Here is a 57,671-nt window from a genome sequence, read left to right on the forward strand (position 1 = left end):
CGCCCGGTTACATTCCGAACCCGGAAGCTAAGCCTCATAGCGCCGATGGTACTGCAGGGGGGACCCTGTGGGAGAGTAGGACGCCGCCGAACAATAATTCAGAGAAGGCCTCCCGGCTTATGCCGGGGGGCCTTTTCGCATTTCCGGACCAGAACGGGCCAGGACGGGCCGGCCGGAGCCGGCCGACCAGGGGTGGTGTTAGGTCCACCCCGAAGTAGGGAGAGATGACCAGTGCGAGAGCCGGGCCCTCCGGGCAACACTGATTACCGTCAGTCGAGCCAGCAGTCCCAGTCCCCACAGGAGCCCACGGTGACAACCGCCAGCCCCCCGAAGAGCATGACGCAGCGACCCGAGTCGATCAGGTCGCTGTTCAGGACGGGGTTCAGCTCCCTCGGTTGGGCGGGTGCTGTGCTGGTCAGTTCCGTGCCGGGTGTGCTGGTGCCGTTCTTCGGGGCGGTCTTCGTCGGTGCCGGGACGATCGCGTTGCTCGGGTCCAGCGATCTGGCGGCACTGATCACGGTGGGGGTGGGGGTGCTGACCGCGCTGGTCATGGCGGCGCCGGCGGTGCGGCTCAGTGCGGGGTGGACCCGGTCGCAGGTCGAGCGGTGGTGTCAGGTGCGGATGGCGGTGTCGTACACCGACCGGCCGCCCCTGGAGATGGACTCGCGCGGGTACTGGTGGACGGGCTACTCATACCACCGGAGTCGGAGCGTCGCCCGCCTCGCGCAGGTGCTGCACTGGTCGCTGCGGGACCAGACCACGCGAGCGGAGATGGTCTGGCTGCTGGTCAACCCGGTGGCGGTGCTGGTGCTGATCGGTCCCGTGGTGGGGCTGCTGATGGGTGGTGTGATCTTCGGGCTCTCCGCACCGGCCGACTCCCGGACGTACGGGGAGATCGGCCCTGGGGCCGGGTCGCTCTTCATCTCGTTCCTGCTCAGTGCGGCCATGGTGCTGGCGGCCGTTGCCCTGCTGCCGTACGCGCTCACCGTGCATGCCGACCTGGCACGCCGGATTCTGGACCCGCAGGGTCGGGCGTCGAACATCCAACTGACCCGTCGGGTCGCCGAGCTGACGGTGACCAGAGCGGACGCGGTCGGCGACCAGGCGGCCGAGTTGCGGCGGATCGAGCGGGATCTGCACGACGGGGCGCAGGCCAGGCTGGTGGCGATCGGCATGACGCTCGGCACCATCGAGCACCTGTTGGACAGCGATCCCGGGGCGGCGCGCCAACTGCTCGCGGACGCACGGCAGTCCTCGGCGAAGGCGCTGCAGGAGCTCCGGGACCTGGTCCGGGGCATTCACCCGCCGGTGCTGGCGGAGCGGGGCCTCGGTGATGCCGTCCGCGCCCTGGCACTGGACAGTGCGCAGGAGACGGAGGTGACGGTCAGTCTGCCCGCACGTCCGGAGGCCCCGGTGGAGGCGGCGGTCTACTTCTCGGTCTGTGAGCTGCTGGCCAATGCCGCGAAGCACTCGGGCGCCCGGCACGTCTGGGTGGACATCCTGTACCGCGCCGGGCGGCTCCGGGTGACCGTGACGGACGACGGGAGGGGCGGAGCGGCGCCGGAGCGGGGGAGTGGACTGCGCGGGATAGAGCGGAGGTTGGGTACCTTCGACGGTGTCCTCTCGCTCAGCAGTCCGCAGAGCGGCCCGACCACCATCACCATGGAGCTGCCGTGCGCGTTGTCCTCGCCGAGGACCTCTACCTCCTTCGAGAAGGGCTGATCCGACTTCTGGAGGCACACGGGTTCACCATCGCGGCGGCAGTGGAGACCGGGCCCGAGTTGTTGGCAGCACTGCTGGAGCATCGGCCGGACGTGGCGGTGGTGGACGTCCGGCTGCCGCCGACGCTGACGGACGAGGGACTCCAGGCGGCGTTGGCGGCCCGCCGGGAGATTCCCGGGTTGCCGGTGCTGGTGGTGTCGCAGCATGTGCAGCAGCTCTACGCACGGGAGTTGCTGGCGGACGGGACGGGCGGGGTCGGCTACCTGCTCAAGGACCGGGTGTTCAACGCGGACCAGTTCATCGACGCGGTCCGCCGGGTGGCGGCCGGCGGCACGGCGATGGACCCGGACGTGATTGCCAAGTTGCTGGCGAGCCAGTCGCGTTCGCAGCGCCTGCAGGCCCTGTCGCCGCGGGAGCGGGAGGTGCTCGGGCTGATGGCGGAGGGGTGCTCCAACTCGGCGATTGCGAGCAAACTGGTCGTCAGTGATGGTGCGGTGGCCAAACACATTGCCAATATCTTCACGAAGTTGGAGCTCGCCCCCGCAGAGGACGCCAACCGGCGGGTGCAGGCAGTGTTGGCACACCTCAACGGCACTCCGACGGAGCTTTAGTAGCCCAGGGGCGATGCGGCGGGTGGAACGCCCGTACGAGTAGTATCCGGTGGGCCGTGACGGTCGCTGGTGCGGTCATCCCGCTCCTGGGCAAGGGTCGATCCGGCAGCAACGGTCGCGTACGGCAGCCGCCGACTCCCAGCCCCAGGGGTGGATCTTCTCATGGCACGTCCAACTCTCACCCGCGCCCACCGGATCCTGCTCGGTGTGGTCGCCGCCGGGGCCTGCCTGATTTCGGGGATCGGCTTCGCCGGGTCCTACAACGCGGTGCGCGAGCTGGCGATGGAGAAGGGCTTCGGGTCCTTCTCGTACGCCTTCCCGATCGGTGTGGACGCGGGCATCGTGGTGCTGCTCTCGCTGGACCTGGTGCTGACCTGGCTGCGTATCCCGTTCCCGCTGCTGCGGCAGACGGCCTGGCTGCTGACGGCCGCCACCATCGCGTTCAACGCGGCGGCCTCCTGGGGCGATGCGCTCGGGATGGCGATGCACGCGGTCATTCCGGTGCTCTTCGTCGTGGTGGTCGAGGCCTCCCGGCACGCGGTCGGCCGGATCGCGGCGATCACCGCGGACCGGCACATGGAGTCGGTCCGGCTGATGCGTTGGCTGCTCTCACCGGTGCCGACCTTCCGGCTCTGGCGGCGGATGAAGCTCTGGGAGCTGCGCTCGTACGACGAGACCGTCCGGCTGGAGCAGAACCGGCTGGTGTACCGGGCGCAGCTGCGGTTCAGGTACGGGCGCGGCTGGCGGCGGTCCGCACCGTTCCAGGCGCTGCTGCCGTTGAAGCTCGCCAAGTACGGTGTGCCGCTGGACCCGAGCATCCTGGACCGGATCGACGGTCCGCTGGAGGGTGTCCCGCTGGCCCGGTTGGAGCCGGCACAGGCACCGGCACAGGTGCAGGTCGAGCCGGTGGTGCAGGCTCAGGTCCGCGCTGCCGTGCCGCCGGTGGAAGCGGTGGAGGAGAAGCCGCAGGTGGCGGTGGCGGCCGCGTTGGCCGGGCCGACGCTGGCCAAGCTGGCGGCCGTTCGGCTGCGTGACGCGCAGGATCCGGCTGCGGCGGTGGAGACCCCGGCGCCGACCCAGTCCGAGCTGAATGTGTGGACGGCGCGCGCGGTCCGCTCGCACGCCCAGCCGACCGAGCCGGTGCACACGGCCCGGGTGCCCGGCCAGCCTTCGCCGTGGTTCAAGGCGCCGCGTCCGACCCGCCCGGCGGAGGAACCCGCCGAGCAGCCGACGCCGCGTCAGTTCCGGGCGCAGACACAGACGCAGTCACAGGCACAGGCCGAGGAGCCGCAGCAGGTGCAGGCGCCCCGCCCGCGCCCGGTGCGGTTGGAGCAGATCGTGCCGCAGGCGGAGCCGTCCGTGGTGGAGCCGCTGACCTTCGACGACGTGGTGGAGGCCGAGGAGGCTGTTCCGACGGAGCGTCGTACGGCGGTCGAGCCGCTGGATCCGGAGCTGGCGTACGAGGCGTTGACCACGTACATGGACCGGTTCGAGCACCAGCCCGACCCGCAGCGTCTGGCGGAGTTCCTCACCCGGGAGTACGACGTCGTGGGCAGTCGTCCGGACGGTTCGGTGAGCCCCAAGGACGTCGAGCGTCTCTGGTCCCACCTGGAGGAACGTTACATCGCAGCCGGTCGGGACTGAGGTTCGCCGGAGGATCGGCCATTGACGGCCCGAGTGCGCCGCCACTACCTTCACATCAACAATCTGTTGAAGGCGTGGAGGATTCGGCATGTCGCAGGCCAAGCAGGACGGTAGCAAGTCCGGGGGCGGCGCCTCGTTCTCCGAGACCGCCCGGGCCGCCGTGGAGGCGCTGCTCGTTCCGGTCGACGCCGAGCTGACCCGGCGCTACCCCGGCGACGACGGCAGCCGCCAGCCGGTGCACACCGTCTACGTGCCGGCCGACGCCTTCGACGCCGACACCGTCCGCAGCTGGGGCGCCCAGGCGCTGGCCGCCTTCGACGCGCACGCCGCCACCCCGGCCCAGTTGGCCCAGGCACTCGGTGTCGCGGACGACGAGCTGCTGGCCGACGTGCACGCCCGGGTCCGCGCGAAGCTGGAGCGCGAGCCGGTCGAGGACCTGCGGATCGACTTCGAGGACGGCTACGGCCCGCGCCCCGACGCGGAGGAGGACGAGGCGGCGGTCCGCTCCGCCCGCCTGATCGCGGCCGCCGTGGCCGACGGCAGCGCCCCGCCGTACATCGGGATCCGGATCAAGTGCATGGAGGCGGCGGTCCGCGACCGCGGCATCCGCACGCTGGAGCTGTTCCTGTCCACGCTGCTGGCCGAGGGCGGGCTGCCCGAGGGCCTGGTGCTCACGCTGCCGAAGGTGACCTACGCCGAGCAGGTCACCGCGCTGGTCCGGCTGCTGGAGGACTTCGAGCAGCGGGCCGGGCTGCCTGCCGGGCGGATCGGCTTCGAGATCCAGATCGAGACCACCCAGGCGATCCTCGGCGCCGACGGCCGCGCCACCGTGGCCCGGATGATCGAGGCGGCCGAGGGCCGGGCCACCGGTCTGCACTACGGCACCTTCGACTACAGCGCGTCCTGCGGCGTCAGCGCCGCCTACCAGAGCATGGACCACCCGGTCGCCGACCACGCCAAGGCGGTCATGCAGGTGGCCGCCGCCGGTACGGGCGTCCGGCTCTCCGACGGTTCGACCAACGTCATCCCGACCGGCCCGACCGAGCAGGTGCACGCGGCCTGGAAGCTGCACCACGACCTGGTCCGGCGCTCGCTGGCCCGCGCGTACTACCAGGGCTGGGACATGCACCCGGCCCACCTGCCGACCCGCTACGTCGCGGTGTACGCCTTCTACCGCGAGGGCCTCAAGGCCGCCTCGGCGCGGCTGGCGGCGTACGTCGCCAAGGCCGGCGGCGACGTGATGGACGAGCCCGCCACCGCCCGTGCGCTCAGCGGCTACGTGCTGCGCGGCCTGGACTGCGGTGCCGTCGACCTCGCCGAGGTCACCGGGCTGACCGGCCTGGACCGCACGCAGCTCGACGCCCTCGCCGGACGCTGACCGGCGGCTCACCGACCGGCGGGACGGCCGGGAACGCTCGTTAAGCTGGTGGGGACCGACCGGTCCCCACCAGCTTCTTCGTGTGTCTGGAGAACCCCCGCCCCATGCCGGACCCGAGCCCGAACCCGAAGCCCTACCTGACCGTTCGGGGTTCCGGCGTGCACGAGCTGGAGATCAAGAAGTCCCGCTTCATCTGCCACCTGGCCCGGGTCACCGACGAGGAGCAGGCGCAGGCCTTCATCGCGGGGATCCGCAAGCAGTACTGGGACGCTCGGCACAACTGCACCGCGTTCGTGGTCGGCGGCGAGCAGCCGCGCGAGCGCTCCAGCGACGACGGCGAGCCGGGCGGTACGGCCGGGGTGCCGATGCTGGAGGTGCTGCGCCGGCGCGGGCTGACCGACACCGTGGCGGTGGTGACCCGGTACTTCGGCGGGATCAAGCTGGGTGCGGGCGGTCTGGTGCGGGCGTACGGGAGCGCGGTCTCCGAGGCGGTGGACGCGGTCGGCCTGCTGGAGCGGCGGCCGGTGGCACTGCTCACCGTGGCGGTCGACCACACCAGGGCCGGGCGGCTGGAGAACGATCTGCGGGCGGCCGGGTACGCGGTGCGGGAGCTTTCCTACCTGGCGGCGGGGGTGCGGATCGAAGTCGGCGTGCCCGAGCCGGAGCTGACGGGGTTTCACGCCTGGCTGGCCGAGGCCACCGGCGGATCGGCGGTCGCCGAGGCGTTCGGCCGGGACTACGCCGAGGTGCCGGTGGGCCCGGGCTGACGCCCTGCCGGAGACGGTCGGAGCTCCTGTCCAGCAGAGCTGAGCGAAAACCGAATGACACTCGAACGAATTAACCATGCCCGGAGTTGGAACTTCCACTCCGGGCATCGGCGTTTCCTGGAGCAAGGACCCGCACCGGTATCGGGCGGCGCGGAGCCGACCGACCACCCCGTAGATGGAGGACGTCAGACCCCAACCACCGCACCACGGGAGGTACCTCGCATGACTCCGCAGCACAGCTCGTCGCAGCGCACCGTACCGGATCGAACCCCGCCCCAGCGCCCAGCCCCTGCCGCCGCCGGCCAACCGGCCGGTGCCGCAGACCGGTTCGGCCAGCCGCTGCCCTATCGGATGACGGTCTCCACGCCGCGGCCCCGGGCCGAGGTGGCTGCCCTGGCGGATCAGCTGCTGGCCGCCTGGCTCAAGCGGGAGGGCCACGACGAGCCCCCGCCGGACACCCTGACCCTCCCCGCCGAGCGCCTTCGCCTCGGCGAACGGGTCCTGCTGGACCGCGACTTCGGTGACCTGCCCGCCGTCCCGGACGCCGGCGCCGGATATCTCCGCCGCAGACTGCGTACCCCCGCTCCGCACGGCACCGACCAGCTGACTCTGACCCTCGCCTCCGCCTCGCCGGACGGCCCCACCGAGGTCCGGCTGGAGGCCGAGTACCTGGCGGCCGGTCCGGCCGTCCGGGCCGGCGGGCGGGTGCCCGTCCCCGAGTTGGCCCGCACCCTGCTCCCGCTGCTCGACGCGACCGACGGTCCGGCCCAGATCGGCGCGGCGCCCCGGCTGGTGCGCCCCGCCGAGGTCGAGGCGCTGATCGACGAACTCTGCGATCCGGAGCGCCGGTTGCCCGTGCTGGTGGCCAGTCTGCCGCCGGCCACCGCGCCCGGCAGCTGGCTGACCGACACCCTGCTGCCACTCACCCGGCAGCTGACCGGCCTGGCTGCGCTGCACCTGCTGGACCAGGAGGCGCTGCCGCTGTTCAACGTCGCGCTGGAGTACCACAAGGTCTACGGCGGGGCCGTACGCACCTACCTGCCCGAGGTCGACCCGGCCAGCCGGGCCGACGGGGGCCGGCACCCGGTGCTGCCCCGGCACCGGATCGAGGAGGACGTCCGCCGGGCCGCAGCGCTGCTCGCCCGCGAGCCCCGCAGGCTGGCCACCGATCTGCCGCTGCCCGCGCTGCTGGCCGCCGTCCCGGTCTACCGCGCCCCGGCGGAGATCCGGAGCCCCGAGGGCCCGGCCACCGAGCGCCGGCCCGAGCAGGACACGGACGCCGCCGAGCGGCAGGCCAGGGCGGACGAGTTGCAGCGGGTCCGGCACTCGCTGCACCGGTCCCGGCGCCGTGAGCGCTTCCTGCTGCTGGCCGGCGACGAGCAGCGCACCGGCCTGCGCCGTCCGCCCGGGTCGGCCCTGCCCGGGCGGCTCTGCACCGTCCGCCCCTGGGACGGGAGCCCGGGCAGCTTCGGTGAACTGGTCGGCCGGTTCGCCGAGTTCCCCCTGCTGGAGTTCACCGGCGACCAGAAGGAGGCCCTCGCCCTGGACGGCCAGTGCGACGGCACCGGCTGGGCCCGGCTGACCTGGGAGGGATTGACGGCACTTCAGGAGTACGCGGCGGCCGCGGTGCTCGGTGAGGCGGGTGGTGACTTCAAGCAGTGGTGCGAGCACACCCCGGCCGGCTGCCACCGGTTCCCGCCGCGCAAGGCGGTGCGGGGCGAATCCCGGACGGTGGAGAGCCACACCAAGTGGAAGCGCGAGCGGATGCTCCCGGTGCCGGAGTGCGTGGACTCCTCCCGGCGCGCGTTCATGGGTGCGCACCTGCGGATCGGCGGCGGGCGGACGGCACCGCGGCTGCACTACCTGGACGACTGCTCCGGCAGCGGCCGGATCTACGTCGGGTACATCGGCCTGCACCTGACCAACACCAGGACCAACTGACGGCGGGGTCCCGGTTCTTGGCCACCGGCGCGGGCCTGACGGTGGAGAATGCTCGGAGCAGCATCCGGACGAGCATGGGGGAAATGACCACCGATGCAGAACGCACCCGAGGGTCAGTCGGACGGTCCTGCCACCACCCTCCAACCCGGCTTCCTGGCCTCGCTCTTCCGTGACCTCGGTGGTGAGGAGGCACTCGCCTCCCCGGGTGGCGGCGGCGCGACCGCCGCCGCCACCCGCACCGCCGGCGAGGAGGAGGTCGCCGCCCACGGCCGGGCGGCGGCCCTGACCCACCAGCGGACACAGGCGGTGCTGGCCGAGCACGAGCAGCTCGCCGACCTGCTGCGCCGGGCCGCGCTGCCGGTCTCCGCGATGGACTTCGAGAGCCAGCTGCTCAGTTACGAGCCCCGCCCCTACCCGGCGGCGGGTGCCGGTGCCGATCCCACCGCCGGGGCGGCCGAGGACGGTCCCGAGCCGCGCTGGTCGGACTACGCCCCCGCCGAGCCCGAGGGCACCGGCCGACTGCTGCTCGACTCCGGGTACCAGCGCGGGCTGGCCCAGGCCCGACTGAGCCACCAGCGCGCCCTGCGCGAGTGGCGGACCAAGCGCGCCGCCGCCTCGGCCGACAGCGGTGTGGCGGCGGAGCGCCGTGCCCACGAGGAGGCGGAGCAGGCCCGGGCCCGGGCCGTCCGGGAGTACAACGACAGCCTGGAGGAGTGCCGCCGGGCGTACCGGCTGGCCGAGCCCGCCTCGGTCGAGTCGCTGCTGGAGCGCGCGCTGGCCGCCGCCGAGGGCGCGACCCAGGACCTGCCCGCTCCCTGCCGCGCCGTCTTCCGCCCACTGACCCGCACCGCCGTGCTCGACCTCGACCTGCCCGCGCTGGACGTGGTGCCCTCGCTGGCCGGGTACCGGCTGGGCGCCGACGGCGAGGTGGAGCCGGTGCCCCGGCCCGTCGCCGACCGGGCCTCCGACTACCTGCGGCTGGCGGCCCGGCTCGCCCTGCGCGCCTTGCAGGCGGCGGACGCGGTGGACACCGACCAGATACTGACCGGCGTGGTGCTCAACGGCTGGCTCCGCAGCGGTGACACCACGTCAGCGTCCCCGCTCTGCCTGCTCAGCGTGGACGCCGACCGGGACGCGCTGGCCCGCACCCGGCTGTTGCCGCCCGAGCCCGGCCCCGGGGGAGCGGCCGAGCACGGTGAGGGCATCGGTGAGGGCATCTACACCGACGCCGAGCAGGACGAGGCCCTGCTGCGGCTGCGCGAGCTGGGAGCAGTGGTGACGCCGGCCCCGTACGGTCTGGTGCCGGTCGAGCCGAGCGCGGAGGCCGGGCGCACCGTGCCGTCCGCGAGCGACCTGTCGGCGAACGAGTTCGCGTACCTGGTGCGGGAGCTGCTGACCAGGGGCGGGCTGACGGAGTGGAGCGTCCGGCTGCGCGGGCCGTCCGGGCTGGTGGCGACCGGAGCGGGGGAGCCGGGCAGTGCGCTGCCCGGGCGGTGGGTGGTCTGGGCCTCCCGGCCGGGCGGCCCGAGCGAGGCGGGAACGCAGGTGGAGGAGGCGGAGCTGCGGACGCTCGCCGAGGCGGTCCGGGAGGAGGGCGCGGACCGGGGGCTGCGACTGACCACGGGCCGGTTCTCCGAGCGGGCACTCGACCTGGCCGGCGAGCTGGAGCAGATCCACCTGGTCGACGGCGACGGTGTTCGCGAGCTGACGGTCACCCATCTCGGCCTCCGGCTCGGCGCGGGTCGCTGAGCCAGGGATCGCTGAGTCAGTAGTCACGGAGCCAGGAGTCACGGAGCAGCGCGCACCGACCCGGGGGAGGTCAGCCGTCGGTGGCCGTGAGGTAGGCCGTCGCCAGCGGCGGTGACCCCTGGTCGGCCCAGGAGTGGCCGAGCGCGGTGACGTCGAGGTCCCGGCCGCCGGGCAGCACGATCAGCGGGCGGTCGTGCCGGTCGAGCCGCCACCCGGTGCCGGGGACGGTGCGGCGCAGCACGGTGCCCAGGTAGAGACCGGCGTCGTTGCCGAGCCATTCGGAGACCTGCGGGTCGTCGCGCCAGCGGGGTAGCAGCTGGTCCAGCGCGGCCAGCGAACGTTCGGTGTCGTCCAGGCGCACCCCGGTGGACTCGGCCAGCTCGCGCAGCAGTCCGCACTCGGCGAGCAGTTCGGCCAGCGCCGGTTCCGGCGTGCCGTGGGCGCGGGAGCTCCGCCGGCTGCTCACTGGGTGAAGGAATCGGTGGCCCATCGCCCCAGCCTGCCAGCTGCCGGGGGCCGCTGCCCGTCGGCGACGAGGCGGCAACCAGTCGGGGCCGGCTCGGTCCGGCCCAGCCTGAACCCGACTGCCCCGGTCTGACCCGCCGTCACCCTGACGGCCCGTCCGGCGGGCAGCCGGGCCGGTCGGCCAGCAGGCTTGCCGTCAGGGCCGTGGCGCGATCTGCGGCCCGGGCCGGGCGTCTGCGCCCGTGGGCAGCGGACCGCGCGGCCGCCCGGCCCCACGCGCCGGGCGCGCAGAACGCGCCGGATGCGCCGGACGCGAGGTGCGGGAGGCCTTCGATGACCGCGGTGCTCGTCTCCGCCGGTGCCTTTCTGATGACGCTGCTCGGCGGCTTCGTCGCCCAGCGGACCGGCGACCGTCGGCACCTGGTGCTCGGTTTCGCAGCCGGTCTGATGCTCGGCGTGGTCGCGTTCGACCTGCTGCCCGAGGCGATCAACGCCGCGCCCCAGGAGCTGCACGGGGTGCCGCAGGCGCTGCTGATGTTCGCGGCCGGGTTCCTGACGATCCACATCGTCGAGCGCTCGGTGGCGATCCACCGGAGCCACGAGGGCGAGTACGCCGCCCACTCGCACGCCCACGCCCACGGCCACCGGGACGGACCGGGCGACAAGCAGGGTGTCGGCCTGACCGCCGCCGGCGCGCTGGTGGGACACAGCCTGATGGACGGGTTCGCGATCGGCGCCGCCTTCCAGGCGGGCAGTACGGTCGGCACGGTGGTGGCCATCGCGGTGGTCGCGCACGACTTCGCGGACGGCTTCAACACGTACACCATCACCCGGATGTACGGGAACGACCGCCGTCGCGCGCTGGCCCTGCTCGGCGCGGACGCGCTGGCGCCGGTGACGGGTGCAGGGATCACGCTGCTGTTCAGCATCCCGGAGCACCTGCTCGGGCTGTACCTCGGCTTCTTCGCCGGGTTCCTGCTCTACCTGGCGACGTCCGACATCCTGCCGGAGGCGCACAGCCCGCACCCGTCCCGGTCGACCCTGCTCTGCACCCTGCTCGGGGTCGGGTTCATGTGGTTGGTGCTCGGGTTCGCCGACTGACGACGGCGACACCCGACAACGGCGACACCCGCCGGAGCGGCCCAGCCGAAGCGACCCGGCCGAAGAGGTCCGCCCCCGCTCAGCTCCACTGCCGCCGCAGGGCGTCCAGCGCGGCCGCGACGGCGGGCCGCCGGCTGGTCCTGGTCCGCCAGAGCACGAACACCCGCCGCGCGGGCTCCGGCACCACCGGTCGGGCGACCACGCCCGGGGGCAGCGCGGCCCGGCCGAGCCGGGGCACCAGGCCGACCCCGAGCCCGGCGTCGATCAGGGCGATCTGGGTCTCGAACTCGCCCACCTGGTAGATCACGTCCGGTTCCTCGCCGGCCTCCCGCAGCGTGCGGACCAGCCAGTCGTGGCAGATGTTGCCGGGCGGCACGCTGATCCAGCGCTGTCCGAGCAGCCGCCCGACCGGCACCACGGTCAGCTCGGCCAGCGGGTGCCCGGCCGGTACCAGCAGGTCGACCGGGTCGATGCCGAGGTCGAGGCGGGACAGCCCGTCCTGGATCGGCAGCGGGACGGTCGGCCAGTCCTGGACCAGCGCCAGGTCGACCTCGCCCCGGGCCACCAGCTCGGTGGCCAGGTACGGGTCGACCTCCAGCAGCCGGACGTCCAGTTCCGGGCAGCGCTCGCGCAGTTCGGCGAGCGCCCCGGGCACGATGCCGCGCGCGCCGGTGGCGAAGGCGGCCAGCACCAGCCGGCCGACGGCCTGGCCGCGCTGCTCCTCCAGCGTCACCTCGGCCTGTTCGACCAGGGCGAGCACCTGCCGTGCGGTGGCGGCCAGTTCGAGCGCGGCGTCGGTCAGCACCACGCCCCGGCCCTGACGCTCCAGCAGGACGGTGCGGGTCTCCCGCTCCAGTTTGGCGATCTGCTGGGAGACCGCCGAGGGCGTGAAGCCGAGCGAGGCCGCCGCCCCGCCCACCGAACCGTGTACCGCGACCGCGTGCAGTGCGCGGAGCCTGCCCAGATCCATCATGCAGCAATGCTAAAGCGTCCGGTGAAGAATTCATCGCTGGTGCTACACGGTTGCCCCGGGTCATGCTCGACCCATGCAGATGACCCCTCGTCACATCGCCCTCGCCGTGCTGGTCGCCGCCGTCTGGGGGGTCAACTTCGTGGTGATCCACGTCGGCCTGGAGCACTTCCCGCCGTTCCTGTTCGGCGCGCTGCGGTTCGCCGTGGTGGCGGTCCCGGCGGTGTTCTTCGTCGGCCGCCCGAAGGTCGGCTGGCGCTGGGTGGTCGCGGTCGGGGTGACCCTGGGGGTGGTGAAGTTCGGGCTGCTGTTCTTCGGGATGCACGCCGGGATGCCGGCCGGCCTGTCCTCGCTGGTGCTGCAGAGCCAGGCCGTCTTCACGGCGGTGTTCGCCGCCGTGATGCTGCGCGAGCGGCCGCCCGCGCAGCGGATCGCCGGGCTGGCGATCGCCTTCGGCGGGATCGTCCTGGCCGCCGTGGACCGGGGGCTGGACGGCCCGGTCGGCGCGTTCGCGATCGTGGTGCTGGCGGCCGTGTTCTGGGGGCTGTCCAATGTGCTGACCCGCAAGGCGGCACCGCCGGACGCGCTGCGCTGGATGGTCTGGATGAGCGCCGTCCCGGTGCTGCCGCTGCTGGGGCTGTCGCTGCTGTTCGAGGGTCCGGCCGAGATCGGGCGGGCCTTCAGCGGGCTCACCCTCGGCGGGATCGGCGCGGTGCTGTACGTCGGCCTGGGCTCCACGCTGTTCGGCTTCATGGCCTGGACCCACCTGCTCGGCCGCTACGACGCGTCGGCGGTGGCGCCCTACTCGCTGCTGGTGCCGGTGTTCGGGATGTCCTCGTCCTGGCTGCTGCTCGGCGAGCGCTTCGGTCCGCTGGCAGCGGTGGCGACGGTGCTGGTGGTGGTGGGGATCGGCCTCACCGCGCTGAACCCGGACCGCCTGCCCGGTTCTGCTCGAAGGCGAGCTCGGCGGTCCGCAGTGCCTGCAGCAGTGCGGCCTGGTCCGGCTGGCTGACCGGCCCGAAGTACTCCTGCGCGACCTCCTGGCGGACCAGGGCGAAGCGTTCCAGTGCGCCGTTCCCGGCCTCCGTGAGCACCACCCTGACGGCCCGTCGGTCCGCCGGGTCGGGCACCCGCTCGACCAGTCCGGCCTCCTCCAGCGCGTCGACCACGGTGGTGGCCGAGCGCGGGGCGATGTGCAGGCGCTCGGCCAGCTCGCTCAGCCGCATGGTCTCCCGGCCCTCGCAGCCGGGGGCGTGCGCCAGCGTCCGCAGGGCGCGGGCCTGGCCCGGGGTGATGCCGTACGGCTCCAGTCGCGCCATGGTCTGCCGGCGGATCCGCTTCATCGCCCGGGTCAGCGCGTCGGCGAGCTCCGCAGCGGTGTCGGCGGGCGGCGCGGAGGACGCGGACGGCGCAGACGGTGCGGACGGCGTGGACATGGGCGGACTCCCGGTCAGTAGGTGGCCCCAGCGTATCGGGAGCGGTTCCGGAGCCGGGAGGGATGCCATCCCGAAAATACCTTGAGCTTGACTCACCATGAGATAGGCTCACATAAATTCGTGAAGTCGAGCAGGACCCGAGCAGACAGAGGCAAGAGATGTCCCGTTCCCAGGCGCGCGTCGCCACCGACCGTCCGGCCCGCTACGGCAAGCAGCTGGCCGCCCACATGAGCCGGAAGATCAAGGCCGACTGGTCCGAGGAGTCCGGCCGGGGCGAGCTGGTCTTCGGCGCCGGCACCGCCACCCTGACCGCCGAGGAGGGTGCGCTGCTGCTCGTGGTCGAGGGCGAGCAGGAGAACCTGCCCCAGCTGGAGGACGTGGTCGGCCGGCACCTGGTCCGCTTCGGCGCCCGGGACGAGCTGGTGGTGGAGTGGCGGCGCGAAAACGGCGAGGCCGGTCTCGTGCACCGCAACCAGGAGGACCCCGCTACCGGCGAGTGAGCCGGGCCCGGTGGCCGGTGAGCCGGGCCGTCAGCAGCCACAGGCCCTGGAGCACCAGCCCGGCCAGGCACCAGCTGGCCAGTACGTCCAGCAGCCAGTGGTAGTCGCTCCACACCAGCCCGGCCCCGACCCCCAGGCAGCCCAGCGCCGTCAGCCCGTACAGCCACTGCCGGGCGGTCCGGTCCAGGGTCCGGCCGAGCAGCAGCGCCGCCGTCCCGTACGCGATCGCCGAGGTGGCGGTGTGCCCGGAGGGGTACCAGCCGAGCTGCTCGGGGGAGAGCGGGACGCCGAACGGGCCCGGCCGGGCGAACCAGGTCTTGGCAGGCACGATCAGCAGCGGCACCAGCACTCCGGCCAGCACCGCCACCGGCAGCGGGTACCACCAGCGCCGCAGCCCGGCCCGGAGTTCCAGCCAGCCCGCCAGTGCGGCCGACAGCAGCAGGGCCGGCATCGCCGGGACGGGGCCGCCGAGATCGGAGAACCCGGCGCCGAGGTGGTTGAGCAGGATGCTGCCCAGAGCCGTGCGGACGGACCGGACCGCGTTCCGGGTGGCGACGTCGAACTCCAGCAGCGGGCCGTCGACGGCGACCTGCCAGGAGATCACGGCCAGGACGGCCAGCAGGGCCAGTGGCAGCCACGGCTGCAGCAGTGTCCGGGCATGCGAGAGCCGCCCCGGAGCGGGGGGGAGAGCTCCAGGGCGGCTGGGGTGATCGCCGTTCCGTGCGCCCCGGGGGGTGTGGGCCGGACGGTCGGTCGATCGGTCCTCGGCTGCCGCCGCTCCCAAGGGAACGGCGGAGGCTGTCGGAGTGGAGTGTGGCTCGCTGTCCATCTGTCATGACAGTACGTCAGAGCGGCACCCCGTAGGACGGGTCGGAGCGTTTCGCACAGCACCTTCACCAGTGCACGTGCAGGCAGCGGCGGCGTTCGCCGGGCGCAAGCGGAGGGGCCCGGTCCGCGCGGACCGGGCCCCTCCGTCCGGAGCCGGATCAGACCGCGGCGAACGCGCCCTCGATGATGTCCAGGCCCTCGACGAGCAGGTGCTCCGGCATCACCAGCGGCGGCAGGAAGCGCAGCACGTTGCCGTAGGTGCCGGCGGTCAGCACCACCAGGCCCTCGGCGTGGCAGGCCTTGGCGACCGCGGCGGTGAACTCCGGGTTCGGGTCCTTGGTGCCCGGCTTGACCAGCTCGACCGCGATCATCGCGCCGCGGCCGCGGATCTCGCCGATCACGTCGAACTTCTCGGCCATGGCGGTCAGGCGGGCCTTCATGACCTCCTCGATCCGCTTGGCCTTGCCGTTCAGGTCCTCGGACTTCATGGTCTCGATCGCGCCCAGCGCGGCGGCGCAGGCCACCGGGTTGCCGCCGTAGGTGCCGCCCAGGCCACCGCCGTGTGCGGCGTCCATGATCTCGGCGCGGCCGGTCACCGCGGCCAGCGGCAGACCGCCGGCGATGCCCTTGGCGGTGGTGATCAGGTCCGGGACGATGCCCTCGTCGTCACAGGCGAACCACTGGCCGGTGCGGCAGAAGCCGGTCTGGATCTCGTCCGCGACGAAGACGATGCCGTTCGCCTTCGCGTACTCGACGATGGCCGGCAGGAAGCCCTTGGCCGGCTCGATGAAGCCGCCCTCGCCCTGGATCGGCTCGATGATGATCGCCGCGACGTTGTCGGCGCCGATCTGCTTGTTGATGATGTCGATCGCCTGCGCGGCGGCCTCGGCGGCGCAGTTCTCGGCACCGGTCAGCCAGCGGTAGGGGTACGCGACCGGGACGCGGTAGATCTCCGGCGCGAACGGGCCGAAGCCCTGCTTGTACGGCATGTTCTTCGCCGTCAGGCCCATGGTGAGGTTGGTGCGGCCGTGGTAGCCGTGGTCGAAGACCACGACGGCGGTGCGCTTGGTGTACACGCGGGCGATCTTCACCGCGTTCTCCACCGCCTCGGCGCCCGAGTTGAACAGCGCGGTGCGCTTCTCGTGGTCGCCCGGGGTCAGCTCGTTGAGCTGCTCGGCCACGGCCACGTAGCCCTCGTACGGGGTCACCATGAAGCAGGTGTGGGTGAACGCCTCCAGCTGCGCGGTGGCCTTGGCGACCACGGCGGCGGCGCTGTTGCCGACGTTGGTCACGGCGATGCCGGAGCCGAAGTCGATCAGCGAGTTGCCGTCCACGTCCTCCAGCACGCCGCCGCCGGCGCGCGCGACGTACACCGGGAGGGTGGTGCCGACACCGGCTGCCACCGCGCCGAGCTTGCGGGCCTGCAGCTCCTGCGACTTCGGGCCGGGGATCGCGGTGACCAGGCGGCGCTCCTGCGGGAGCGGCGTTGCAGCGCTCATGGTGTGTTCTCCAAATCTCAAGGCGCGGTCCTCGCAGGCTACGGCGGCCAAACTCGCACAGGCATGCGCCACTCGGTAGCAGTCAGCCGTCCGACTTGTCCTGCGCGGCCAGCCGCCCGAGTTCGGCTACCGGCCGCCTCCGCTCCACTACATTGAGCCCGGACGGGTCGCCCGGCGGCGGCCCGGGTAGTCATTGGCGGGGCGGGCACATGAGCGGGGAGCGGGCCGCGATGGGACTGGACGGTACGTACGGGCAGCGCGCGGTCGAACTGGGGAAGGCGGCGGCGGGCGTCCCGCCGCAGCGGGTGATGCCCTTCGACCTCACCGCCTGGGCCGGGGAGCCGCGCCCCGAACTCGATCCGGGCGTCTACCGGCTGAACCACCGTCAGAGCTCGATCGCCGACCGCGAGGCGGCCGCCGTCCCGGCCGCGCCGCTGCTGCTGCGGGCCGCGCTCAACCTGGTGGTGGCCTGGTTCGCCTACCTGTACGGCGTGCGGCTGACCTTCTGGCTGGCCCGGCTGGCCGGGCTGCTCGACGGCCTCACCCCGACCACCGCGGTGATCGCACTGCTGGTGGTGAACATCGCGGTGGTGGTCGGCGTGATCAAGCTGTTCGGCCGGATGGGCCGCTGGCCCGAGGTCTGGCGCCGCTGGATCGCCCCGCTGCTGGCCCGCACCGTCACCCAGGAGGAGCCCGCCGAGGGCGTCGCCGAGCCGACCGGGCCGACCGACCCCTGGGAGCGGCTGCGGCACGGCGGCGCACCGCTGGCCGCCCAACTGCTGGACCGGCAGCCGGTCACCGACGTCGACTACGTCCGGATCCAGCGCGCCTGGGAGACCGTGCTCGGCGACCCGGCGCTGCTCGCCGCCTTCACCGAACAGGTCACCGTCCGGGGCGCCGCCGCCTGCGCCCACCCGTCCGAGGCCCGCGACCTGCCGGGCCGCAGCCACCGGCACGACCTGCTGACCCGTCAGGTCAGACTCGGCACCGCCCAGGACGTGCTGAAGAACCCGCCCGGCCACCGGGCCACCGGCTTCGCCCTCGACCCCGCCCTGCTCGGCACCTCGCTGCTCGCGGTCGGCCCGGCCGGCACCGGCAAGACCGCGGGGCTGGCCCGCCCGCTCGCCGAGGCGCTCTGCCTCCAGGCCCTTGCGGGCACCGCCTGCGCCGTGGTGATCGGCGCGGCCGAGGCCGACCTCGGCCCGGACGACTGGTACGACGTGGTGATCGCCCCCGGCGACCCGGCCTCGCCGTACGGCCTCGACCTGTACGGCGCCGCCGCCGAGGTGGACGAGGCGGCCGCCCGGCTGGCCGACGCCCTGCTCCCGGACGAGCTCTCGCTGCGCGCGGAGAGTGCCCGGGCCGCGCTCCAGCAGACCGTCGGCCCGTTCCACGCCGCGTACGGCCGCTACCCCGGGGTGCGGGAGCTGCGCGAGCTGCTCGGCGGCGAGCCCGGCAGCTGGGCGGCGCTGCGTCAGGCGCTGGACGGGGCAGGTGAGCTGACGGTGCACCAGTCCGACCTGCAGCACCGCGAGCGCCAGCACGGCCGGGCCGACGACCCGGGCGCGCTGCTCGCCGACCGGCTGGCCCTGCTCGACCGCCCGGCCTTCGCCGGCTGCTTCCCCGGCGACGCCCCCGGCAAGCCCGCCTTCGCGATGCGGGCGCTGGACCACCCGCTCCGGGTCCGGGTCAAGCTGCCGGAGCTGAGCCACCCGGAGGCGGCCCGGATGCTCTCCCGGCTGGTCACCGGGCAGTTCGTGCAGGCCGCCGTCGCGCGCCGGGAGCGTGCGCTGTTCGCCGGTCTGGTGGTGGACGACGCCTCGGCGGCGCTCGACGCGCACGCGGTGCGCGGGCTGCAGCGGATGCGCGGGGCGAACGCCGGTGCGGTCCTGCTGCTGCGCACCCTGGTCGACCTGCCGGAGAACCTGCGCACCGCACTGTTCGGCGCGGTCGGCTGCCGGATGGCCTTCCCCGGCATCGCCCCCTGGGACGGCCGGCTGTTCTCCGAGGCCTGGGGCACCCACCTGATCCGGGAGACCGCCGTCACCCACGCACCGGACACCTCCGGCGGCCCGCTGCGCCGGGCCGGGCGGCTGGCCCGCAAGGCGCTCTCCGGCACCACCCCGCAGACCGAGAGCGTCACCGTCCGGGACGTCGAGCGGCACCGCTGGTCCCCGTCCGACCTGGCGCACGCGCTGCCGACCGGACACGCGGTGATCTCGCTGACCACGGTGACGGGCGAGCAGGTCCCGCCGGTGCTGGTGGATCTGCGCGGCTGACCGGCGGGCGGAGCCGGCGGAGTCGGCTGACTACGGAGCGGATGATTCGGTCTGCCGGGTTGGCCGGAGCGTACATAATGGGGACAGAAGCCCAACTCGCCCGGCCGCAACGGCGCGGCCTGGTCGAACACCCGAAGGTGCCATGCCCCCCACACTTGCCTCCGTAGTCCGCAGCAGCTCGCTCCACCTGACCGTGCTGGCCGGAGCGGACCAGCTGGAACGGCCCGTCCGCTGGGTGCACACCAGCGAGCTGGACGACCCGACGCCCTTCCTGGAGGGCGGGGAGCTGCTGCTCACCACCGGGATCAAGCTGGGCAAGGCCGCCGCCAAGCTGCAGGCGTACGTGCACCGGCTGGCCGACGCGGGCGTGGTCGGGCTCGGCCTCGGCGTCGGGCTCTCGCACACCGAGGTGCCGCAGGCCCTGGTGGACGCCGCCGCCCAGCGCGGGCTGCCGCTGATCCGGGTGCCCGAGGCGACCCCCTTCATCGCGATCAGCAAGACCGTCTCGGCCGCGCTGGCCGCCGAGCAGTACGAGGCGGTGACCACCAGCTTCGAGGCCCAGGAGGAGCTGACCCGGGCCGCGCTCGGCAAGGACGGCACCACCGCGGTGGTCCGCAAGCTGGCCGCCCGGCTCGGCGGCTGGGCCGCGCTCTACGACGGCTCCGGCGCGCTCTCCGCGGTCGCCCCCGACTGGGCCGCCCGCCGCGCGGGCCGCCTGGCCGCCGAGGTGGACCGGCTGCGCCGCCGCCCGGCGCCGTCCTCCGCCGCTCTCCAGGGCCGGGCCCCCGGCATCGACACCGCCGACGAGGACTACGTGGTGGTCCAGTCGCTCGGCGCGGACCGCCGCCCGCGCGGCTTCCTGGCGGTCGGCACCGAGGACCGGATCACCCCGACCGAGCGGTACGTGCTGAACGCCGCGGTCGCGCTGCTCACCCTCACCCTGGAGCGCTCGCGCGAGCTGCGGCAGGCCGAGGAGCGGATGGGCGCGGCGCTGCTGGGCATGGTGCTCGCGGGCGAGATCGTGACGGCCCGTCAGGTCGCGGCCGGGCTGTTCGGCGGGCTGCCGGAGGGCACCGTCCGGGTCCTGGTCGGCGGGGCCGGGCCGACCGCCGACCCGGAGGCGCTGGGCGAGCTCGGCGACCGGGCCGAGCAGGCCGGTGCCCGGGTCGGCGAGAAGCTGCTGATCTCGCGCGAGGACGGGCCGAACGGTCCCCGGCTGGTGGTGCTGGCCCCCGACAACGGCGCCGCGCACCGGGCCTGCCTGGGCGCGGTCGAGGAGCACGAGGGCCTGGCCCTCGGCATCTCGGCGGCCGCCTCGGTGGAGGAGGCCGGGACGGCGTTCGCCCAGGCGGAGCGGGCGCTGGCGGTCGCCCTGCGGGGCGGTCGGCGGTCGGTGGACCACGAGGAGGTCGGCGCGGGGTCGCTGCTGCCGCTGCTCGGCGAGGAGGCGGTCACCGCCTTCGCCGAGGGCCTGCTCCGGCCGCTGCGCGACCACGACCGGACGGCGCGCGGTGACCTGGTCGCCTCGCTGCGGGCCTGGCTCTCCCGGCACGGGCAGTGGGACGCGGCCGCCGCCGATCTCGGGGTGCACCGGCACACGCTGCGGTACCGGATGCGGCGGGTGGAGGAACTGCTCGGGCGGTCGCTGGACGACACCGACGTCCGGATGGAGCTGTGGCTCGCGCTGCGCTCGGGCGAGAACTGACGGTCCGACCGGACACGCTGGAGCAACGCGCGGGGGTACCACTCCGTCGTGTCCAATCCGTCTGCGCGGGCAACGCCCCTACCGTGGGGTCGTAGGACACCCCACGACAGAGAGGGCCGGTACGACCGTGACCACCACCCATGAGTTCTGGCTGGCCGGCCGCCGGGCGACCGGCGACGCGGAGTTCGAGGTCCGCCACTCGTACGACGGCAGCCTGGTCGGCCGGGTCAGCGTGCCGACCGACGCCCAGGTGGAGGAGGCGCTGGACGCCGCCGTCGCCGTGGCCCCGGCCCTCGCCGCGACCCCCGCCCACGTCCGGGCCACCGCGCTCGACCACGTCGCCCGTCGGCTGACGGAGCGGACGGAGGAGATCGCCCGCCTGATCACCGCCGAGAACGGCAAGCCGATCAAGTGGGCCCGCGGCGAGGTCGGCCGGGCCGCCTCGGTGTTCCGCTGGGCCGCCGAGGAGGCGCGCCGCACCAACGGCGAGACCATGCGCCTGGACACCGACCCGGGCGGCGTCGGCCGCTTCGCGGTGGTCCGCCGCTTCCCGCGCGGCGTGGTGCTGGGCATCGCCCCGTTCAACTTCCCGCTCAACCTGGTCGCGCACAAGGTCGCCCCGGCGATCGCGGTCGGCGCCCCGATCATCCTCAAGCCGGCCCCGGCCACCCCGCTCTCCGCGCTGGTGCTCGGCGAGATCCTGGCCGAGACCGAGCTGCCGGCCGGCTCCTGGAGCGTGCTCCCGGTGCCGAACGAGAAGATGCCCGCGCTGGTGCAGGACCCGCGCCTGCCGGTGATCTCGTTCACCGGTTCGGACAAGGTCGGCTACCAGATCATGGACTCGGTGCCGCGCAAGCACGTCACCCTGGAGCTCGGCGGCAACGCCGCCGCGGTGGTGCTGGCCGACTGGTCCTCCGAGGCCGACCTCGACTGGGCCGCGACCCGGATCGCGATGTTCGCCAACTACCAGGGCGGCCAGTCCTGCATCTCGGTGCAGCGGGTGATCGCCGACGCGACGGTCTACGACGCGCTGGTGGAGAAGGTGGTCGCCAAGGTGAAAGCCCAGGTGACCGGCGACCCGAGCGCGGACGCCACCGACGTCGGCCCGCTGGTGGACGAGAACGCCGCCAAGCGGGTCGAGTCCTGGGTCGACGACGCCGTCGCCAAGGGCGCCAAGGTCCTGGTCGGCGGCACCCGCGAGGGTGCGACCTACGCGCCGACCGTGCTCGCCGAGCTCCCCGGGGACGCCATCCTGGCCACCGCCGAGGTGTTCGGCCCGGTGCTGTCGCTGCACAAGGTGGACTCCACCGACGCGGCGTTCGCCGCGGTCAACGACTCCCTCTTCGGCCTCCAGGCCGGTGTCTTCACCCACGACCTGCAGGCCGCGTTCAAGGCGCACCAGGTGCTGGAGGTCGGCGGCGTGGTGATCGGCGACGCCCCGTCGTACCGGGCCGACCAGATGCCGTACGGCGGCGTGAAGGACTCCGGCGTCGGCCGGGAGGGCGTCAAGTACGCGATGGGCGACTTCACCTACGAGAAGGTCCTGGTCCTCACCGGCCTCGACCTCTAGTCACGCTCTGATGCCCCGTCACCGCCCTGCGGTGGCGGGGCATCGGCGTGTCTTGACACCTGCCGGGCACCGGCGTAGTCCGGAAGACAGGGGTTCACGGAAGGGAGCGCGGTCATGCTCGGTGACCTTCTCAGCGAATTGCAGGGCGAGATCACGGTGCAGCGGGTCGTTCCGGGCGAGCACGGCCTGGGGCCCTCGATGGAGAGTTCGTTCCGGGCGACCGGGCAGATGCTCGGCGTGGACGTCCGCGACACCGGCACCTACCGGGCCCGGATGCGGGCCGACGGCACCCTCCAGGGCCGCGGCCAGGGGATCACGATGAGCGCCACCGGCGACTCGCTGACGTGGGAGGGCTTCGGCCTGGGCCGCTTCAACGACGACGGCTCGATCAGTTGGCGGGGCTCGCTGGTCTTCACCTCGGACTCGCCGAAGTTCGCGGAACTGCGGGGCCTGGTCGGCGTCTTCGAATGGGAGACCGAGCAGAGCGGGAAGGCGGCCGGGAAGATCTGGGCCTGGATGTAGGGGCACCCGCGCCCGGAGCGCATTCGCTCAGGACACAATGGGGCGCATGAACTCGCTCGCCCACCCGCAGTCGCGCTTCACCCCCGTGGTGAAGGACCCCTCCGGCCCCCGGGAGCTGGTGATCCTCGGCTCCACCGGGTCGATCGGTACCCAGGCCATCGACGTGGTGCTGCGCAACCCCGACCGGTTCCGGGTGGTGGCCTTGTCCGCCGCCGGCGGCCGGGTCGCCCTGCTCGCCGAGCAGGCGCTCCGGCTGGGCGTCCACACCGTCGCGGTGGCCGACCCCGCGGCCGTACCGGCGCTGCGCGAGGCGCTCGCGGCCGGGGCGGCGGGCCGGCCGCTGCCGGAGGTCCTGTCGGGCCCGGACGCCGCCACCGAGCTGGCCGCGCTGGAGTGCCACTCGGTGCTCAACGGCATCACCGGCTCGATCGGCCTGCACCCCACCCTGGCCGCGCTGCGCGCCGGGCGGGTGCTGGTGCTGGCCAACAAGGAGTCGCTGATCGTCGGCGGCCCGCTGGTCAAGGCGGTCGCGCGGCCCGGCCAGATCGTGCCGGTCGACTCCGAGCACGCCGCGCTGTTCCAGGCGCTCGCGGGCGGCACCCCGGCGGAGGTGCGCAAGCTGGTGGTCACCGCCAGCGGCGGCCCGTTCCGCAACCGCACCCGGGCGCAGCTGGCCGGGGTCACCCCGGACGAGGCGCTGGCCCACCCGACCTGGGCGATGGGCCCGGTCGTCACCATCAACTCCGCCACCCTGGTGAACAAGGGCCTGGAGGTGATCGAGGCCCACCTGCTGTACGACGTGCCGTTCGAGCGGATCGAGGTGGTGGTCCATCCGCAGTCCGTCGTGCACTCGATGGTGGAGTTCACCGACGGCTCGACGCTGGCCCAGGCCAGCCCGCCGGACATGCGGATGCCGATCGCGCTCGGCCTCGGCTGGCCGGACCGGGTGCCGGACGCCGCCCCCGGCTGCGACTGGACCAAGGCCGCGACCTGGGAGTTCTTCCCGCTCGACAACGAGGCCTTCCCCGCCGTCGACCTGGCCCGCGAGGTGGGTACGCTCGGCGGGACCGCCCCGGCCGTCTTCAACGCGGCCAACGAGGAGTGCGTCGAGGCGTTCCTGACCGGCCGGCTGCCTTTCACGGGGATCGTGGACACTGTGGCGAAGGTGGTGTCCGAACACTCGACGGGAACTTCCCTGACGGTGGAGGACGTCCTCCACGCGGAGACCTGGGCCCGCGCCCGGGCCCGCGAGCTGGCCGCCGGCTAGCAGGACCGGCAGCAGCGGCACGGCGTACGGGCGTAGGAGCGGCATGACGGAGGATCAGCAGTGGCAACGGTGATGTGGGTAGTCGGCATCCTGCTTTTCGTACTGGGCCTGTTGTTCTCGATCGCCTGGCACGAGCTCGGCCACCTCTCCACGGCCAAGCTGTTCGGCATCCGGGTCCCGCAGTACATGGTCGGCTTCGGCCGGACGGTCTGGTCCCGGAAGAAGGGCGAGACCGAGTACGGCCTGAAGGCCATCCCGCTGGGCGGGTACATCCGGATGATCGGGATGTTCCCGCCGGGGGCGGACGGGCGGGTCACCCAGCGCTCCAGCTCGCCCGTGCGCTCGATGATCGAGGACGCCCGGGAGGCGTCGTACGAGGAGATCAGGCCCGGCGACGAGGACCGGATGTTCTACACCCGGAAGCCGTGGAAGCGCGTCATCGTGATGTTCGCCGGCCCGTTCATGAACCTGATCCTGTCCTTCGTGCTCTACCTGGTGCTGTTCATGTTCATCGGCATCCAGGTCGCGGTGCCCACCGTGAGCGCCGTCAGCAAGTGCGTGGTGGCGGTCGGCCAGCCGACCGACAAGTGCCCGGTCGACGCCGCGCCCACCCCGGCCGCGGCCGCGGGGCTGCGGGCCGGCGACCGCTTCGTCTCCTTCGACGGCGACCCGATCAAGGACTACCCGCAGCTGCAGGCCGACATCCGCAAGGCGCCGGGGAAGACGGTGCCGATCGTGGTGGAGCGGGGCGGGCAGCAGCTCACCCTGACCGCGACGCTGACCAGCAACACCCTCGCCAAGGTCGACAAGGACGGGTACCCGGTCAAGGGCGAGACCATCACCGCGGGCTTCCTCGGCTTCGAACCGGCCCGGGGCGTGGAGCACCTCGGCTTCGGCGGGAGCATCGACCAGATGGCCGGCATGGCCGAGCACAGCCTCACCGCGCTGGTCGCGCTGCCCGGCAAGATCCCCGGCCTCTGGCACGCCATCGTCGCCGACGACCCGCGTCCGGCGGACTCCCCGATGGGCATGATCGGCGCGGCCCGGCTCGGCGGCGAGGTCTTCGCGATGGACCTGCCGCTGACCCAGCAGCTGACCTTCCTGGTCCAGGTGCTGGCCATGATCAACCTGTCGCTGTTCCTCTTCAACATGCTCCCGCTGCTCCCGCTGGACGGCGGCCACATCGCCGGGGCGCTCTGGGAGTCGCTGCGCCGCCAGGCCGCCAGGCTGTTCCGCCGCCCCGATCCGGGCCCGTTCGACGTGGCCAGGCTGATGCCGGCGGCGTACGTGGTGGCGGCGGTCTTCATCTGCTTCACCGTGCTGGTGGGGGTGGCCGACCTTGTCAACCCCATCCGCCTGAACTGACCCCGATTCGGTCAGGTACGTGTGCCCGGCCCCACCCCGGTGCCGTACCGTTGGACGCCGGGCGCCCGTCGACCGGCGCGCCCGGTCGGATCTCACCACCTCGATTTGGGGAACCCTGCGCACATGACCGCGATCTCGCTCGGAATTCCTGCCCTGCCGCTCAAGCCGCTGGCCACCCGCCGCGTCTCCCGGCAGATCATGGTCGGCAACGTCCCGGTCGGCGGCGACGCACCGGTGTCCGTCCAGTCGATGACCACCACCGTCACCGCCGACATCAACGCCACCCTGCAGCAGATCGCCGAGCTCACCGCCTCGGGCTGCCAGATCGTCCGCGTCGCGGTGCCGACCCAGGACGACGCCGACGCGCTGCCGATCATCGCCAAGAAGGCGAACATCCCGGTGATCGCGGACATCCACTTCCAGCCCAAGTACGTCTTCGCGGCGATCGACGCCGGCTGCGCGGCGGTCCGGGTGAACCCGGGCAACATCAAGCAGTTCGACGACAAGGTGGGCGAGATCGCCAAGGCGGCCAAGGCCGCGGGCGTGCCGATCCGGATCGGCGTCAACGCCGGTTCGCTGGACAAGCGCCTGCTGGAGAAGTACGGCCGGGCCACCCCGGAGGCGCTGGTCGAGTCCGCGCTCTGGGAGTGCTCGCTGTTCGAGGAGCACGACTTCCGCGACATCAAGATCTCGGTCAAGCACAACGACCCGGTCGTAATGATCAACGCCTACCGCCAGCTCGCGGCCGCCTGCGACTACCCGCTGCACCTCGGCGTCACCGAGGCCGGTCCGTCCTTCCAGGGCACCATCAAGTCGGCGGTCGCCTTCGGCGCGCTGCTGTCCGAGGGCATCGGGGACACCATCCGGGTCTCGCTCTCCGCGCCGCCCGCCGAGGAGGTCAAGGTCGGCAACCAGATCCTGGAGTCGCTGAACCTCCGTCAGCGCGGCCTGGAGATCGTCTCCTGCCCGTCCTGCGGCCGCGCCCAGGTGGACGTCTACAAGCTCGCCGAGGAGGTCACCGCCGGCCTGGAGGGCATGGAGGTGCCGCTCCGGGTCGCGGTCATGGGCTGCGTCGTGAACGGCCCGGGCGAGGCCCGCGAGGCCGACCTCGGTGTCGCCTCGGGCAACGGCAAGGGCCAGATCTTCGTCAAGGGCGAGGTCATCAAGACCGTCCCCGAGTCGAAGATCGTCGAGACCCTGATCGAGGAGGCCCTCAAGCTGGCCGAGCAGATGCAGGCCGACGGCGTCGCGTCCGGCGCACCGGTGGTCACCGCCGCCGAATAGCTCAGCAGTCGCTGCGGGCCGTCCGTGGGCGGACGGCCCGCAGTCCTGCTCCGGTGGGGCGGAGTAGGGTGCGACAAGCGTTCCTAGTGTGAGGTGCCTGTGCTCGATCGAGGTGTGATGCTCCCCGGCCCCTTCCAGGTGGCCCGGGCCCTGGCGACCACGCGGGTACTCGACCCCCAGGACCTCGACGAGACCCTGGAGATCCTGCACCGGGACCCGGTCGCCAATGCCTTCGTCGCCACCCGGGTCGAGGCGGTCGGGCTCGACCCCTGGCGGCTCGGCGGCGAGATGTGGGGCTGGTTCGACGAGGACGGCCGGCTCGCCTCGCTCTGCTACGCCGGGGCCAACCTGGTGCTGGTGAACGCCGGCCCCGAGGCCGTCCGCGCCTTCGCCGAGCGGGCCCGCAGGCAGGGCCGCCGCTGCTCCTCGATCGTCGGTCCGGCCGAAGCGACCGCCGCGCTCTGGGCCTCGCTCGAACGCAGCTGGGGCCCGGCCCGCGAGGTCCGCGCCCACCAGCCGCTGATGGCCACCTCCGCGCCCGCCGTCGGGATCGTGCCGGACCCGCTGGTGCGCCGGGTGCTGCGGAACGAGGTCGAGGCCCTGATGCCCGCCTGCGTCGCGATGTTCACCGAGGAGGTCGGCATCTCCCCGCTGGCCGGTGACGGCGGGCTGCTCTACCAGGCCCGGGTCGCCGAGCTGGTCGCGGGCGGCCGGTCCTTCGCGCACTTCGGCCCGGACGGCTCGGTCGTCTTCAAGGCCGAGATCGGCGCCGTCACCGCGGGCGCCTGCCAGATCCAGGGCGTCTGGGTCGCCCCGGAGTACCGCGGCCAGGGCCGCTCCGAGACCGGTATGGCGGCCGTGCTCCAGTTCGCGCTGCGCGAGGTCGCCCCGGTCGTCTCGCTCTACGTGAACGACTACAACATCCGGGCCCGGGCCGCGTACAGCCGGGTCGGTTTCCGCGAGGTCGGGGCCTTCATGAGCGTGCTGTTCTGACCGACTGCCGCCCACCGGAGTAGTAACGTCCGGGGCATGGAGCAGCTCACCGAGGTGACGATCGAGGCCGTGGACCTGGCGGCATGGGCGGCCGATGCCCTGGAGGTGCAGGCGGTCGCGTTCGGGCTGAGCGACGAGGAGGTGGCCGTCCGGCTGCAGATCGTCGGCCGGCACGCGGAGCAGCCCGGTGTGCTGGCCTTCGGGGCGTTCAGCGGCAAGCAGTTGGTGGGCTTCGGGTACGGGATGCCGAACCGGCGCGAGCACTGGTGGAGCACGGTGATCGAGCCGCACCTGGAGGCGCACGGGTACGGGGACTGGCTGGACGAGGTGTTCGCCGTGACCGAGCTGCACGTGCTGCCCGACTTCCAGGGCCGGGGCGTGGGCAGCGCGCTGATCCGGACGCTGTGCGAGCGGTCCGGGCTGCCGCGCAGCATCCTGTCCGCGATCGACGCCGACACGCCCGCCCGGCGGCTGTACCGGGCCCTGGGCTACCGCGACCTGGCCCGGATGGTGCGGTTCCCGAACACGTTCCGTCCGTACGCGGTGATGGGGGCCCGGCTCCCGTTGCTTCAGAGCCAGTCGGCGAATTCCAGGTAGAGCTCGGCGGTGCCGGTGGAGCCCTCGGCGAGGTGGCGCAGGCCGGCCTCGACGGTGCGGAACAGGGTCCAGCCGCGCAGCCGGTCGTGGTCCACCTCGACCGCGTCGGCGAGTTGGTGCAGCCGGCGGCGGGCGGCGCCGCGCGGGCCGGGGGAGCCGACCAGGGTGTCCAGCCGCTCCTGGGCCAACCAGGCCAGGTCGTAGGCGCGTTCGCCGACCAGCGGCTGCGGGGAGACGGCCAGCCAGGGTGAGCGGTCGGCGGCCAGGACGTTGCCGTGGTGGAAGTCGCCGTGCAGCAGCAGCCGTTCGGGCTCGGAGGCCGCCAGGGCGGCCGAGAGCTCCAGCGCCTCGTCCGCCAACGGGCGGGCGTCGGTGGAGAGTTCGCGGTTGCGGCGCAGGCCGGCGGAGAGCTCGGCGACCCGGTCGGGGACGGTGTCGAACAGGTGGTCGGCGGCGGGCGGCAGCCAGAGCCGCTGGAGCAGGCTGGTGGCCTCCAGCATCGCCTTGCCCTCGGCCAGCGAGCGCAGCGGGATGTCCCCGTACAGGCGCTCCAGCAGCAGTGCCCCGGCCGCCGGTTCGGCGGCCAGCAGCAGGACGGCGCCGCGGCCGGCCCAGTGCGCCAGGGCGGCGTGCTCCTGGGCGGTGGCCGGGGTGGGCAGCACGGTCTTGAGCGCCGCCTTGGTGCCGTCGGCCCGGAGCACGGTGCAGACCAGGCCGTGCCGGCCGCCGGGCTGCACCACCCGCTCCGGGGTCAGGTCCCAGTGGGCGAGCCGGTCGGCGACGGTTCCTGGCAGGGCGGCCAGCCAGGCCAGCTCGGCCTGGTCCGCCCGGGCCCGGACAGCGGCTGCGAGGCGTTCGGGGACGGTGATCTGCTGACCTGTTGCCGACATGCTGGCCTCTCGGTTGGTACCGCCCCGTCGTCCGGTCGGGGTGCTGCCCGCCCATTGTCGGCCATCGAGGGGAAACCGCTGGTCAGGCGCTCGCGGACGGGCTCGGCGTGGCGCCCCCGGCGGCGGGCAGGCCGGGCAGGGCGGTCTGGTCGGCCCCCCAGTGCCTGGCTGCCAGCGCGGCCTCCCGCAGCGCGGCCGCCGCCCGCTGCCGCAGCTCGCCGGAGGTGGCGGCCACCAGCGCGGCGTACACCCCGGTGAGCTGGACCTCGATGTGCGCGGCGAGCTGCTTGGCACCGGCGGCGTCGGCCACCGGGAAGGGCAGCTGGTAGCCGGGGGCGGCGGCGGTGGGGGTGGCGCCGCCGGAGTTCAGCAGCCGCTGCCAGGCGTCCCGCGCGGCCTGGTGGGCCAGGTACGAGGTCTGCGCGTCGGTGCGCTGCGGCCCGACCGGCTGGCGGGCCCCGACCACGCCGTAGCCGTAGACGGCGGCGTGCTCGGCGGCGAGCGCGGTCTGCAGGGCGGTGGCCTCGGCGGCCGGCAGCGGCGTCTTGGCGGGAGCGGACCCGGAGGCTGTGGACCCGGAGGCTGCGGGGGTGGAGGCTGCAGACCCGGAGGCCGCAGGCGTGGAGGCCGTGGGCGTGGGCACGGCGGCTGCGGGGGCGGTGACCGGGGCGGTGTCGCCGAGCGCCGCCGCGTGCAGGGCGCCGGCTGCGGAGACGACGGCCAGCAGCTTCGCCAGCTCGGGCGAGGCGGCACTCAGGTCCGCCAACCGGGCACCTGCGGTGGTCCGTTCGGCCGCTGCGAGCTGGGCCGCCGTGGTGACCGGGGCTCCCGCAGCAGTGGCGGACGCCGAGGCGGTGGCCGAGGCGGCGGGCAGTCCGGTGGCCAGCGCGGCCCGGTGCTCGGTGACCTCCGCCCGCAGCGCCCGGAGCCGGTCGGCCTGGGCCGCCCCCGGCCCGGCCAGGACGGCGTCGTACCCGGCCAGCAACTGGTCCGTGGCGGCGACCGCGCGGGTGCGCAGCGGCAGGTCGGCGTCCGCCTTCTTCCGCTCCTGGTCCGGGCTGCCGCCGTCGTCGGTGCAGCCGCAGAGCACCAGCTGGGCGCCGCCCAGCGCGCCCAGAGCCAGCAGGCTCCGCCGAGTGAGGACCAGCATGGAGGTGCTCCCGGAGAGGTCATGGGGGAGCCCGCGCAGCCCCCGCTGCCGTGCATCATTACAGAATCGCCATCCGGCCCGTTGTGACCTTGCTCGCAGGCGGTGCGTACGGGGGCTCCGTGCGCCGAGCGGAATCGGTGGTTTGGGGTCCGACCCGATAGGCTTGCGGCTTCAGACAGCACCTACCGACAACAGCAGACGCGGCCGAGGAGTCACCCGGATGAGCACCACCCCCACCGACCGGTTGCGTGCGTTGCTCGAGCCGCTGGCCGCCGAGGCCGGTCTCGACCTCGAAGAGGTCAAGGTGACCCAGGCGGGCAACCGCCGTCAGGTGCAGATCGACGTGGACGCCGACGGCGGCGTGGACATGGACGCGATCGCCGAGTTCAGCCGGGTGGTCAGCGAGAGCCTGGACGCCGCCGAGGACGTCATGGGCACCGCCCCGTACGTGCTGGAGGTCGGCTCCCCCGGGGCCGAGCGTCCGCTGAACGAGCCCCGCCACTGGCGCCGGGCCGAGGGCCGCCTGGCCCGGATCCACCTGGTGGACGGTGGCGAGATCACCGCCCGGGTGCTGGAGAGCGACGAGAACGGCGCCCTGGTCGAGGTGCAGCCGGTGAAGGGCCGCGGCAAGCCCAAGGAGCGCCGCCTGGAGTTCACCGAGGTCGCCCGCGCCCGGGTCCAGGTCGAGTTCAACCGCAAGGAAGACGAGGGGCTGCTCGACGAGTCGGAGGTCGAGGACCTCGACGACGACAGCACCGACGAAGACGACGAGTGAGCACCGCACCACACATGAACGTGAACGTGAACGTGAAGAGGGAAGAGGAGGCGTAGCCGTGGACATCGACATGAGCGCCCTGCGTGGGCTGGTTACCGAGAAGAACATCCCGTTCGAACTGCTGGTCGGATCGATCGAATCGGCCCTCCTCATCGCGTACCACCGCACCGAGGGCTCCCGCCGCAAGGCGCGGGTCGAGCTGAACCGCAAGTCCGGGCACGTGACGGTCTGGGCGCTCGAGGACGCGGACGAGCTGGACGAGGGCGTCGAGCCGAAGGAGTTCGACGACACCCCGAGCGGCTTCGGCCGGATCGCCGCCTCGACCGCCAAGCAGGTCATCCTGCAGCGCCTCCGGGACGCCGCGGACGACCAGACCTTCGGCGAGTACGCGGGCAAGGAGGGCGACATCGTCACCGGTGTCGTCCAGCAGGGCAACGACCCCAAGAACATCCTGGTCGACATCGGCAAGCTGGAGGCCATCCTCCCGCCGCAGGAGCAGGTGCCGGGCGAGGACTACAAGCACGGCACCCGGCTGAAGTGCTACGTGGTGGCCGTCCGCCGGGGCGTCCGCGGCCCGTCCGTGACGCTCTCGCGCACCCACCCCAGCCTGGTGAAGAAGCTGTTCGCGCTGGAGGTCCCGGAGATCGCCGACGGCAGCGTCGAGATCGCCGCGATCGCCCGCGAGGCCGGCCACCGCACCAAGATCGCCGTCTGGTCGCGCCGTCAGGGCCTGAACGCCAAGGGCGCCTGCATCGGCCCGATGGGCGCCCGGGTGCGCAACGTGATGGCCGAGCTGCACGGCGAGAAGATCGACATCGTCGACTGGTCGGAGGACCCGGCGGACATGGTCGCGGCCGCGCTGTCCCCCGCACGGGTGACGAGCGTGGAGATTGTGGACCTCTACGCGCGCTCCGCCCGGGTGATCGTGCCGGACTACCAGCTGTCGCTGGCGATCGGCAAGGAGGGCCAGAACGCCCGCCTCGCCGCCCGTCTGACCGGCTGGCGGATCGACATCCGGCCGGACACCGAGGCCCCTGCCGGGAGCGAGCGCGGGGAATCCCGCGACGCCTAGTCACGTTGTCGCTGTCCTGCCCGCAATCGGCGGGGCGGCGCCAGGTCCCTCCGGAGGGGTAGACTTGAGGTTGTCTGGCCGGACGCATGTCCGAGCATGCCCGGAACGCACCTGCGTGGGCTGCCGCAAGCGAGCGGCCAAGCACCAGCTGTTGCGTGTCGTGGCGATCGAGGGCGTCTGTGTCCCCGATCCCCGCGGCGCACTGCCGGGCCGGGGCGCACATCTGCACCCCGACCCGACCTGCCTCGACCTCGCGGTCCGCCGCCGGGCTTTTCCCAGGGCCTTCCGGCTCCAGGGGATGCTCGACACCGCGGACCTGTCCGAGTTCGTCGAGCAGCGGGCCGGTGACACCCCGGCAGGCTGAAGAACCATCGCAACAAGCACCGCACAGAGCTGGCAGAGCCTCGTGCGGCGCGCACACGTCAGGTACCTCGCGAGTTGGAAGTAGGTCGAGATTGCGATGAGCACTCGATGAGTACGCGATGAGTACGCCCATGAAGTAGCGATAGTCCGGCGGACGAATACCCCGGACACGTAGACAGGAGCACAGTGGCTAAGGTCCGGGTATATGAACTCGCCAAGGAACTTGGCTTGGAGAGCAAGGCCGTCATGGCCAAGCTCACCGAGCTCGGTGAGTTCGTCCGTTCGGCGTCCTCGACGATCGAGGCGCCGGTCGTGCGCAAGTTGACTGACGCTTTGGGAGTGCCGCCCACCGGCGGCGCCGCCAAGCCTGGCCCGCGGAAGCCCGCGGCGCCCCAGCCCGCCGGTGGTGCTCCCGCCGGTGCGGCCGCACCCAAGCCGGGTGCCCCCACTCCGGGACCGCGGCCCGCCGCGACCCCCGGTCCCCGTCCGACCCCGGCCGCCGCGGCTCCCGCCGCCCCGGCCGCCCCCGCCGCGCCGAAGCCGGCCGCCGCTGCCCCGGGCCCGCGCCCGGCCGCCGCGCGTCCCGCCCCGGCCGCTGCGGCCCCGGCTGCTCCGGCGGCCGAGTTCTCCTCGCCGGCTCCCGCCGGTGACGCCGCTGCGGAGGCGCCGGCCCGTCCGGCCGCCGCTGCTCCGGCTGCCCGTCCGGCGGCGGCCAACCCGTCGGCCCGTCCGGGCCCGCGTCCGGCCGGTCCCCGTCCGGGCAACAACCCCTTCACCTCTGGTTCCGCGACCGGCATGGGCCGCCCCGGCGAGCGCCGTCCGGCTGCTCCCGGTGCCGCGCGTCCGGGTGCCGGCGCCCCCGCCGGCGAGCGTCCGGCCCGTCCGGGCGGCGACCGTCCGCGTCCGGCCGGTGCGCCGGGTGCCGACCGTGGCGCTCCGCGTCCCGGTGGCGACCGTCCGCGTCCCGCTGGTGCGCCGGGTGCCGACCGTGGCGCTCCGCGTCCCGGTGGCGACCGTCCGCGTCCCGCCGCCGGTCCCGGTGGCGCTCCGCGTCCGGGTGGTGCCGGTGCGCCGCGTCCCGACGGGATGCCCCGTCCGGCCGGTCCGCGTCCGGGTGGGCCCAGCCCGTCCGGTATGCCGCGTCCGAACCCCGGCATGATGCCGCAGCGTCCCGCTCCGGGTGCCGCGCGTCCCGGTGGCCCCGGTGGCCGTGGTCCGGGTGGCCCCGGTGGCCGTCCGGGTGCTCCGGGTGCCGGTGGCGCCGGTGGCGCTCGTCCCGGCTTCGCCGGCCGTGCGGCCGGTCCGGGCTCGCGTCCGGCCGGTGGCGGCTTCGGCGGCCCCCGTCCCGGTGGCGGTGCCCCCGGTGGCGGCGGCGGCTTCGGCCCGCGTCCCGGTGGTTTCGGTGGTCGTCCCGGTGGCCCGGGTGCCCGTGGTGGCACGCAGGGCGCCTTCGGTCGCGGTCCGGGCGGTCGCCCGGCGCGTGGCCGCAAGTCGAAGCGGGCGAAGCGCCAGGAGTACGAGGCCATGCAGGCCCCGTCGGTCGGCGGCGTCATGCTGCCGCGTGGCAACGGTTCCACCGTTCGCCTGTCGCGGGGCTCGTCCCTGACGGACTTCGCCGAGAAGATCAACGCCAACCCGGCCGCGCTCGTCTCGGTGATGTTCAACCTCGGTGAGATGGTCACCGCGACCCAGTCGGTCTCGGACGACACGCTCCAGCTGCTGGCCGACGAGATGGGCTTCCAGCTCGAGATCGTCAGCCGCGACGACGAGGACCGCGAGCTGCTCGAGTCGTTCGACATCGACTTCGGTGTCAACGAGGGCGACGAGGACATGCTGGCCCCGCGCCCGCCGGTCGTCACCGTCATGGGTCACGTCGACCACGGTAAGACCCGCCTGCTGGACGCGATCCGCAAGTCCAACGTGGTGGCCGGCGAGGCCGGTGGCATCACCCAGCACATCGGTGCCTACCAGGTCGCCACCGTGGTGAACGGCGAAGAGCGTCCGATCACCTTCCTCGACACCCCGGGTCACGAGGCGTTCTCCGCCATGCGTGCCCGTGGTGCCAAGTCCACCGACATCGCGATCCTGGTGGTCGCGGCCAACGACGGTGTCATGCCGCAGACGGTCGAGGCGCTTAACCACGCCAAGGCCGCCGGTGTGCCGATCGTGGTCGCGGTCAACAAGATCGACGTCGAGGGCGCCGACCCGACCAAGGTCCGCGGTCAGCTGACCGAGTTCGGTCTGGTGGCCGAGGAGTACGGCGGCGACACCATGTTCGTCGACATCTCCGCGCGCCAGGGTCTGAACATCGACTCGCTGCTGGAGGCCGTGGTCCTGACCGCGGACGCCTCGCTCGACCTGCGGGCCAACCCGGAGCAGGACGCGCAGGGTATTGCGATCGAAGCCCACCTCGACAAGGGCCGCGGCGCCATGGCGACCGTGCTCGTGCAGCGCGGTACCCTCCGCGTCGGTGACTCGATCGTGGTCGGCGACGCCTACGGCCGCGTCCGCGCGATGCTGGACGAGAACGGCAACAGCCTCGCCGAGGCGGGCCCGTCCCGTCCGGTGCTGCTGCTCGGTCTGACCTCGGTGCCCCGCGCCGGCGACAGCTTCATCGTCGTCGACGAGGACCGCACCGCCCGTCAGATCGCCGAGAAGCGCTCGGCCCGTGACCGCAACGCCGCGTTCGCGCAGCGTCGGGTCCGGATCTCGCTCGAGGACCTGGACAAGGCCATCGCAGCGGGCTCGATCGAGCAGCTCAACCTCATCATCAAGGGTGACGTCTCCGGTTCCGTCGAAGCCCTCGAGGACGCCCTCGTCAAGCTCGACGTGGGCGAGGAGGTGGAGCTCCGGGTGCTGCACCGCGGCGTCGGTGCGATCACCGAGTCGGACGTCGACCTCGCGATGGGCTCGGACGCCATCATCATCGGCTTCAACGTGCGCGCCGAAGGCCGCGCCCGTACGGCTGCCGAGAAGGAAGGCGTGGATGTCCGGTACTACTCGGTCATCTACCAGGCCATCGAGGAGATCGAGAACGCGCTCAAGGGCCTGCTCAAGCCCGAGTACGAGGAGGTGCGCCTCGGCTCCGCGGAGATCCGCGAGGTGTTCCGTTCCTCCAAGTTCGGCAACATCGCGGGTGTCATCGTCCGCGAGGGTCTGCTGCGCCGCAACGCCAAGGCCCGTCTCATCCGCGACGGCAAGCTCATCACCGAGAACCTCACCATCGAGGGTCTGCGTCGTTTCAAGGACGACGCGACCGAGGTGCGCGAGGGCTTCGAGGCCGGTGTGACCCTGGGGTCGTTCAACGACATCAAGGTCGAGGACATCATCGAGACCTACGAGATGCGCGAGAAGCCGCGGTCCTAGCAGTGGCTGCCGGGGCCGGTCGACGGGATGCAAATCCCGTCGACCGGCCCCGGTCTCGCTGTTAGCCTCGGTGACGCCCGTTCGGGCGATTCCCCGAGGCCTTCAGGTCGGCTTGACCTGTCACACATGTTCGTAGGAACACTCACGTTCGACCTCCTGCTCGGCGACGTCCACTCGCTCAAGGAGAAGCGTTCGATCGTGCGGCCCATCGTGGCCGAACTGGCGCGCAAGTACAGCGTGTGCGCCGCAGAAGTCGGGAACCAGGATCTGCACCGGAGGGCCGAGATCGGCCTGGCGGTGGTGTCCGGCGACGCCGGGTACGTCACCGAGATCCTGGACAGCTGTGAGCGGCTCGTCGTCGGCCGCCCCGAGGTGATGCTGCTCTCCGCCAGGAGGCGCCTTCACAACGACGACGATGACTGAGGGTGTGCGCGGTGGTGCGACGTCAGCACCGTCACACCGACGAGGACCGAGAGCGCCCACAAGGCTGGGCGCGGGCAGGTACTTTGGGGCCAGGGCCGCACCCGGTGCGTCCGTGACCCGGGTACCGCGCTCACTGCACGAGGAGGCAACGTGACCGACACCGCAAGGGCGCGCAAGCTCGCCGACCGCATTCAGGTGGTGGTGGCCGAGACCCTGCAACGCCGGATCAAGGACCCGCGGCTGGGCTACGTGACCATCACCGACACCCGGGTGACCGGTGACCTGCGCGAGGCCACCGTCTTCTACACCGTCTACGGTGACGAGGCCGAGCGCGAGGCCAGCGCGGCCGCACTGGAGAGCGCCAAGGGCGTGCTCCGCTCCGAGGTCGGCAAGCAGACCGGGGTGCGCTTCACCCCGTCGCTGACCTTCATCGCGGACGCACTGCCGGACAACGCGAAGAACATCGACGAGCTGCTCGACAAGGCGCGGGTCTCCGACGCGGCGGTCCGTACCGCCGCCGCCGGTGCCACCTTCGCCGGGGACGCCGACCCCTACCGGGTGCCGGCCGCCGAGCGCGACGACGAGGACGAGTAACCATGACCGCCGAGCCGGTCGACCCCGGCCAGGGGGCATCGTCCACCGACACGGTGGATGGTGCCCTCGCGGTGCTTCCGGGGCCTCGCAGCGAGTCGTCGCCCGCCTCCGGGGCGTCAGCCCTGGCGGCGGAGTGGCAGCGGGTGGTCGAGCTGGTCGGGCAGGCCCGGTCGGTCGACCTGATCTGCCACATCAAGCCGGACGGCGACGCGCTCGGCTCGGCCCTGGCGGCCGGTCTGGCGCTGCGCTCGCTCGGGCGCGAGGTCCGGGTCTCGTTCGGCGACGACCCGCAGGTGATCCCGGAGTCGCTGAGCTTCCTGCCCGGTCAGGAGCTGATCGTGCCGGCCGCCGCGGTGCCGGAGGTGCCGGAGCTGGTGCTCTGCTTCGACGTGGCGGCCGAGAGCCGGCTCGGGCTGCTGCACGCCAAGGCGTTCGCGGCCCCCGCGCTGGTGGTGATCGACCACCACGCCTCCAACCCCGGCTTCGGCACCCACCGTCTGATCGACCCGTCCGCCCCGGCCACCGCCGTGCTGGTGGACGAGCTGCTCCGGCGGCTCGGCGTGCCGCTCGACCAGGACCTGGCGGCCTGCCTCTACACCGGCGTGGCCACCGACACCGGGTCGTTCAAGTACGCGGCCACCACCCCCGCCACCCATGAGCTGGCCGGGCGGCTGCTGGCCACTGGTATCCGGCACGACCTGATCTCCCGCCAGCTCTGGGACACCTCCTCCTTCGGCTTCCTCAAGGTGCTGGCCGGTGCGCTGGACCGGGCCGTCTACGAGCCCCAGGCGGCCGGCGGGCGCGGCCTGGTGTGGAGCTGGGTGCCGTACCAGGACCTGGCGCTGTTCGGCGTCACGGTCGAAGAGATCGAGGGCCTGATCGACGTGCTGCGCCGCCCGGCCGAGGCCGAGGTGGCGCTGGTGCTCAAGCAGGACCCGGACGGCACCCTGCGCGGCTCCTGCCGGGCCAAGGGCGCCGTCGACGTGGCCGCCGTCTGTGCCGAGCTCGGCGGCGGCGGGCACCGGTTCGCGGCGGGCTTCTCCGCGCGCGAGGACGTGGACGCGACGATCGCCCGGTTCCGGGCCGCGCTGCCGACGTCCTGACTTTCTCCGTACAGAAAAAGAGCTGATGAAGCGTAAGGGAACCGGCCCCGACGGCCTGGTCATTGTCGACAAGCCGGAGGGCCTGACCTCGCACGGGGTGGTGGCCAAGCTGCGCTGGCTGGCCGGGACGCGGAAGGTCGGGCACGCGGGCACGCTGGACCCGATGGCGACCGGCGTGCTGGTGATCGGGGTCGAGCGGGCCACCCGGCTGCTCGGGCACCTGATGCTCACCGCCAAGACCTACGAGGCCACCATCCGGCTCGGGCAGGACACCGTGACCGACGACCGCGAGGGTGACGTCACCTCCTCGGCGGACGCCTCGGGCATCGAGCGGGCCGCCATCGACGCCGGGATCGCCGGGCTGACCGGCGAGATCATGCAGGTGCCGTCGAAGGTCAGTGCGATCAAGATCGACGGGAAGCGGTCGTACGCCCGGGTCCGGGAGGGCGAGGAGTTCGAGCTCGCGGCCCGGCCGACCACGATCCACTCCTTCGTGGTGCACGAGCAGCGGTCGGCGGTGGCCGAGGACGGCACCCCGGTGATCGACCTGGACGTCACGGTGGAGTGCTCCTCCGGGACGTACATCCGGGCGCTGGCCCGGGACCTGGGCGCCGGGCTCGGTGTCGGCGGCCACCTGACCGCGCTCCGGCGGACCAGGGTCGGGCCGTACGGGCTCGAATCGGCGCGGACGCTGGAGCAGTTGGAGGAGAAGCTGGAGGTGCTGCCGATCGCCGAGGCGGCGGCTGCGGCGTTCCCCCGCTGGGACGTGGACGCGGAGCAGGCGCGGCTGCTGGCGCACGGCATGAAGCTGGCGGCGCCCGGGCTGGGCGTGGACGGGCCGATCGCGGTCTTCGACCCGGAGGGGCGCTTCCTGGCCCTGATCGAGGAGAAGGCGGGGCACGCCAAGCCCGTCGCGGTCTTCGTCGGCTGACCTTTGGTCGAAAGGCAGAGTGCCCGGCCAGGTACGTACGTTGAACGCTCCTGAGGTCGGCGTCGCAGTTCCCCGAGCCCCTGTCTTCCGGACCGTGCGCCGGATTCACCCGAAGAGGTGAGTCCGGGTCCGGATGGGGTGGCGTACGCGGCTGTCCGGGCAGGCTCCGGGCGGTGGCGGGCTGCTGAGGGGCGGGCGCGGGATGGCCGAGGGGCTGCTGCGGATCTGTGGGCCGGACGGGTTGGTCCGAGGGCTGGGGTTCGTGGCGGACCGGCAGGGGTCGGTGCTGACGGCCCATCAGGCGGTGGCGGGGGCGGAGCACCTGGTGCTGCACCTGCCGGGCGGGCAGACCAGGGTGCTCGGCACGGACTGCGTGGACGTCCTGCCCGGTGCCGGCCTGGCGGTGCTGCGGACGGAGTCGGTCGGCGGCGTCCCGATCGGCCCGTCGGCGATCGCCGACGGCTTGGGCAGCGGGCTGGTCTCGGTCTCCCAACTGGCGGCCGGAGTCTGGGAGTTGATCCAGCTCCAGGGCGGCGTCCGTGGATTTGCCGAGGACGGGGCGCTGCTGCTGGACCTGCCCCACCTGCGCGGCCCGGTGACCCCGGGTGCGCCCGTGCTGGACGCCGAGACCGGGGCGGTGCTGGGCGTGCTGGCGGCCGGTCCGGACGGGCCGAGGGCGCTGCCGCTGGCCGGGCCGGAGCTGGCGGGGCTGCGGAGCCGGAACGCGGTGGCGGTGCCCGCGTACGGCCGGGCGCTGAACCTCGGGGGCGTACTGGCGCTCTGTTCGGTGCAGCTGGGCTCGGCGAGTGCGGGGCCGGGCCGGATCGCCGATCTGGCCGCCGACCGGGTGGACCGGTCGGACGGGCTGACCGGGGAGGAGCCGCAGGCGACCGTCAGTGTGCTGGTCGGGGCGGCGGGCAGCGGGCGGAGCACCGAGCTGGCGGCCCTCGCGGTCCGCCGCGCGGGCGGGCCGCAGCCGCTGCCCACGGTCTGGCTTCGCGGCGCCGATCTGACCGCGGCGGACGCCACCGTGGCGGCTGCGGTCGAACGCCGGCTGGCGGGAGCGGCAGAGCTGCTGGGGGTGGCGGGCCCGGCCGGGGACGCGCTGCTGCGGCTCTGCGCGGAGGCCGGACGCCCGCTGCTGGTGGTGCTGGACGCGCCGGAGGAGGCACCGTTCGCGGTGCCGGGGGAGTGGCTGGCGGCGTCCGCGCAGTGGCTGGAGCAGGGCGGGGCACGGCTGCTGACGGCCTGTCGGCCGGAGAGCTGGGCCGGGCTGCCGGGCGCGGCGGTGCACGGGCTGGGTCCGCTGCCCGCCGAGGCGGGGGAGCGGGTGGCGCGGCGGTACGGCGCGCCCGGGCCGGGGGAGCACCCGCTGTCGGTGCGGCTGGCCGGGGAGGTGGGCGAGGCGCTGGAGCGCGGCCCGCTGTACGCGGCGTACCTGGAGCTGGGCTGCGGCCGGGCCGCCCGGCGGCTGCTGGCCGGGGCCGGGCCCAGACGGGCCGGGGCGCACCGCCGGGGCACCGCGGCGGCCCCGCTGCGGGCGGAGGACCGGGAGCAGCTCCAGCGGCTCGCCACGGCCGTCGGCGACCGGGTCCGGGAGGCGGCCCACCGGATGCTGGGCACCGGCCACGGCGCCCTCGACCCGGGTGCCTTCGCCGAGCTGTTCCCCGCCGAGGGCGGCTGGGCCGGGGCGGTGCTGGCCGAGCGGCTGTTCGTCCCGGCCGGGCCCGGCTACCGGTTCGCCCACGAGGACCTCGCCGACTGGCTGCAGGGCGGCCAGCTGGACCTGGACGCCGCGCTGCGGCTGCTGCTGGAGGGGGCGGAGGCGGCCCCGGCGGAGGGGGCCGCGCTGCCCGCCGGGGGCGTGCCCCGGCACCGGGTCGGGGTGGTGCTGTGGGCGCTGCGCGGGGTCGGGGAGCGGCACGGGGCGGCCGGGGTGGACCCGTGGCTGTGGCGGCTGTGGCGCGGGGTGGAGACGGCAGCCGGGCCCGAGGAGGACTGGTGGGCCAGGCGGCTGCTGCTGGACGGCCTGGCGGCCAGCCCGGAACCGGCGCTGCACCGCCCACTGTTGGAGCGGATCGCGGAGCGCGGCGGAGGTGGGCTGGGGGCCGAGTTCTGGGTCGGCCTGCCGCTTCCGCCGGCCGACCGGCTGGAGCTGCTGCGGCTGCTGGTGACGGCCGGTCAGGAAGTCGGGGCGGCGGTGGCCGAGTTGCTGACGGACGATCCGCGCACGGTGCTGCCGCTGCTCTGCCGGTGGTTCGGCGAGACCCGGGCCGGTGCCGTCACCGACCTCGCGCACGACCTGCTGTGGGCGCACCGCGGTCTCGCGGTCGACGACCTGACGGAGTCACTGGCGATCGCGGCCCATCCGAGAGCGGACGCGCTGCTGGCCGAGCTGGCCGTGGCGGAGCCCTCCGCGCTCTGCCGGGCGGTGGACCGGTGGAGCCACCACCCGGGCCCGGAGTGGCACGTGGCGGCGGCCGTGCATGCGCTGCGGGCGGCCCCGTACGCCACCGGGACGGGCGCCGACCTGCTGCGGTACGCGGCCAGGACCCTGCTCGCCCGGGAGCAGGAGCCGGCCCTGCACGGCGCGGCGCTGGCGCTGCTGGTCTCCGACCCGGCGACCAGGTCGGAACACCTGGGGGCGGCGTTGGCCGCCTATGCCGGGGACGATCCCTTCCTCACCGCCGAGGCGCTGGCCCCGGCGCTGGCCACCGATCCGGAGCCGGTGCTGGCCGCCTTCCGGAGCCGTCTGACCGCGCCGGGCGGGGCGGTCGCGGCGGCGCTCCGGGTGCTGGCCGGTGCTCCGGCGCTGCTCGGGCCGGGTCTGGAGCTGGCGGCCGAGCTGCTGCACCGGCAACCGGAGCGGTCCGGCCAGGTGGCCGAGTACCTGGCGGCGTTGCTGGACGGCGGGGCGGAGCCCGGAGTGGTGCTGGCCGAGGCGGCCGCCCGGCCGTCGGCCCTGCGCCGGCTGCTGGCGGTGCTGCTGACCGATCCGGCCCGGCCGCCCCGGCTGCTGGAGACGCTGCTCGCGGTGGAGCGGGACCCGGTGGTGCTGGTGCCGGTGGTGGAGCTGTTGGCCGACCGCTGTCGGGATCAACAGGCCTCGGAGACACGGAAGTTGATCCGGTTGATCGCCGAGGCGGGGCGGTCCGAGGTGGATGCCGCGCTGGTCCGCGGGGCCGGTCGTTCGGCCGGTTTCGCCCGGCTGTTGGCGGAGTGGCCGAGCACCGAGCCGGGACCGCACGGGGGCCCGCTGCTGGCCCGGATGCGGCTGCTGGTGGCGGGCGGCCGCGATCCGCAGTACGCGGCCGCGGAGGCCGAGCGGGGCGCGGTGGTCCGTCCGGCGGGCCGGGTTGGGTGACGCTGGTGCCGACACAGCTTCGGGCGCATGGCACGCTATAGGGGTTCGGTAGGAAGCGAGAGCGTGCGGGGAACGCACGCCGGTTCGGAACGAGGAGCGGTCAGGGTGCAGCGCTGGCTTGGCCTGGAGGAGATCCCCGGGGACTGGGGGCGCAGCGTCGTCACCATCGGATCGTTCGACGGTGTGCACCGCGGCCACCAACTGATCATCAGTCGGGCGGTGAAGCGCGCCCGTGAGCTGGAGGCCAAGGCCGTCGTGGTCACCTTCGACCCGCACCCGAGCGAGGTGGTCCGCCCGGGCAGCCACCCGCCGCTGCTGGCACCGCAGCCGCGCCGGGCCGAGCTGATCGAGGCGCTCGGGGTGGACGCGGTGCTGGTGCTGCCGTTCACGATGGAGTTCTCGAAGGAGTCGCCGGAGTTCTTCGTCCAGCAGGTGCTGGTGGAGGCGCTGCGCGCCCGGCTGGTGATCGAGGGCCCGAACTTCCGCTTCGGCCACCGGGCCGCCGGGAACGTCGAGTTGCTCGCGGAGCTGGGCCGGTCGGCCGACTTCGAGGTGGAGGTGCTCGACCTCCAGGTGCGCGGACAGGCCGGTGACGGGGAGCCGTTCTCGTCCACGCTGATCCGCCGGCTGGTCGCCGAGGGTGATCTGACCGGGGCCGCCGAGGTGCTCGGCCGGCCGCACCGGGTCGAGGGCATCGTGGTCCAGGGTGCCCAGCGCGGACGGGAGTTGGGCTTCCCGACCGCCAACGTGGACACCGTTCCGCACAGCGCGATCCCGGCCGACGGGGTGTACGCGGGCTGGCTGACGGCGGCCGGTGAGCGGATGCCCGCGGCGATCTCGGTCGGCACCAACCCGACCTTCGACGGCACCGAGCGGACGGTCGAGGCGTACGCCATCGACCGGGTCGGCCTCGACCTGTACGGCCTGCACGTGGCGGTCGACTTCCTGGCGTACCTGCGCGGGATGGAGAAGTTCGACTCGATCGACGCGCTGCTGGACCGGATGGCCGACGACGTGAAGCGGGCCAGGGAGCTGACCGACGGGTCGTCACCCGCCTGACCGGGCCGGAATGCGGAAGGGGCGCGGAGAACCGCGCCCCTTCCGTGTTCCTACTGCTGCTGTTGCGGCGGCGGGTAGCCGTACCCCGGCGGGGGCGGCGGCTGCTGGCCCTCGGGCTGCTGCGGCGGCGGGGGGTAGCCGTAGCCGGGCGGCTGCTGCTGTTGCTGCTGACCCTGCTGGGACCACTCCTGCGGGAGCGGCTGGGCGCCGGGCGGGGGCGGCGGCTGCTGGCCGTAGCCGGGCTGCGGTGCCCACGGTGCGCCGGGCGCGGGCTGGCCCGGGTAACCGCCCTGCTGGGGGTAGCCGGGCTGCTGGGGCGGGTAGCCGCCCTGCTGCGGGTACCCGGGGTAGCCCTGCTGCGGCGGCTGGCCGGGGTAACCGCCCTGCTGGGGCTGGCCCCAGCCGCCGGCCGCGTGCTGGGCGCGCACGATGTCCTCGCCGACCAGGGTGGCGAGTTCGAAGTAGGCGTCCCTGACCTTGGGCCGCATCATCGCCAGGTTGACCTCGGCGCCGGCCGCCAGGCTCTCGTCGAACGGGACCACCACGACGCCGCGGCAGCGGGTCTGGAAGTGCGCGACGATGTCCTCGACCCTGATCATCTTGCTGGTCTCGCGGACCCCGGAGACCACCGTGATGGAGCGCTGCACCAGGTCGGCGTAGCCGTGCGCGGAGAGCCAGTCCAGCGTGGTGGAGGCCGAACTGGCGCCGTCCACGCTGGGGGTGGAGACCACGATCAGCTGGTCGGCCAGGTCGAGCACCCCGCGCATCGCGCTGTAGAGCAGACCGGTGCCGGAGTCGGTCAGGATGATCGGGTAGTGCTGCCCGAGCACCTGGATCACCGAGCGGTAGTCCGAGTCGTTGAAGGTGGTCGAGACGGCCGGGTCGACGTCGTTGGCCAGGATCTCCAGGCCCGAGTGCAGGTCCTGCGAGGTGAACTGACGGACGTCCATGTAGCTGCGCAGGTGCGGGATGGCCGTCACCAGGTCGCGGATGGTCGCGCCGGTCTGGCGCTTCACCCGGCGGCCGAGGGTGCCGGCGTCCGGGTTGGCGTCGATCGCGATCACCTTGTCCTGGCGCTCGGTGGCCAGCGTGGCGCCGAGCGAGGTGGTGGTCGTGGTCTTGCCGACGCCGCCCTTGAGGCTGATCACCGCGATCCGGTAGCAGCTCAGCACCGGGGTGCGGATCACCTCCAGCCGGCGGGCCCGGTCGGCCTCCGCCTGCTTGCCGCCGAACTTGAACCGGGACTCGCGCTGCTGCTTCGGCTGGCCGCGCAGCAGCCGGTCCGAGGACAGCTCGACCGCGGCGGTGTAGCCGAGTGCCGCACCGTGCGCCATCGGCTGCTGGCCGCCCTGCCCCTGGAACGCGACGGGGGCCTGCGGCATGGCCTGCTGCGGGTACGGCTGCGGCTGCGGCTGGTGCTGGGGCGGCATCTGCTGCTGCGGGTACGGCTGCTGGGGTGGCTGCGGCCAGCCGCCCTGGCGCGGGTCGACCGGCGGCGGCGGGGCCTGCTGGGGGTACGGCTGCTGCGGCGGCTGCTGCTGGGGGTACGGCTGGGGCGGCGGGGCCTGCTGCGGGTACGGCTGCGGCTGCGGTGCGGGTGCCGGGGGAGCCTCGGCCACCGGCGGGGCGGGCGCGGGAGCAGGCGCGGGCACCGGAGCGGGAGCGGGCGCGGGCGCCGGGGCGGACTGCAACTCGACCGGTGCGGGGGCGGGTTCGGGCCCGGGGGCGACCGGCGGAAGGACCGCGGTCTCGGTCATCTCGGGCACGGGCGCGGGCACCGGCGCCGGGGGGACCGGCGCGGCCTGGGCGACCGGCGGGACCGGAACCGGTGCAGGCGCAGGCACCGGAGCAGGTGCGGGAGCCGGGGCGGGCGCGGGCGCAGCGGACGCATCGCTCTGGGTGTACCAGGACGGTGGGGAGTAGTCAGGAACGTCCGACCAGTCGTCGTCGTCCTCCGCCGCGTTGTCGCCGACGTAGACGCCGTCCCGATCGCTGCTCACTTGGGCTCCCTCGTGTTCGCCGCCGCTCTTCGCGGTGCCGTAGGCACAAGACTAGGACGTGAATCCCAACCGCTCACAGGCGGTGCCGGAACTCACACCATCGTGGACGAAAGGAGAGGCCCGCACACCGGATCACCCCGAGTGCGGACCTCTTGGGGTCGTACAGGTCAGTCCATCCGGCGCGGGCCGCCGAGCACCTGGCCCTCGGCCTCGCCCGGGTTGGTCATCACGAACTGCCGCCGCATCCGGGTCGCCCACAGGGTGATGTTGTCCCCGAGCGTGGGCAGCGCCGCGACCTCCTGGTCGCCGAGCGAGAGCAGCCGGGCCAGCAGCTCGGCCTCCTGCGGGGAGACCCGCTGGATGCCGACCAGGTCGGCCGCGTTGAGCACCCGGGCCGCGTTCGGACCGAGGTAGGGCAGCAGGGTGAGCGTGGTCTGCCAGGGCGAGGCGGAGAGCCGGCTGCGCGGCGGCCGGGCGCCGAGGTCGCGGACCACCAGGACCGGCGAGGCGACCGAGGCGCCCTGGGCGCCGAGTCGGCCGGCCTGGTGGATCGTCACGCACGGCTGACCGCCGCCGGCCGCCTGGGCCATCGGCGCCCAGGCCTGCGGACGGCCGGTCTCGACCGCGATCCGGGCGCCGGTGGCGGCCGCCCTGAGCGCGATCAGCTGGGCCGTCCAGAGGCCGCCGACCAGCGCCAGCTCGTACGAGGTGGGCCGGAACAGGCCGAGCACGGCGGGCTGCTGCTGCGGGTCGACGCCGATCACCACGCCGTCGTCGCCGACCGGGAAGGCCAGCGCGCCGAGGTCCTCGGGGGAGAGCACGTGGCGCTCCCGGCGCGGGCCGCGCAGGCCGAAGCCGGGGAACAGCCTGGAGGTGCGGTGGTCGGACTCGACCGGCGCCTGGTTGGGGTAGGTCTGATAGGCCATCAGGAAGTCCCTCCCAGGGGCAGCGTGGCGAGCAGGCCGGGCGCCTGCTCCAGGTCGAGCCGGGTCAGGCCGATGCCGGCGCTCTGCCCGCGCGACTCCACCAGGCGCCCGACCTGGGCGACCTCGCTCTCGCTCCGGCCGGTGATCCGGACGTGTCCGCTGATCGCCACCGACGTACCGGTGCCGCGGCTCGCGGTCAGGCTGAAGGTGCTGGCCAGCGCGGGCGTGCTGGTGACCAGGTTGACCAGGTCGGGTGCGGCGATCCGGCCCGGGGCGCCGCCGGGGCGGCTGAGCTGGGGCCACTTGGCGATCCAGTAGGTGGCGTGCCAGCGGTCGTCGATCCGCCAGAACTTCCGGCTCTCCTGGGTCCGGCGGCCGTTGCCGCCGCCCCCGCCGGTGCCCTGACGACCCGCCACCGCCATCGGGTTGGCGCAGATCGAGATGGCCAGCGCCGCGATCAGCTCGCGCTCGTCCAGCACGGTCGCGGTGAACCCGGCGCTGTTCAGGCGACCGGCCAGCTGGTCGGTGACGCGCTGGAGCGCCTTGCGGGCGCCCTCCTCGCCGCCGCCGCGGGCCTCGACCGCGCTGCTGGTCAGCTCGGGGCTGAGCTTGAGCGCGACCCAGGTGAGCCGCAGACCGGGAGTGGCCAGGCCGTCCGGGAGCTGGTGGTAGGCACGGGCGGCCAGCGACTGGTCCGGCAGGTGCGGGGCCGGCGCGGGCTGGGTGTGCTGCACCAACTGGACCGATTCCAGGGCGATGTCGTCCACCTGGAGGGCCGAGCAGATCACGTCCAGCGGCAGCGGCAGCGCGGTGCGGTTCGGACGCAGCGGCTGGTCCTTGGCCTGCACCAGCAGGATCGAGGTGAGGAAGGTGCCGTCACCGACCATGCCGGTCTCCCGGCGGACCGGGCGGCCGCCGCCGAGGTCGGCCTCGGTGGCGTGGGTGTACGTGCGCAGCGCGGGCTCGAGTTCGAGCGCGGGCGCCAGCGCCGGGTCGGTCCCGGGCGGCGGCACGTTCAACTGGGCCTGCCGGCGGCGGGCGTTCAGCGCCGAGCGGACCTGGAGGCCCTCGGACAGGGTCCGGCCGTTCAGCGGCAGCAGGGCCAGCACCACCAGCAGCACGGCCGGTACGGCGAACGCCCCGGCCATCGCCTTGTTGATCGTCCAGCCGACCGCCACCAGCGCCGCCGCGACCTCCAGCAGCACGATCTGCTGGAGCCGGAGGCGGGTGCCGAGCAGGCCGGGCCGTGGGTGCACCTTGACCGGCACCGGTGCGGTCGGGCGGGCCGGCCCGGGCTGCGCCCGGCGACTCCCCCTGCCATGCGATGTGCTGCGTCGCCCTGGAGCGGTCTGGCTTGGCATCCCCCGAGTGGCCCTCTCTGATCAGATATCACGGCCCGGTTGACCGGTCGGCAAACCGTACCCGTACCGTACTCACCGTCTGCTGCCGCATCGTAGAGGGTGGACTGCGACTTGCACCCGGCGGGTGGCAGACTCACGCACGGCCTTCACGCCCGGACTCGCGTACGAGCCGGTCGGGCTGACGTACACACAGTTGTCGAACAGGGGAGACGACGAGCATGGCATCACGCCGCGACGAGCTGAACGCATACACCTCGGCGCGCAAGCGCACGGTGGGTGCCTTCCTGCTGCCCTCCGGCGGTGGCAACGACGAGGACGCACCCCGCCCGGTACGGGCGGTGCTGCCGAGTGTCGTGATCGCCGTGGTGATCGTGGCGGGCTTCGCCATGTGGGGTGTCATCAAGCCCAGTGCGCCCAAGGGTTGGGACAGTGGCGACAGCATCATCCAGGGCAAGGAGTCGACCACCCGGTACGTGATCCTGCCGGGCGAGAAGGGCAAGGTCCTGCACCAGGTCCTCAACATGTCCTCGGCCCGGCTGGTGGTGAAGGCCGGCGCCAAGGTGGTCATCGTGGCCGACAAGGTGCTGGACGCCTACCCCAACCACGGTGCCACCATCGGCATCCCGTACGCCCCGGACAAGCTGCCCAGGCCCGATGTCGCGGCCGCCGAGAAGAAGTGGTCGGTCTGCAACAACCCGGACAAGGACGGCACCAAGCCGCCGAGCCAGGTGGTCTTCGTGGCGGCGGGCGCCGACGCGGACAAGCTGGCCAAGCCGGGTCTGATGCTCCAGCCCGGTGAGTCGATGTACGTGCAGGCCCCGCCGGAGAAGGACAAGACCCCGAGCCGCTACCTGGTCGACAACACCGGCAAGCTGCACGCGATTGGCAGCCCGTCCTCCCCCGACGACGAGAAGGACGTGATCGCGGCGGCGCTGTTCGGCAGCGACGCGGTGAAGACCCCGCAGCTGGTCACCAAGGAGTGGCTCAGCACCCTGGAGACGGGCCGGTCGATCGAGTTCGACCGGGTGCCCAACTTCGACCAGAACAAGAAGGTCGACTCCAGGCTGAAGATCTCCCAGCCGGCCGAGAAGCGGGTCGGCCGACTGCTGTTCTTCGACAAGAGCTACTTCGTGGTGGGCCTGGACCAGCTCTACGCGATCTCGCCGTTCCAGGCCGCGCTGGCGCTGCGCGACCCCAAGCTCAGCAAGCTGTACGACAACGGCACCCAGAAGTTCGCGGAGATGTCCGCCAGCGACTACGCCGCGTTGAAGAACTCGATCAACGAGAAGGACATGAAGGACCCCGAGGGCATTCCGGACGAGAAGCCGGCCGAGCGCGCGGTCAACTTCAAGGACCGCAAGGTGCTCTGCAGCACTTTCGAAGGAATGGAAGGCACCAAGGTCAAGCGCTCGGTCTGGGCCGACACCGCCTACCCGGCGACGGTCACCGCGGGCTCGGCCAGCGCCCGGGTCTCGCCCGGCCAGGGCCTGCTGTTCCGGGCCATGGACGCGGCGAGCGCCACCGACAGCTCCGGCTCCAACTTCCTGATCACCGAGACCGGTCTGCGCTACCCGGTGCCGAGCAACAGCGACGGCGGCAAGGCGGGTGCCGGCGCGGGTGCGGGGGCCAGTGCGACGCCTTCGCCGGAGCCGCAGCCGGCCGAGCAGGCGGGCCAACCGCAGGTGAACGAGAACGCCGCCCGCCTCGGCTACGACAAGGTCGCCCCCCGGCCGGTTCCGCTCCAGTGGGCCATGCTGGTGCCGGCCGGACCGGTGCTGACCACCGATTCCGCACGCCAGGCGCAGATCGCCTGACGCTGCCTCAGTTCGGCGACCGCGCCCCGGTGTCATGGCTTGGTAACTACCTGGCTCCCGGTGTTGGGGGACTTGCGGTCGGCGGCTACAGTGCTTTGCAGCACCACACCGTGGTGTTCGACGGACCGTCCGTGCCAGGACAGTCGGTCGAGTTGTCTGTCTCATGGGGGACGGTGGATCATGGCTGGTCAGTTCACGACGACCGCTGAGGAAATGATTGCTTTCGCGAACCGTATCGGTGACGTGAACGCATCTGTCCAGGGCGAGATCCAGAGGCTCAACACCCTCGTCGACGAGATCAAGCAGGGCTGGCAGGGCCAGGCTGCCGCTGCGTACCAGCAGCTGCAGACCCGGTTCAACGAGGACGCCACCAAGCTGAACCAGGTCCTCGACGAGATCAAGCAGGCCATCGAGGCCACGACGAAGCAGTACGCCCAGACCGAAGAAGAGCAGCGGGCGGCGTTCTGAGCCTCTGGCTCGTCAGGCAGTAAGCACGGTCCGGCCTAGGACCGATTCGACTCCATCGGAAAAGGGGACACCATGGGCGACTCGATTCTCGTTAATTTTTCCACCATCCAGAACGCAAGCTCTGAGGTGAAGCAGGGTGCCCAGCGCATCCAGAGCCAGCTGGACGACCTGAAGGCCGGCGTGGCCCGGATCGCCAACAGCTGGCAGGGCTCGGCCCGTGAGGGCTACCAGGCCCGCCAGGCGCAGTGGGACGCCAGCGCGTCCGACCTGCAGCAGGCGCTCACCCAGATCTCGCAGTCGCTGGACAACGCGGCGCAGAGCTACCAGGCCACCGAGCAGAAGAACGCTGGCGTCTGGAGCTGATCCGACCGCCGTCCCGCACGGCGAAGGATGGTAGGAACTGATGGGGCGGGCGTCCGAACGGGCGCCCGCCCCAGGCGCGTACCACCGGGCGGTCGGTCGACCGACCGCCCGGGCAAGGCCGTTCCACGGGGGCACGGCACAGGGTGGGAGCATGAGGGGAAGTCAGGTGTCGTTCGGTACGTACCGCAGGGTCGCCGCCGTTTCCGTGGTCCTGGGGGTGGTCGGCACACTGGCGGCCGGGCCCGCGCAGGCCGACTCGGGCTCGGGCGGATCCGCGCGCTGGTCGCCGCTCGGTATCGCGGCGTCGGCGGAGTGCACCTTCCCGTCCAAGGTCGTGGAGAGCAAGCCCTGGTCGCTCCAGCGCGTGATGCTCGACCAGCTCTGGCAGGACGGCAAGTGGCTCGGCACCGGCATGAAGGTGGCGGTGATCGACACCGGGGTGGACGACGCCAACCCGCAGCTGTCCGGCAAGGTCACGGACGCCGGCAGCTCGCTGCGGGACAAGAGCAACAACAACGCGGTGATCCCGGGCACCGGCAAGACCGATGACGTCGGCCACGGCACCAAGGTGGCCGGGATCATCGCCGCCCGGCGGGTCAAGGAGACCGGCTTCAGCGGTCTCGCCCCGGAGGCGAGCATCCTGGCGTACCGCCAGAACGACGCCAAGGGCAACGGCGACGTGGGCACCCTGACCGACGCGATCAAGGCGGCGACCGCCGCGGACGTCGACGTCATCAACATCTCGCAGGACGTCCGGGCCACCGACGAGTTGGGCAACTTCAAGGACAAGGACAAGCTGCACGACGCGATCATCGAGGCCGACCGGAGGGGCATCGTGATCGTCGCCTCGGCCGGCAACGACGGCCGGGAGGGTGACACCTGGCCCGCCGCCTTCGACGAGGTGCTCGCGGTCGGCGCCTCGGACCGCAACAACGAGCGGGCCTCGTTCTCCCAGTACGGCGACTTCGTGGACATCGCGGCGCCCGGCGTCGACATGCTCTCCACGGTGCCCGGCGGCGGCCACTGCGTGGACAACGGCACCAGCTTCTCCACGCCGTACGTGGCCGGAGTGGCGACGCTGCTCAAGCAGAAGTACCCGGGCTGGACGGCGAAGCAGATCCGGGTCCGGCTGCTGCAGACCGCGCAGCGGGTCGAGCGCAAGAACAACCGCTTCGTCGGCTGGGGTGTGGTCGACCCGGTGAAGGCCCTGAGCAGCGACGCGCCGCCGGCCGAGGAGCCGAAGGAGGACGAGGCCAAGGTCCTCGCCACCACCCGGCTGCAGGCCCAGCCGCTCGGCCTGGCCGAGACCCAGGCGGACCGTGACGCCCGGACCGCCACCTATGCGCTCGGCGTGGGCGGTCTGCTGGTCGGCGGACTGGCCGGCGGCTCGATCGTCATGCGCGACCGCAGCAGGCGCCGCCAGGACTAGCAGTCCGTCGCACGACACCCGTTGAGGCCCGCGCAGCCCCGCTGCGCGGGCCTCCGGCATTCGCGGGGCGGGGGCCACGCAAAGGGCCGTGGCCCCTCCCGGAGGAGGGGCCACGGCCCTTGCTGCGTGCGGCCCGTTACGGCGCCGGGAGCCAGCCCGTCTGGACGGTCTGGCCGGCCGCCTGACGGCGGGTCACCAGCTGACCGCGGCCCGCGGGCAGCGGCTGCGGCTTGACCGTGCCGAGCAGGGCGCCCTCGCCCTTGTCGCCGGACATGATCAGGCCCTGGCCGCCGAGGTCCTTCATCCGCTGCATGATCGGCTCGAACAGCGAGCGTCCCGCACCACCGGAGTTGCGCGCGATGATGATGCGCAGACCGATGTCGCGGGCGAACGGCAGGAACTCGGCCAGCGGCGCGAGCGGGTTGCCCGAGGAGGTGGCGACCAGCTCGTAGTCGTCCACGATCACGAACATGTCCTTGCCGGTGTACCAGCTGCGGCTGCGCAGCTGCTCCGGCGTGACGTCCGGACCGGGCAGGCGGCGCCCGCAGGCGCCGCGCAGCATCTCCACGACCGCCGTCATGGCGGGCGCGGCGGCCGCGTACTCGACCAGGTACTCCGGCGGGACGACGCCGAGCAGGGCGCGGCGGAAGTCGCCGACCACGATGCCGGCCTGGTCCGGGGTGTACCGCTCGGTGATCTGCTTGATCAGCATCCGCAGCACCGAGGACTTGCCGGACTCGCTCTCACCGAACACCACGAACAGCGGGTCGGTCTCGAAGTTGAGGAACACCGGCGCGAGTTCGACCTCGTCGACGGCGAACGCGACGCCCAGCTCGGGCCGCTCGAAGCCCTTGGGCAGCGAGTTGCCGTCGAGCACCTGGGGCAGCATCCGGACCTGCGGCGCGCGCGGTCCGGTCCAGGCCGCGGAGACCTGCCCGACCAGGTCGGCGACACCGTCGACCATGTCCTCGATCTCCGAGACGCCGTCGAGCCGGGGCAGACCGGAGAGGAAGTGCAGCTTGTCCGCGGTCAGACCGCGGCCCGGCTGCCCGGCCGGGACGTTCTGCGCGACCTTGCGGTCGATCTCGGACTCCATCGAGTCACCGAGTCGCAGCTCGGTGCGGTTCTGCAGCAGGTCCTTCAGCGCCGGGCGGACCTCGGCGTAGCGGGCGGCGGTCAGGATGACGTGCACGCCGTAGCCGAGACCGCGCTGGGCGATGTCGGCGATGACCGGTTCGAGGGACTCGAACTCCTGCTTGAAGGTGAGCCAGCCGTCGATGATCAGGAAGACGTCGCCGAACTGCTCGTCCGGGAGCTGGCCGTTGGCCCGCTTGGTCCGGAACGTGGCGATGGTGTCGATCCCGGTCGCCCGGAACAGCTCCTCACGGCGGTTGAGCACGCCGTGCACCTCGCTGATGGTCCGTCGGACCTTCTCCACGTCCAGTCGTCCGGCCACCCCGCCGACGTGCGGCAGGCCCTGCAGGCCCTGGAAACCGCCACCGCCGAAGTCGAGCAGGTAGAACTGCGTCTCGATCGGGGTGTGGGTGACCGAGAAGCCCGCGACCATGGTGCGGATCATCGTGGACTTGCCGGAGCGCGGACCACCGACGATCAGACCGTGACCGGCCGCGCCGGAGTAGTCCTGGTAGAGCACGTCGCGGCGCTGGTCGCGCGGCTTGTCGACGATGCCGACCGGCACCACCAGCCGGCCGAGCGCGCCGAACTCCGGTGAGGTGAGGCCGCGTTCGGGCGTCACCTGGAGCGGCGGCACCAGCTGGTCGACGGTCGGAGCCGCCTCCAGTGGGGGCAGCCAGACCTGGTGGGCCGGCGGGCCCTGGCCGAGCATCCGCTGCACGAAGACGTCCAGCATGGTGTCCAGCAGGGAGTCGTCGATCTCCTCGACCTCCTCGAACACCTCCTCCACCACCGGCTCGATCACCGCGACCTCGGCCGCGGTGAACAGCACCGGCAGGGCGGTCGCCGCGCGGCCACCGGTGACCCGGACCGCGCCCGGCGGACGGTAGGCACCGGAGACGTACGCCGCCCGGAACCGCTCCATCACGTCGGAGCCGAACTTGAGGTAGCCGACACCGGGGACGGGCGGCAGGTGGTACGCGTCCGGGACGCCGATCGCGGCCCGCGACTCGGCGGCCGAGAAGGTGCGCAGGCCGAGCCGGTAGGACAGGAAGGTGTCCAGACCGCGCAGCTTGCCCTCCTCCAGTCGCTGGGAGGCGAGCAGCATGTGCATACCCAGCGAACGGCCGATCCGGCCGATCTGGATGAACAGGTCGATGAAGTCCGGCTTGGCGCTGAGGAGTTCGGAGAACTCATCGATGATCATGACCAGCGAGGGCAGCGGGTCGAGCGCGGCACCGGCGGCGCGGGCCCGCTCGTACTCGTTGATGTTCGCGTAGTTGCCCGCCGTGCGCAGCAGCTCCTGCCGGCGGTTCATCTCGCCCTCGATCGAGTCGCGCATGCGGTCGACCAGGGTGAGCTCACCCTCGAGGTTGGTGATGACGGCGGCGGTGTGCGGCATCTCCGACATACCGGCGAAGGTGGCACCACCCTTGAAGTCCGCGAGGACGAAGTTGAGCACCTCGGAGGAGTGCGTCACAGCCAGCGCCAGCACCAGGGTGCGGAGCACCTCGGACTTGCCGGAACCGGTCGCGCCGACGCACATGCCGTGCGGGCCCATGCCCTCCAGCGAGGCTTCCTTGATGTCCAGCCAGACGTACTCGCCGTTGGTGCCCACCCCGAGCGGCACCCGGAGCTTCTCCCGCATCGGGCGCGGACGCCAGTGCCGGGCCGGGTCGAAGGCACCCGGGTCGCCGGTGTCCATCATCTCGGTGAAGTCCATCGAGACCAGCGAGGGGTCGCCGTCGTCGCCGCCGGCCGACACCCGGAACGGGGCCAGCTGGCGGGCCAGCGCCTCGGACTGCCAGGAGGACAGCGAGTCCGGCTTGCCGGAGTAGGAGGCACCGGAGGCGGACTCCAGCAGCAGCTCCTCCTTGCTCAGCGTGATCACCAGGTGCCCGCTGGGCTCGTCCAGGTCACCCGGGACGACCTCGATGATGGTGACGCCCTCGACGCCCTCGGCACCGGCCAGCACCGAGTCGTGCGGCACCGCGGCGCCGTCCATCACGATCACCAGGTGCGGCTGGTCCGGCGAGGCCACGGCGTCCCGGGCGAAGCCCTTGCGCCCGGCCAGCTCGTCCGCGAGCAGCACCTCCAGCTCACCGAGACCGGCGGCGATCAGCCGGCGCGAGCCGGCCCCGTCGCTCTCCTTGCGGTGCTGGGTGTGCGGCAGCCACTTGGCCCACTCCCACTCGTCGATCGCACCCGGTGCCGCGGCCACGCCGACCACCAGGTCGTCGGGGGAGTGCAGGGTGGTCAACTGGGCCAGCATCGCCCGGACGTTGCCGTAGACGGTGTCCGGGTCGCCGCAGACCGTGATGTGGTAGAAGGCGCGCAGCGAGATCGCCAACGGCAGGTCGTGCAGGGTGCCGTGGGCGGTCAGGAAGTCCTTCATGGCGGCCGCCGAGAGCGGCTCCAGCTCGTCCAGCGGCGCTGTCTCCGGCGCCTTCAGCGGGGTGTTCAGCTGCTGTGGACCGCGTCCCAGCCTGATCTGCGCGAAGTCCGGGTCGGTCGGCCGCCGCTCCCAGAGCCGGCGGCCCTCGGTGACGATCGACCAGAGCTGGTCCGGCTCCGGGTGCAGGAAGAGCTGCGCACCGCGCTGCCGGTCCGCCGTGCGGCGGACCTGACGGCGCATCTGCTGCAGGTACTTGAGGTAGTCGCGGCGCTCGTCCGCGGTCCCCGCGCTGCCGCCCTTGCGGGCCTTGATGATCTGGGCCACCGCCATGCCGGCGGTGGAGGCGACCATCAGGACACCCATCATCTTCATCGGGCCCTGGGCACCGGGAGAGAAGAAGAAGGCCGCCGAACCACCCATGCCGAGCAGCGGCAGCATGGACATCATCCAGTCCTCGCCACCAGCCCTCGGCAGCTCGGGCGGAGGCACCAGCTCCACCGGCTCGTCCGGCACCGGGGGCGGATACGCCCGGGCCGGACGCTTGACCGTAATCACACTCACTGGCATCAACCCTCACGCAACTGGGATACGTACGGGATGAGGGCGCCCCGTGTGATGACGCCGCCCCCGCTCCGCCGATCGCAGGCACTCACGGGTCGCGCGTCTCGCCCCCGTACGCCTCGCGCAGGGGCCGATCCTACTGGTCACCCCTGTTCGGTTCGAGCACGGGGGCGTACGCATCCCGACCGTTACCGTTCGAGTGGACGGAAGATCGGTAAGAAGGGGTCAAACCGGTCAAGCGCGGGCGGGGTGATGGCCGTTGACGCCATATCACCTTCACCGCACGCACACGGAGCGCGATCAGGTGCAGGTCACGGCTTGACGGCCCGTCCGGGACCCGGTAGCGCTCCGTACCCCATCTGGCGGTAGGGTGTCGCCGCGCCAACTCTTGGCCGGACCGCCCTCATTGAAGACGACGGGCAGCGTTCGGGTCCGCCAGGGGCGTCAAGCTGACCAATGGACACAGCAACAGGGGGAAGTGCCGGTGAGCTCAAACGCTACGACCGGATTCTGCCGGGTCACCGTCGTGGCACCGGACAGCCGGATCGACGTCGCACTGCCGGAGGATGTGCCGCTCGCGGACATCTACCCCGAGGTGCTGCGGCTCTCCGGCCAGACCCAGGTGGACGGCGCACCGACCGGCTTCCACCTGGTCCGCCGGGACGGCACCGTGCTGGACAGCGGCCTGCCGCTGGCCGCCCAGCAGATCCGGGACGGCGACCTGCTGAGCCTGCGTCCGTTCGCCGAGTCGCTGCCGCCCGCGGTCTACGACGACGTGGCCGACGCGATCGCCAGCGCGGTCGCCGCCGACCGCCGCTTCTGGGGCCCGGACCTGATGCGCTCGTTCGGCCTGATCGGCGCCGGCGTCCTGCTCGGCCTGCTGGCCTTCGCGCTCTGGTTCGCCGACCTGCGGCACGACATGCACGGCCTGCCCGGCATCCTGTCCGGCGTCATCGCGGTCGTGCTGGTCACCTTCGCCAGCGTCCGGGCCCGGGTGTACGAGGACCACGACGCCGCGCTCGCGCTCGGCCTCGGCGCCCTGCCGCACACCCTGATCGCCGGCTCCGGGATCATGGCGGTGGCCACCGTCGGGGACGGCCCCGGCCGGATCCAGCTGCTGGTCGGCTGCGTCGCCATGCTGGTGGTCTCGGTCCTGCTGGTCGGCATGCTGCCGGAGAAGGACTCGCTCTTCGTGGCCTCCTCCTTCCTGTCCGCGGCCGGCACCCTGGCCTCGTTCGCCGCCGTGCTGCTCCCGGACACCTCGGCCACCGACATCGCCGCGGTCACCGCCGTCGCCGCGATCGCCGCGATCGGGTTCCTGCCCGCCCTCTCGGCCCGCTTCGCCCGCCTGCCGGTCGGCTTCAGCGCCCCCGGCCAGACCCGCAGCCGCGGCAGCAACTTCGCCGAGGAGAGCGACCGCTCGGAGACGGTCCAGTACGAGCGGATCGCCCACCAGGCCCGCCGCGGCCACGAGGTGCTGGTCGGCCTGGTCGGCGGCTGCGCGGCGGTGCTGGTCGGCGCCTGCGCCGTGCTCGGCTTCAGCGACCGGATGTGGGCCGAGCTGCTCGCCCTCGCGGTCGGCGTCACCACCATGCTGCGGGCCCGGCTGTTCCGCTACACCGGCCAGGTCTTCGCGCTCACCATCGCCGGCCTGGCCGGCCTGGCGCTGCTGGTGATCGGCCTCTCGCTGCACACCCCGCAGTTCATCCTGACCGCCACCAGCTCCACCTCGGTGGACCTGCGCACGGTCTGGCTGTCCGCCTCGATCGCGGCCGGCGCGGCCATCCTGACCGGCATCGCGCTGGTCGTCCCCCGGGTCGGCGTCTCGCCGTTCTGGGGCCGCATCCTGGACATGGTCGACAGCCTGATGCTGATCGCGCTGGTCCCGCTCGCCCTCGCCGTGCTCGACGTCTACGGCCTGGTCCGCGGCGCCACCA

Annotated in this window: 45 protein-coding genes and 1 rRNA gene (1 of these 46 running past the window's edge); 35 read left to right on the top strand and 11 right to left on the bottom strand. The window is 73.0% G+C overall.

Annotated elements, in window-relative coordinates; genetic code table 11:
- The 8 genes from rrf to ABT118_RS30890 all read left to right on the top strand — a co-directional run.
- A 5S ribosomal RNA gene (rrf, locus tag ABT118_RS30855) occupies nucleotides 1–92 on the top strand; the annotation flags it as partial.
- Between the two features lie 217 nt (nucleotides 93–309).
- Nucleotides 310–1,722 (top strand): sensor histidine kinase, encoded by a 1,413-nt coding sequence (locus tag ABT118_RS30860; protein ID WP_350676650.1) that lies wholly within the window; start codon nucleotides 310–312, stop codon nucleotides 1,720–1,722.
- Nucleotides 1,674–2,333 carry a response regulator transcription factor gene (locus ABT118_RS30865; RefSeq protein ID WP_350676655.1) on the top strand — a complete coding sequence of 220 codons (660 nt, stop codon included), beginning with the start codon at nucleotides 1,674–1,676 and terminating at the stop codon, nucleotides 2,331–2,333. Before ABT118_RS30860 ends, ABT118_RS30865 begins: the two co-directional genes overlap by 49 nt.
- A gap of 162 nt (nucleotides 2,334–2,495) precedes the next feature.
- Nucleotides 2,496–3,977 carry a DUF2637 domain-containing protein gene (locus tag ABT118_RS30870; RefSeq protein WP_350676659.1) on the top strand — a complete coding sequence of 494 codons (1,482 nt, stop codon included), beginning with the start codon at nucleotides 2,496–2,498 and terminating at the stop codon, nucleotides 3,975–3,977.
- 88 nt (nucleotides 3,978–4,065) lie between these two features.
- Entirely contained in the window at nucleotides 4,066–5,355 is a 1,290-nt protein-coding gene (locus ABT118_RS30875; protein WP_350676667.1) for a DUF6986 family protein, read from the top strand.
- 104 nt (nucleotides 5,356–5,459) lie between these two features.
- Nucleotides 5,460–6,122, top strand: coding sequence for a YigZ family protein (locus tag ABT118_RS30880; protein ID WP_350676674.1), 663 nt, complete (start codon nucleotides 5,460–5,462; stop codon nucleotides 6,120–6,122).
- Between the two features lie 351 nt (nucleotides 6,123–6,473).
- Entirely contained in the window at nucleotides 6,474–8,063 is a 1,590-nt protein-coding gene (locus ABT118_RS30885) for a hypothetical protein (RefSeq protein WP_350676678.1), read from the top strand.
- Between the two features lie 93 nt (nucleotides 8,064–8,156).
- A complete protein-coding gene (locus ABT118_RS30890) occupies nucleotides 8,157–9,812 on the top strand; it encodes a restriction endonuclease (RefSeq protein ID WP_350676682.1) in 1,656 nt (551 codons plus the stop codon).
- 70 nt (nucleotides 9,813–9,882) lie between these two features.
- Here the strand turns inward: ABT118_RS30890 and ABT118_RS30895 are convergent, their stop codons facing one another.
- Nucleotides 9,883–10,302, bottom strand: a complete 420-nt coding sequence (locus ABT118_RS30895) for a DUF6278 family protein (RefSeq protein WP_502884737.1) — start codon at nucleotides 10,300–10,302, stop codon at nucleotides 9,883–9,885.
- Between the two features lie 308 nt (nucleotides 10,303–10,610).
- Here ABT118_RS30895 and ABT118_RS30900 point away from each other — a divergent pair, with 308 nt between their 5' ends.
- Nucleotides 10,611–11,378 (top strand): ZIP family metal transporter, encoded by a 768-nt coding sequence (locus ABT118_RS30900; protein WP_350676695.1) that lies wholly within the window; start codon nucleotides 10,611–10,613, stop codon nucleotides 11,376–11,378.
- 79 nt (nucleotides 11,379–11,457) lie between these two features.
- Here the strand turns inward: ABT118_RS30900 and ABT118_RS30905 are convergent, their stop codons facing one another.
- Nucleotides 11,458–12,351, bottom strand: a complete 894-nt coding sequence (locus ABT118_RS30905) for a LysR family transcriptional regulator (protein ID WP_350676704.1) — start codon at nucleotides 12,349–12,351, stop codon at nucleotides 11,458–11,460.
- Between the two features lie 79 nt (nucleotides 12,352–12,430).
- On the opposite strand from ABT118_RS30905, the gene ABT118_RS30910 reads away from it, so the two are divergent.
- A complete protein-coding gene (locus tag ABT118_RS30910) occupies nucleotides 12,431–13,360 on the top strand; it encodes an EamA family transporter (RefSeq protein ID WP_350676925.1) in 930 nt (309 codons plus the stop codon).
- Here the strand turns inward: ABT118_RS30910 and ABT118_RS30915 are convergent.
- Complete coding sequence (locus ABT118_RS30915; protein ID WP_350676707.1) at nucleotides 13,263–13,784, bottom strand: MarR family winged helix-turn-helix transcriptional regulator; 522 nt, start codon at nucleotides 13,782–13,784, stop codon at nucleotides 13,263–13,265. The two genes, ABT118_RS30910 and ABT118_RS30915, sit on opposite strands and share 98 nt — an antisense overlap.
- Nucleotides 13,785–13,942: 158 nt before the next feature.
- Here ABT118_RS30915 and ABT118_RS30920 point away from each other — a divergent pair, with 158 nt between their 5' ends.
- Complete coding sequence (locus ABT118_RS30920; protein ID WP_350676712.1) at nucleotides 13,943–14,284, top strand: DUF2218 domain-containing protein; 342 nt, start codon at nucleotides 13,943–13,945, stop codon at nucleotides 14,282–14,284.
- On the opposite strand, the gene ABT118_RS30925 is transcribed toward ABT118_RS30920, so the two are convergent.
- Together ABT118_RS30925 and gabT are read right to left on the bottom strand one after the other, a co-directional pair.
- Nucleotides 14,271–14,888: a phosphatase PAP2 family protein gene (locus ABT118_RS30925; RefSeq protein ID WP_350676719.1), complete on the bottom strand. Its 618-nt coding sequence runs from the start codon at nucleotides 14,886–14,888 to the stop codon at nucleotides 14,271–14,273. The genes ABT118_RS30920 and ABT118_RS30925 overlap by 14 nt on opposite strands.
- 382 nt (nucleotides 14,889–15,270) lie before the next feature.
- On the bottom strand, nucleotides 15,271–16,611 hold the full coding sequence (gene gabT, locus ABT118_RS30930) for a 4-aminobutyrate--2-oxoglutarate transaminase (protein ID WP_350676723.1): 1,341 nt from the start codon (nucleotides 16,609–16,611) through the stop codon (nucleotides 15,271–15,273).
- A gap of 230 nt (nucleotides 16,612–16,841) precedes the next feature.
- Between gabT and ABT118_RS30935 the strand changes: the two genes are divergently transcribed.
- From ABT118_RS30935 to ABT118_RS30975, 9 genes are all read left to right on the top strand, one after another.
- Nucleotides 16,842–18,890: a type IV secretory system conjugative DNA transfer family protein gene (locus tag ABT118_RS30935; protein WP_350676728.1), complete on the top strand. Its 2,049-nt coding sequence runs from the start codon at nucleotides 16,842–16,844 to the stop codon at nucleotides 18,888–18,890.
- Between the two features lie 142 nt (nucleotides 18,891–19,032).
- Nucleotides 19,033–20,595: a PucR family transcriptional regulator gene (locus ABT118_RS30940; protein WP_350676736.1), complete on the top strand. Its 1,563-nt coding sequence runs from the start codon at nucleotides 19,033–19,035 to the stop codon at nucleotides 20,593–20,595.
- A gap of 127 nt (nucleotides 20,596–20,722) precedes the next feature.
- Nucleotides 20,723–22,165: an aldehyde dehydrogenase family protein gene (locus tag ABT118_RS30945; RefSeq protein WP_350676743.1), complete on the top strand. Its 1,443-nt coding sequence runs from the start codon at nucleotides 20,723–20,725 to the stop codon at nucleotides 22,163–22,165.
- Between the two features lie 114 nt (nucleotides 22,166–22,279).
- The gene (locus ABT118_RS30950) at nucleotides 22,280–22,687 is read left to right on the top strand and encodes a hypothetical protein (RefSeq protein ID WP_350676748.1); all 408 of its coding nucleotides are present in this window, start codon (nucleotides 22,280–22,282) and stop codon (nucleotides 22,685–22,687) included.
- A 46-nt stretch (nucleotides 22,688–22,733) separates the two neighbouring features.
- Complete coding sequence (dxr, locus tag ABT118_RS30955) at nucleotides 22,734–23,954, top strand: 1-deoxy-D-xylulose-5-phosphate reductoisomerase (RefSeq protein WP_350676753.1); 1,221 nt, start codon at nucleotides 22,734–22,736, stop codon at nucleotides 23,952–23,954.
- Nucleotides 23,955–24,014: 60 nt separating this feature from the next.
- Nucleotides 24,015–25,319 (top strand): M50 family metallopeptidase, encoded by a 1,305-nt coding sequence (locus ABT118_RS30960; protein ID WP_350676756.1) that lies wholly within the window; start codon nucleotides 24,015–24,017, stop codon nucleotides 25,317–25,319.
- Between the two features lie 123 nt (nucleotides 25,320–25,442).
- Nucleotides 25,443–26,603, top strand: a complete 1,161-nt coding sequence (gene ispG / locus ABT118_RS30965) for a flavodoxin-dependent (E)-4-hydroxy-3-methylbut-2-enyl-diphosphate synthase (RefSeq protein ID WP_350676763.1) — start codon at nucleotides 25,443–25,445, stop codon at nucleotides 26,601–26,603.
- 117 nt (nucleotides 26,604–26,720) lie between these two features.
- Nucleotides 26,721–27,596 carry a GNAT family N-acetyltransferase gene (locus ABT118_RS30970; RefSeq protein ID WP_350676766.1) on the top strand — a complete coding sequence of 292 codons (876 nt, stop codon included), beginning with the start codon at nucleotides 26,721–26,723 and terminating at the stop codon, nucleotides 27,594–27,596.
- 36 nt (nucleotides 27,597–27,632) lie between these two features.
- Complete coding sequence (locus ABT118_RS30975) at nucleotides 27,633–28,193, top strand: GNAT family N-acetyltransferase (RefSeq protein WP_350676770.1); 561 nt, start codon at nucleotides 27,633–27,635, stop codon at nucleotides 28,191–28,193.
- On the opposite strand, the gene ABT118_RS30980 is transcribed toward ABT118_RS30975, so the two are convergent.
- Together ABT118_RS30980 and ABT118_RS30985 are read right to left on the bottom strand one after the other, a co-directional pair.
- Nucleotides 28,166–29,083, bottom strand: coding sequence for an aminoglycoside phosphotransferase family protein (locus ABT118_RS30980; protein WP_350676775.1), 918 nt, complete (start codon nucleotides 29,081–29,083; stop codon nucleotides 28,166–28,168). The genes ABT118_RS30975 and ABT118_RS30980 overlap by 28 nt on opposite strands.
- A gap of 82 nt (nucleotides 29,084–29,165) precedes the next feature.
- Entirely contained in the window at nucleotides 29,166–30,233 is a 1,068-nt protein-coding gene (locus tag ABT118_RS30985) for a ferritin-like domain-containing protein (RefSeq protein WP_350676780.1), read from the bottom strand.
- 220 nt (nucleotides 30,234–30,453) lie between these two features.
- Here ABT118_RS30985 and rimP point away from each other — a divergent pair, with 220 nt between their 5' ends.
- The 10 genes from rimP (at nucleotide 30,454) to ABT118_RS31035 (ending at nucleotide 43,283) form a co-directional block, all read left to right on the top strand.
- Complete coding sequence (gene rimP / locus ABT118_RS30990) at nucleotides 30,454–31,008, top strand: ribosome maturation factor RimP (protein ID WP_350676785.1); 555 nt, start codon at nucleotides 30,454–30,456, stop codon at nucleotides 31,006–31,008.
- Nucleotides 31,009–31,066: 58 nt separating this feature from the next.
- On the top strand, nucleotides 31,067–32,080 hold the full coding sequence (gene nusA / locus ABT118_RS30995) for a transcription termination factor NusA (protein WP_350676794.1): 1,014 nt from the start codon (nucleotides 31,067–31,069) through the stop codon (nucleotides 32,078–32,080).
- A 70-nt stretch (nucleotides 32,081–32,150) separates the two neighbouring features.
- On the top strand, nucleotides 32,151–32,444 hold the full coding sequence (locus ABT118_RS31000) for a YlxR family protein (protein WP_350676930.1): 294 nt from the start codon (nucleotides 32,151–32,153) through the stop codon (nucleotides 32,442–32,444).
- Between the two features lie 185 nt (nucleotides 32,445–32,629).
- Nucleotides 32,630–35,809 carry a translation initiation factor IF-2 gene (gene infB / locus ABT118_RS31005; RefSeq protein WP_350676801.1) on the top strand — a complete coding sequence of 1,060 codons (3,180 nt, stop codon included), beginning with the start codon at nucleotides 32,630–32,632 and terminating at the stop codon, nucleotides 35,807–35,809.
- 126 nt (nucleotides 35,810–35,935) lie between these two features.
- Entirely contained in the window at nucleotides 35,936–36,232 is a 297-nt protein-coding gene (locus tag ABT118_RS31010; protein WP_350676805.1) for a DUF503 domain-containing protein, read from the top strand.
- Nucleotides 36,233–36,382: 150 nt separating this feature from the next.
- Entirely contained in the window at nucleotides 36,383–36,826 is a 444-nt protein-coding gene (rbfA, locus tag ABT118_RS31015; protein WP_350676811.1) for a 30S ribosome-binding factor RbfA, read from the top strand.
- Between the two features lie 2 nt (nucleotides 36,827–36,828).
- A complete protein-coding gene (locus tag ABT118_RS31020) occupies nucleotides 36,829–37,929 on the top strand; it encodes a DHH family phosphoesterase (RefSeq protein ID WP_350676814.1) in 1,101 nt (366 codons plus the stop codon).
- A gap of 25 nt (nucleotides 37,930–37,954) precedes the next feature.
- Nucleotides 37,955–38,860, top strand: coding sequence for a tRNA pseudouridine(55) synthase TruB (truB, locus tag ABT118_RS31025; RefSeq protein WP_350676819.1), 906 nt, complete (start codon nucleotides 37,955–37,957; stop codon nucleotides 38,858–38,860).
- A gap of 133 nt (nucleotides 38,861–38,993) precedes the next feature.
- Complete coding sequence (locus ABT118_RS31030; RefSeq protein ID WP_350676824.1) at nucleotides 38,994–42,224, top strand: serine protease; 3,231 nt, start codon at nucleotides 38,994–38,996, stop codon at nucleotides 42,222–42,224.
- Between the two features lie 105 nt (nucleotides 42,225–42,329).
- Nucleotides 42,330–43,283, top strand: coding sequence for a bifunctional riboflavin kinase/FAD synthetase (locus ABT118_RS31035; RefSeq protein ID WP_350676829.1), 954 nt, complete (start codon nucleotides 42,330–42,332; stop codon nucleotides 43,281–43,283).
- Nucleotides 43,284–43,333: 50 nt separating this feature from the next.
- Here the strand turns inward: ABT118_RS31035 and ABT118_RS31040 are convergent, their stop codons facing one another.
- From ABT118_RS31040 to eccE, 3 genes are all read right to left on the bottom strand, one after another.
- Nucleotides 43,334–45,283, bottom strand: a complete 1,950-nt coding sequence (locus ABT118_RS31040) for a nucleotide-binding protein (RefSeq protein WP_350676833.1) — start codon at nucleotides 45,281–45,283, stop codon at nucleotides 43,334–43,336.
- 167 nt (nucleotides 45,284–45,450) lie between these two features.
- A complete protein-coding gene (locus ABT118_RS31045; RefSeq protein WP_350676838.1) occupies nucleotides 45,451–46,209 on the bottom strand; it encodes a hypothetical protein in 759 nt (252 codons plus the stop codon).
- On the bottom strand, nucleotides 46,209–47,465 hold the full coding sequence (eccE, locus tag ABT118_RS31050; protein WP_350676843.1) for a type VII secretion protein EccE: 1,257 nt from the start codon (nucleotides 47,463–47,465) through the stop codon (nucleotides 46,209–46,211). Before eccE ends, ABT118_RS31045 begins: the two co-directional genes overlap by 1 nt.
- Before the next feature lie 323 nt (nucleotides 47,466–47,788).
- On the opposite strand from eccE, the gene eccB reads away from it, so the two are divergent.
- The 4 genes from eccB to mycP all read left to right on the top strand — a co-directional run bounded on the left by eccB (nucleotide 47,789) and on the right by mycP (nucleotide 51,644).
- A complete protein-coding gene (gene eccB, locus ABT118_RS31055; protein WP_350676848.1) occupies nucleotides 47,789–49,384 on the top strand; it encodes a type VII secretion protein EccB in 1,596 nt (531 codons plus the stop codon).
- A gap of 180 nt (nucleotides 49,385–49,564) precedes the next feature.
- Nucleotides 49,565–49,852 (top strand): WXG100 family type VII secretion target, encoded by a 288-nt coding sequence (locus tag ABT118_RS31060; protein ID WP_350676853.1) that lies wholly within the window; start codon nucleotides 49,565–49,567, stop codon nucleotides 49,850–49,852.
- Nucleotides 49,853–49,924: 72 nt separating this feature from the next.
- On the top strand, nucleotides 49,925–50,215 hold the full coding sequence (locus ABT118_RS31065) for a WXG100 family type VII secretion target (RefSeq protein WP_350676858.1): 291 nt from the start codon (nucleotides 49,925–49,927) through the stop codon (nucleotides 50,213–50,215).
- A gap of 151 nt (nucleotides 50,216–50,366) precedes the next feature.
- Nucleotides 50,367–51,644, top strand: a complete 1,278-nt coding sequence (gene mycP / locus ABT118_RS31070; RefSeq protein ID WP_350676863.1) for a type VII secretion-associated serine protease mycosin — start codon at nucleotides 50,367–50,369, stop codon at nucleotides 51,642–51,644.
- 136 nt (nucleotides 51,645–51,780) lie between these two features.
- On the opposite strand, the gene eccCa is transcribed toward mycP, so the two are convergent.
- Nucleotides 51,781–55,734, bottom strand: coding sequence for a type VII secretion protein EccCa (eccCa, locus tag ABT118_RS31075; RefSeq protein WP_350676870.1), 3,954 nt, complete (start codon nucleotides 55,732–55,734; stop codon nucleotides 51,781–51,783).
- A 484-nt stretch (nucleotides 55,735–56,218) separates the two neighbouring features.
- Here eccCa and eccD point away from each other — a divergent pair, with 484 nt between their 5' ends.
- On the top strand, nucleotides 56,219–57,671 hold the 5' portion of the coding sequence (gene eccD / locus ABT118_RS31080; RefSeq protein ID WP_350676877.1) for a type VII secretion integral membrane protein EccD. Its footprint extends 5 nt past the window's final position; 1,453 of the gene's 1,458 nt are visible here — the first part of the coding sequence; it begins with the start codon at nucleotides 56,219–56,221; its stop codon lies beyond the right edge, outside the window.

The sequence above is a fragment of the Kitasatospora sp. NPDC002040 genome, assembly GCF_040296785.1.
GTDB lineage: Bacteria > Actinomycetota > Actinomycetes > Streptomycetales > Streptomycetaceae > Kitasatospora.

Excerpts from the sequence above, each read along its gene's own strand:
- ABT118_RS30870 (WP_350676659.1), top strand. The coding sequence starts at position 2,496 with ATGGCACGTCCAACTCTCACCCGCGCCCACCGGATCCTGCTCGGTGTG.
- ABT118_RS30875 (WP_350676667.1), top strand. The coding sequence starts at position 4,066 with ATGTCGCAGGCCAAGCAGGACGGTAGCAAGTCCGGGGGCGGCGCCTCG.
- ABT118_RS30880 (WP_350676674.1), top strand. The coding sequence starts at position 5,460 with ATGCCGGACCCGAGCCCGAACCCGAAGCCCTACCTGACCGTTCGGGGT.
- ABT118_RS30885 (WP_350676678.1), top strand. The coding sequence starts at position 6,474 with ATGACGGTCTCCACGCCGCGGCCCCGGGCCGAGGTGGCTGCCCTGGCG.
- ABT118_RS30890 (WP_350676682.1), top strand. The coding sequence starts at position 8,157 with ATGCAGAACGCACCCGAGGGTCAGTCGGACGGTCCTGCCACCACCCTC.
- ABT118_RS30895 (WP_502884737.1), bottom strand. The coding sequence starts at position 10,302 with ATGGGCCACCGATTCCTTCACCCAGTGAGCAGCCGGCGGAGCTCCCGC.
- ABT118_RS30900 (WP_350676695.1), top strand. The coding sequence starts at position 10,611 with ATGACCGCGGTGCTCGTCTCCGCCGGTGCCTTTCTGATGACGCTGCTC.
- ABT118_RS30905 (WP_350676704.1), bottom strand. The coding sequence starts at position 12,351 with ATGATGGATCTGGGCAGGCTCCGCGCACTGCACGCGGTCGCGGTACAC.
- ABT118_RS30910 (WP_350676925.1), top strand. The coding sequence starts at position 12,431 with ATGACCCCTCGTCACATCGCCCTCGCCGTGCTGGTCGCCGCCGTCTGG.
- ABT118_RS30915 (WP_350676707.1), bottom strand. The coding sequence starts at position 13,784 with ATGTCCACGCCGTCCGCACCGTCTGCGCCGTCCGCGTCCTCCGCGCCG.
- ABT118_RS30920 (WP_350676712.1), top strand. The coding sequence starts at position 13,943 with ATGTCCCGTTCCCAGGCGCGCGTCGCCACCGACCGTCCGGCCCGCTAC.
- gabT (WP_350676723.1), bottom strand. The coding sequence starts at position 16,611 with ATGAGCGCTGCAACGCCGCTCCCGCAGGAGCGCCGCCTGGTCACCGCG.
- ABT118_RS30935 (WP_350676728.1), top strand. The coding sequence starts at position 16,842 with ATGGGACTGGACGGTACGTACGGGCAGCGCGCGGTCGAACTGGGGAAG.
- ABT118_RS30940 (WP_350676736.1), top strand. The coding sequence starts at position 19,033 with ATGCCCCCCACACTTGCCTCCGTAGTCCGCAGCAGCTCGCTCCACCTG.
- ABT118_RS30950 (WP_350676748.1), top strand. The coding sequence starts at position 22,280 with ATGCTCGGTGACCTTCTCAGCGAATTGCAGGGCGAGATCACGGTGCAG.
- dxr (WP_350676753.1), top strand. The coding sequence starts at position 22,734 with ATGAACTCGCTCGCCCACCCGCAGTCGCGCTTCACCCCCGTGGTGAAG.
- ispG (WP_350676763.1), top strand. The coding sequence starts at position 25,443 with ATGACCGCGATCTCGCTCGGAATTCCTGCCCTGCCGCTCAAGCCGCTG.
- ABT118_RS30970 (WP_350676766.1), top strand. The coding sequence starts at position 26,721 with ATGCTCCCCGGCCCCTTCCAGGTGGCCCGGGCCCTGGCGACCACGCGG.
- ABT118_RS30975 (WP_350676770.1), top strand. The coding sequence starts at position 27,633 with ATGGAGCAGCTCACCGAGGTGACGATCGAGGCCGTGGACCTGGCGGCA.
- ABT118_RS30980 (WP_350676775.1), bottom strand. The coding sequence starts at position 29,083 with ATGTCGGCAACAGGTCAGCAGATCACCGTCCCCGAACGCCTCGCAGCC.
- ABT118_RS30985 (WP_350676780.1), bottom strand. The coding sequence starts at position 30,233 with ATGCTGGTCCTCACTCGGCGGAGCCTGCTGGCTCTGGGCGCGCTGGGC.
- rimP (WP_350676785.1), top strand. The coding sequence starts at position 30,454 with ATGAGCACCACCCCCACCGACCGGTTGCGTGCGTTGCTCGAGCCGCTG.
- ABT118_RS31010 (WP_350676805.1), top strand. The coding sequence starts at position 35,936 with ATGTTCGTAGGAACACTCACGTTCGACCTCCTGCTCGGCGACGTCCAC.
- ABT118_RS31020 (WP_350676814.1), top strand. The coding sequence starts at position 36,829 with ATGACCGCCGAGCCGGTCGACCCCGGCCAGGGGGCATCGTCCACCGAC.
- truB (WP_350676819.1), top strand. The coding sequence starts at position 37,955 with ATGAAGCGTAAGGGAACCGGCCCCGACGGCCTGGTCATTGTCGACAAG.
- ABT118_RS31030 (WP_350676824.1), top strand. The coding sequence starts at position 38,994 with ATGGGGTGGCGTACGCGGCTGTCCGGGCAGGCTCCGGGCGGTGGCGGG.
- ABT118_RS31045 (WP_350676838.1), bottom strand. The coding sequence starts at position 46,209 with ATGGCCTATCAGACCTACCCCAACCAGGCGCCGGTCGAGTCCGACCAC.
- eccB (WP_350676848.1), top strand. The coding sequence starts at position 47,789 with ATGGCATCACGCCGCGACGAGCTGAACGCATACACCTCGGCGCGCAAG.
- ABT118_RS31060 (WP_350676853.1), top strand. The coding sequence starts at position 49,565 with ATGGCTGGTCAGTTCACGACGACCGCTGAGGAAATGATTGCTTTCGCG.
- ABT118_RS31065 (WP_350676858.1), top strand. The coding sequence starts at position 49,925 with ATGGGCGACTCGATTCTCGTTAATTTTTCCACCATCCAGAACGCAAGC.
- mycP (WP_350676863.1), top strand. The coding sequence starts at position 50,367 with ATGAGGGGAAGTCAGGTGTCGTTCGGTACGTACCGCAGGGTCGCCGCC.